Source organism: Streptomyces sp. NPDC048331, assembly GCF_043201215.1.
Taxonomy (GTDB): domain Bacteria; phylum Actinomycetota; class Actinomycetes; order Streptomycetales; family Streptomycetaceae; genus Streptomyces.
On the sequence record NZ_JBICYT010000005.1, the window covers coordinates 319,996 to 376,810 of the forward strand.

Sequence of the window (56,815 nt, forward strand, 5' to 3'; positions counted from 1 at the left end):
TGTTCGGGCGCAATGTGCTGAACCGGCCCGCCCGCGAACTGAAGCTGACCCTGCTGCCGGGCCGGCGGATCGAGCTGACCGAACCGTGGCCGGACGCCCCCCAGTCGGACTGGGTGACCGTGAAGGTGACGGCGGGCGCGGCCGCCCACCCCGATCTGGTCTCGGTGTCCGAGACCGACTTCGTCGCCGTGCCCTGGCCGGCCGTGGGACTGGTGCTGGTCCTCACGGGCGCGGGCGCCACGGTGTGGGTGGTGCGCCGTCGGCGCCGCGCGGCGGACGAACGGCCGGATTCCGTACCGGACCTGGCCCGGACCCACTGACCGACCGGCGCGGATACCGGCGGGCGAGGTCAGCGGGCGGCGGGCCGTCGGCGACCGGCTCTCATTCGGTCCGGCGCTCGCCCCCCGTGGCTTCCGCGACCTCGCACAGCTCCCGCACCTGCTCCCGGCTCAGCCGTCGTACCTCACGGACGAGGCCGGCCACCTCGGCGGCGGCCCGGGGCGGCGGCCGGTGTCCGTCGGGCAGCCCGATGCCGGTCAGTACGGAGAGGTCGGTCGCGCACATGCCGAGCACGGTCGCGTAGTCGGCCTGGAGTTCGGGGGTCAGATCCACCCGGCCGTGGCCCACCTGCCCGTACGTGGCCGCGGACCAGTACCGGCCGGTCAGGGACAGGAACACCCTCGCTCCGGCCGACCAGCCCAGGTTCCGGTTGGCCAGCAGCCGCATGAGCAGCCCGCCGGGACCCGGCGGGTACCGCAGGTACGGGCGCTCCTCCGGGGCCGGCCGGGTGCGCTCCTCCTGCGGCCGTGACGCCGCGAACCGACACAACCACTCCTGCTCCCGCCGGCGCAGACCGATGGAATGCATGGCCAGACGGGCCGCCTCTCCACCGGCGTCCGGGTCCAGGGGCGTCAGCTCCGGCGGCACGGCGACGGAGGCGATGACGAACAGGTCCTCGGCGTGCAGCCGCAGTACGGGGGCGAGCCGGCGCAGCAGCGACGGCCGCGGCGCCGCGCCGTCGAGCACGGCCCGCAGCTCGGTCTCCGGGACGGTGGCCAGGCGGGACAGGTCCTCGACGCTCAGGCCGCGGTGCGCCGCAAGGCGGGTCAACAGCACGTCGAAGTCCGGGAGTTCTGTCACACGGCTCAGCGTAGACGACGGGGGTACGGCAGCAGCCCCCGGCCGGGTGAGGTGGCCGGGGGCTGCTGGAGGCGGGGCGGATCAGTGGTTGCGGGGGAAGCCCAGGTCCACGCCGAGGTGGCCCTCGGACGGGTCCGGCCAACGGGTCGTGACGACCTTGCCGCGGGTGTAGAAGTGGATGCCGTCGTTGCCGTAGATGTGGTGGTCGCCGAAGAGCGAGTCCTTCCAGCCACCGAAGGAGTGGTAGCCCACCGGCACCGGGATCGGCACGTTGACGCCGACCATGCCGGCCTCGATCTCCAGCTGGAAGCGGCGGGCGGCGCCGCCGTCGCGGGTGAAGATCGCGGTGCCGTTGCCGAACGGCGAGGCGTTGATGAGGGCCACGCCCTCCTCGTAGGTCTCGGCACGCAGCACGCACAGGACCGGGCCGAAGATCTCGTCGCGGTAGGCGTCGGAGTCGGTCTTCACACGGTCGAGCAGGGACAGGCCGATCCAGTGGCCGTTCTCGTTGCCCTCGACCGTGTAGCCGGTGCCGTCGAGGACGACCTCAGCGCCCTGGTCGGCGGCGCCCTTCACGTACGAGGCGACCTTGTCGCGGTGGGCGGCGGTGATCAGCGGGCCCATCTCGGAGGTCGGGTCGTTGCCGGGGCCGATCTTGATCTTCTCGGCGCGCTCGCGGATCTTCTCGACCAGCTCGTCGCCGATCGCGCCGACGGCCACCACGGCGGAGATCGCCATGCAGCGCTCACCGGCCGACCCGTAGGCCGCGGACACGGCCGCGTCGGCGGCGGCGTCCAGGTCGGCGTCCGGCAGCACCAGCATGTGGTTCTTGGCGCCGCCCAGGGCCTGGACGCGCTTGCCGTTGGCCGAGGCGGTGGTGTGGATGTGGCGGGCGATCGGCGTCGAGCCGACGAAGGAGACGGCCGCGATACCGGGGTGGGCGAGCAGCGCGTCGACGGCCACCTTGTCGCCGTGGACCACGTTCAGCACGCCCGCCGGGAGGCCGGCCTCGGTGGCCAGCTCGGCGAGCTTGTTGGCGGCCGACGGGTCCTTCTCGCTCGGCTTGAGGATGAAGGTGTTTCCGCAGGCCACGGCCAGCGGGAACATCCACATCGGGACCATCGCCGGGAAGTTGAACGGGGTGATGCCCGCGACGACGCCGAGCGGCTGGCGGATCGAGGAGACGTCCACCCGGTTGGAGACGGAGGTGGACAGCTCGCCCTTGAGCTGCGTGGTGATGCCGCAGGCCAGCTCGACGATCTCCAGGCCGCGGGCGACCTCGCCCAGCGCGTCCGAGTGGACCTTGCCGTGCTCGGCGGTGATCAGGGCGGCGATCTCGTCGCGGTGGGCGTCCAGCAGGGCGCGGTAGGCGAACAGCACCTTGGTACGGGCGGCCAGCGAGGACTGGCCCCAGGTGAGGTAGGCCTCCTGGGCGACCTGTACGGCCGCGTCGACCTCGTCGGCCGAGGCGAGCGCGACCTGGGTGGTGACCTCGCCGGTGGCCGGGTCGGTGACCGGGCCGTAGTTGCCCGACGCGCCCTCGACGGTCTTGCCACCGATCCAGTGGTTGACGGTCTTCATGCCTTGCTCCTTCACAGATGGCGACGTCGCTGAGCGGCTTGCCGGTCGTACTCTTCACGGGCCGTGGCGGCGGCCTTGCGGGTCGCGGTCTCGGCCACAGGAACATCCCACCACGCCTGTGCCGGGGGCGGGCCCGACACAGTGTCGGGCGTTCGGGTCTGTACGTAGACACATGTGGGGCGGGTCGCCGAGCGGGCCTCGGCGAGGGCTTCGCGCAGGTCACGCGTGGTGCGGGCGCGGAGCACGGCCATCCCGAGGGAGGCGGCGTTGGCCGCGAGGTCCACCGGAAGGGGGTCCCCCGTATACCCGGAATCGGGCCCCCGGAAGCGGTAGGCGGTGCCGAAGCCCTCACCGCCCACCGCCCCCGACAGGCCGCCGATGGAGGCGTAGCCGTGGTTGTCGAGGATCACCACCTTGATCGGGATCCCCTCCTGGACGGCCGTGACGATCTCGGTCGGATTCATCAGGTACGTACCGTCGCCGACCAGGGCCCACACCGGACGGCCGGGCGCGGCCAGCGCCACCCCGATGGCCGCGGGGATCTCGTAGCCCATGCAGGAGTACCCGTACTCCACGTGGTACTGGTCCTGCGACCGGACCCGCCACAGCTTGTGCAGGTCGCCGGGGAGGGATCCCGCCGCGTTGACCAGGATGTCGGTGTCGTCGACCAGGGCGTCGAGCAACCCGAGCACCTGGGCCTGGGTGGGCGCGGCGTCCTGCGCCGCCTCCGGGACGGCGTAGGCCCGCCCCACGCGGCTCTCCCAGCGCCCTCGGTCGGCGGCGTACGCGGCCCCGTACGCCGGGTCCGTGCGGTGGCCCGCGACCGCGACCCGGAGCTCGTCGAGCCCCTCGCGGGCGTCGGCGACCAGGGGCAGGGCGGCGAGTTTGTGGGCGTCGTACGGGTCCAGGTTGAGGCCGACGAACCGGACGGCCGGGTTCTGGAAGAGGGTCGCGGAGGCGGTGGTGAAGTCGGTCAGCCGGGTCCCGGCGGCGATGACGAGGTCGGCCTCCCGGGCGAGCGCGGCCGCGGTGGAGGTCCCGGTGTGGCCGATCCCGCCGACGTCGGCGGGATGCCCGTAGGGCAGGACGCCCTTGCCCGCCTGGGTGACGGCCACCGGGATCCCCGTGGCCTCGGCGAAGGCGGCCAGGGCCGCACCGGCCTCGCTGTGCCGGATCCCGCCGCCGGCGACGATCAGCGGGCGCGCGGAGCCCCGTACGGCCTCGGCGGCGCGGGCCAACTCGTGCCGATCGGGCCGCGGCCGGCGCACGCCCCACACCCGCTCGGCGAAGAACTCCTCGGGCCAGTCGTACGCCTGCGCCTGCACGTCCTGCGGCAGCGCGAGGGTGACCGCACCGGTCTGCACGGGGTCGGTGAGCACCCGTACGGCCTGCAGCGCGGCCGGGATCAGGGCCTCGGGGCGGGTGATCCGGTCGAAGTGGCGGGAGACGGGGCGCAGGGTGTCGTTGACGGAGACGTCCCCGGCGTACGGGACCTCCAGCTGCTGGAGCACGGGATCGGCGGGCCGGGTGGCGAAGGTGTCGCCGGGCAGCAGGAGGACGGGGATCCGGTTGATCGTGGCGAGGGCGGCACCGGTGACGAGATTGGTGGCCCCGGGCCCGATGGAGGTGGTGACGGCATGCGCGGAGAGCCGGCCGCTCTGGCGGGCGTATCCGACGGCGGCGTGCACCATGGCCTGCTCGTTGCGGCCCTGGAGGAAGGGCATGACCTCGGGCCCGGTCTCCAGGAGGGCCTGCCCGACGCCCGCCACGTTCCCGTGCCCGAAGATCCCCCAGGTGGCGGCGATCAGCCGGTGCCGGTGCCCGTCGCGCTCGGTGTACTGGCGGGACAGGAAGCGGACGAGCGCCTGCGCGACGGTGAGCCTCACCGGTGGTCCTCCGTTCGGGGGCGCGTGGGGAAGGGCAGCCGGGGGTCGATGTCCTGGCCGTCCCAGCTGCCGCGGATCCAGCCGTGGTCGGGGTGGTCCCGGATCAGCCACTTCCGGGTCCGGCCCGGTCCGGCCATGACGTTCAGGTAGTACATGTCGTGCCCGGGGGCGGCCATGGACGGCCCGTGCCAGCCGTCGGGGATCAGCACCGCGTCCCCGGTCCGCACCTCGGTGAGGATGTCGGTCTTCCCGGCCGGGGAGGGGGTGACGCGCTGGTAGCCGAGTCCGGGGGTGTCCCCGTGCGGGGCGATCTCGAAGTAGTAGATCTCCTCCAGGCGGGACTCCTCGCCGGGGTGGTGCTCGTCGTGCTTGTGGGGCGGGTACGAGGACCAGTTCCCACCGGGGGTGAGCACCTCGACGGCGATGAGGCGGTCGGCCGGGAAGGCGTCGGCGGCGGCGAAGTTGTTGACCTGGCGGGAGCAGTGGCCGGCGCCGCGGAGCTCCACGGGGACGTCGGCGGCGGGCCCGTACCGGGCGGGGAGGCGGCGCTCGCAGCGGGCTCCGGCGAGGGCGAAGCGCCCGCCGGCGGCCGCTTCGATTTCGGCGTGGCCGTCCCGGGGCAGGTACGCGAAGTCGGTGGTCCCGTCGAACACCCCAGCGCGTCCGCGCAGTTGGAAGACCTCCGGTCCACCTCCGGGGCTCTGCCCCGGACCCCGCGCCTCAAACGCCGGCGAGGCTGTTTCGCGGATCCGGCATCCGCCTGACAGCGGCAGCACGATCCACTCGCACTCCCCGGCCGCGTGTGCGTACACCTCCCCCGGGGCCAGGTCGAGGACCATCAGCCTCGTCCATTCCATCCGCCACTCAGACACCACCGGCACGTGCCAGCACCTCCTCCACCTCGTGAGAGAACGGCATCGCCGCCGCGCACGCCAGCCGTGAGGCGACGATCGCCCCGGCCGCGTTCGCGTACCTCATCACCTTCCCCGGTTCCCACCCCGCCAGCAGCCCGTGGCACAGCGCCCCGCCGAACGCGTCTCCCGCGCCCAGCCCGTTGACCACCTCCACCGGCACCGGCGCGACCTCCACCACCGTGCCGTCGCGGTGGACGGCCAGCACGCCCTCCGGTCCGCGTTTGACGACGGCCAGCTCCACGCCCCTCACGAGCAGTTCCCGGGCCGCCGCGTGCGGATCCGACTCGCCGGTGGCGATCTCGCACTCCTCCACGTTGCCCACGGCCACCGTCGCCGAGCGCAGCGCCCGCTCGTAGTACGGCTCGGGCTTCTCCCGCCACAGCATCGGCCGCCAGTCCAGGTCGAAGACCGTCGTCCCGGTCCGCGCGCGGGCCTCCAGGGCCGCCAGCGTCGCCGCCCGCGAGGGTTCCTCGCTCAGGCCCGTGCCCGTCATCCAGAACACGCGGGCCGCCCGTACGGCCGCCAGGTCCAGCTCGTCCGCGGCGATCTCCAGATCCGGGGCCTTCGGCAGCCGGTAGAAGTACAGCGGGAAGTGGTCCGGCGGGAAGATCTCGCAGAAGGTGACGGGGGTCGGCAGCCCGGCGACCTCGGCGACCCAACGGTCGTCGACCCCGAACCTCCGCAGTTCGGAGCGCAGATACCCGCCGAAGGGGTCCGCGCCGGTACGGGTGACGACCGCGACCCGGCGCCCCAGCCTGGCGGCCGCGACGGCCACGTTGGTCGGGGAGCCGCCCAGGAACTTGCCGAACGTCTCCGCCTCGGCCAGTGCTATGCCCGTCGTCAACGGGTAGAGATCCACCCCGATCCGGCCCATCGTGATCAGGTCGAACGAGAACGGATCGCCGGTACCGGTCACAGTCAGTCCTCCCATCGGTCCTCCACCCTAAGGTGGCCGTTATGACGTCCTCCCCGCCCGCGTTGACCCGTATCCGCATCGGTTCGGCTCCGGATTCCTGGGGTGTCTGGTTTCCCGACGACCCCCGGCAGACCCCTTGGGAACGCTTCCTCGACGAGGTGGCCGACGCCGGATACGAGTGGATCGAACTCGGCCCCTACGGCTATCTGCCCACCGATCCCGCCCGCCTCGCCGACGAGACGGCCCGGCGCGGTCTGCGCGTCTCGGCCGGAACCGTCTTCACCCGACTCCATCACGGGCCCGCCGTGTGGGAGGACACCTGGGAGCACGTGTCGCGGATCGCGGCGCTCACCCAGGCCATGGGCGCGGCCCATCTTGTCGTCATCCCCTCCTTCTGGCGGGACGACAAGACCGGGAAGGTGCTGGAGGACCGCACGCTGACCCCCGCCCAGTGGCGTGAACTGACCTCGCAGACCGAGCGCCTCGGCCGGGAGGTCAAGGACCGGTACGGGTTGGGCATCGTGGTCCACCCGCACGCCGACACCCACATCGACACGCCCGAGAACGTGGCCCGCTTCCTGGACGCCACCGATCCCGCGCTCGTCTCCCTCTGCCTGGACACGGGGCACTACGCCTACTGCGGCGGGGACAGCGTGCAGGCCGTGGAGACCTTCGGCGAGCGGATCGGCTACCTCCACCTCAAGCAGGTGGATCCGCGGATCCTCGCCGAAGTCGTCGCCGAGCAACTGCCCTTCGGGCCGGCCGTGGGCCTCGGGGTGATGTGCGAACCGCCCTCGGGGGTGCCCGCGCTGGAACCGGTGCTCGCGGCGGCCCAGCGGCTGGGCGTGGACCTGTTCGCCATCGTCGAGCAGGACATGTACCCGTGTTCGCCGGACCGGCCGCTGCCGATCGCCCGGCGCACCCGCGCCTACCTCCGCTCCTGCGGCGCCCGCTGACCCTTCGGAAGGAAGAGGAGTACGAGATGAGCACGCTCGGCATCGCCGTCATCGGCACCGGGAAGATGGGCGCCGACCACGTCCGCCGGATCGGGCGGACGGTGGGCGGGGCCCGTGTGGTGGCCGTGGCCGACCCGGACGGTGACCGGGTCAAGGAGGTCGCGGGCACCCTGGACGGGGTGACGGCGCACACCGACCCGGCCGCGGCGATAGCCGCACCCGGGGTGCAGGCGGTGCTGATCGCCTCTCCCGGGCCCGCTCACGAGGAGGCGATCCTGCACGCGCTGGAGCGGGAGCTACCGGTGCTGTGCGAGAAGCCGCTGACCCCGGACCCGGCGGGGGCGCTGCGGGTCATGGAGGCCGAACAGCGGCTGGGGCGGCGCTTGGTGCAGGTGGGATTCATGCGGCGGTACGACACCGAGTACGCCGGGCTGAAGGAGCTGCTGGACGCGGGCGGGATCGGGCGACCGCTCTTCCTGCACTGTCGGCACCGCAATGCCTCGTCGCCGTCGTTCTTCACCAGCGACATGCTGATCAGCGACTCGGTGGTGCACGAGGTGGACGCGGCCCGCTGGCTGCTGGGGCAGGAGATCACCGCGGTCACCGTCCTCTCGCCGCGGCCCACGGCGGCCGCTCCCGAGGGGCTGAGCGATCCCCGGCTGGTGCTGCTGGAGACCTCCGGCGGAGCCGTCGTCGACGTGGAGATCTTCGTCAACTGCGGTTTCGGCTACCAGGTGCAGTGCGAGGCGGTCGGCGAGGCGGGCAGTGCCCGGATCGGCGACGGCCACGCGATGGTGGTGCAGGCGGCCGGCCGCTGGGGCGGCGCGATCGACCAGGACTTCACGGTGCGCTTCGCCGACGCCTACGACCGCCAGTTGCGGAGCTGGGTGGCCGCGGCCGGGCGCGGCCGGGTGGCGGGGCCCGACGCGTGGGACGGCTACGCGGCGGCCGCCGTCTCCGAGGCGGGTCTCGCGGCTGCGCGCAGCGGCGCCCGGTCGGTGGTGGAGATGACGGAACGCCCGGCCCTGTACCGCTGACGCCCCACCAACTCCTGACCCGGTACCGATCCTTGTGGCGATCCCTGTGGCGCTCTTGTCACAGGGATCACCCTTCTGTCACGCATGTCCGCATTACGCGGGTCTTCCGTCACAGGAGGTCGACAGCCCCTCCCTCGCCGTCACTCCGCGTCGTTCCCCGGGCACAACCCGAGTGATCGTCAGAGTCCACGCGCCGGCTCCCCCGACGGCCTCCCGGCCGGCCCCGCGGCGTGGACAAGGAGGTGTCCAGCATGAGCGACCGACAGCTGTGGTCGTACAAGGAGATCGCTGCCCACATCCGGGTCCAGCCGGACACCGTGCGCTCCTACCGCAAGCACGGGCTGCTGCCCGCGCCCGACCACGTGGAGGGGGGCAAGCCCTACTGGTACGTCGAGACCGTGCGCGCCTGGGTGGCCCGCCGGCCCGGGAACCGGGGCCGCCGCGAGGACTGATCTCCTCGGCACCGAGTGACGGGTGAGGGGACCCCCGAGTCCCCTCACCCACCCCCGCCCCCTCACCTCGCCCTGGTGCCTACAGGCCCTAGGTGCCGGCAGCCACGGGTATCCGGTCGGGCTCCGGCGTCCGGGGCGCGGACTCGCCCTCGCTCAGGCCGAACCTCTCGTGCAGGCGGCGCAGCGGGGCCGGGGCCCACCAGGTGGCTCGGCCGGTCAGCTTCATCACCGCCGGGACCAGGAGGCTGCGGACGACCATGGCGTCCATCAGGACCGCCAGCGCGATACCGAGCCCCAGCATCTTGGTGTTGGTCACCCGGGAGGTGCCGATGGCCACCATCACCACCGCCAGGATCACGGCCGCCGCGGTGATCAGCCCGCCCGTGCGGGCCAGCCCGGTCCGGACGGCGCTCTCGTGGTCCCCGGTCCGGTCGTACTCCTCCTTGATGCGGGATATGAGGAACACCCCGTAGTCCATGGACAGTCCGAAGGCGATGCAGAACATCAGCACCGGCAGGGTGGTCTCTATGTCACCGGTGGCGGTGAAGGCGAGGAGCCCGGAGAGGTTGCCCTCCTGGAACACCCACACCACCGCCCCGAACATCGCGGTCAGGCTGAGGGCGTTGAGCAGCACCGCCTGCAGCGGTATCAGCAGGCTCCCGGTGAGCAGGAAGACCAGCAGCAGCGTGGCGAGTACCACCAGGGCCGCCGCGGCGGGCAGCGCGCCGGCTATGGCCTGCTGCGCGTCGACGAGGACGGCCGCCTGTCCGGTCACCGAGGTCTTGAAGTCGGCGTCCACGGCGCGGACGTCGTCGACCAGTTCCCGGGCCGTCTCTCCCACGGCCTCGCCCTCGACGGACACCGCGAAGGAGGTGTACCGGCCTTCCGTCGCGGAGCTGATCGGCCCGTCGACCCGGGTCACCCCGGGCAGGGCGGCCAGGCGGTCCCGGTAGGCCATGAGGCTCTCGGAGCCGGGCGCTCCCTCGGCGAGCACGGTGAGGCCGCCGTCGGGGCTGTTCGGGAAGCCGTCGCGGATCTGCTCCTGCACCATGTGGGAGGGGGCGTCCTTCGGGAGCTGCCGGTCGTCGACCGTGCCGAACTTGACGCCGACGAAGGGCAGTCCGAGGAGCAGCAGGCCCACGGTGGTGGCCACGGCGAACACCGGTGCGCGCCGCATCACGAGGGCGGCCGTCCAGCGCCAGCGCCTGCCCGTCTCCGCGGGCTCGGTCGCGGCCGCCCGGGGCCGTCCCCGCCGCCACAGTGCGCGCAGGTCGAGGGCGTTGACCCGGTTGCCGAGGAGTACCAGGGCGGCGGGCAGCAGGATCAGCGCGGCCGCGGCGGCGAGCAGGACCACCGCGACTCCGGCGTAGGCGAAGGAGCGCAGGAAGTACATGGGGAAGAAGAGCATCGCCGAGAGCGAGACGGCGACGGTGAGCGCCGAGAAGAGCACGGTGCGCCCGGCGGTGCGCAGGGTGACCCCGACCGCGGCGACCGGATCGTGCCCGGCGGCGAGCTCCTCGCGGAACCGGCGGACGATGAACAGGGCGTAGTCGACGGCGAGTCCGAGTCCGAGCGCGGTGGTCAGGTTCTGGGCGAAGACGGAGACGTCGGTGACCTCGGTGAGCCCGCGCAGAACGGCATTGGTGCCGAGGATGGCCACGACGCCCACGCCGAGGGGGAGCAGGGCGGCGACCGCGCTGCCGAAGACGAGGACGAGCAGGACGAGGGTGACCGGCAGCGCGATCAGCTCGGCGCGCAGCAGGTCTTCCTGGATGGTCCGGGTGACCTCGCGCTGGACCGCCACGGGGCCGCCGAGGGAGACCCGTACCGGACCGTGTGCACCCTCGTAGCGCGGGGCCATGCGTTCCAGGGTCTCGGTGGCCGTCTTCTCGTCGCCCTGGACGCGGGCGACGACGAGTGCCTGCCGGCCGTCCTCGGAGCGCAGTGCGGGCAACTGGGCGCGCCAGTACGAGCCGACGCCGACGACCCCGCGTTCGGCGGTGAGTGCGGCGGTGAGCCGTTCGGCTTCGGCGGCGACGGCGGGGTCGTCGACCCCGCCGGTACCCGCCGCGGCGTCCACGAGCAGGAGCAGATTGGGCTCGGACTGCGGGAACTCCCGCTCCAGGGCCTTGGTGGCGTAGGTGGACTGGGCGCCCGGGTCCTCCCAGCCGCCACTTCCCATCCGGTCGGCGACGCCGCCGCCGGCGACCACGGCCAGGGCCGTGACCAGCAGGGCGAGCAGCAGCGTGAGCCGCGGCCGGGCCGTGACGAACCGGGTCCACCCCGCGTCCGCCCCGGAGGACGGCGGTTTCTTGACTTCGGACATGACTCGGTGTCCCCTTCACCGTGATTGCCAGGTCACTTAGACTGGCAAACACGAGCAGTCGCTCGCGTTTTTCAAGAATGCGAGCGATCACTCGTGTTTGTCAATCGCCCACGGGAAGCAGGGGATTGGACATGCCAGGGACGCGCACGGGCAAAAACGCCGAAAAGGTGACCAAGAGGCCTGCCGCCGACTCCGTCGAAGCCGCCACCCCGGATGCCACTACGGATGCGGCCGGCGATCCGGCCACCGATGCGGCCGGCTCCGACACCGGCACCGCGGCCACCCCGCGCCGCCGCCAGGCCCGCGGCGAACGCCGGATCTCCCAGCTGCTGGCCGCCGCCGCCGGGGTGTTCTGCCGTACCGGCTACGCCTCGGCCAGCACCAACGCCATCGCCCGCGAGGCAGGCGTGTCGCCGGGCACCCTCTACCAGTACTTCCCCAACAAGGAGGCCATCGCGGTAGAGCTGGGTGGCCAACTGCTCCACCGCGCCAACGAGGCGCACGGACAGGCGTTCCGCCCCGAGAACATCCACCGCCCCCTGCCGGAGCTGCTCGACGCCGTCCTCGACCCGGTCATCGCCTTCAACTGCGAGAACCCGGCCTTCTGGGCCCTCATGCACGGCACCGGCGTCCCCGGCATCGCCCAGGAGCACGAGAAGCTGCACGAGAGCCTGCTCACCCGGATCGAGGCCGTGCTGCGCGACCGTTGCTCCGGGATCACGCCCGACGAGCTCGCCCACACCTCGAACATGATCCTGGGCATCTTCAAGTCGTCCCTCGACCTGATCCTGGCCCACGAGGGCGACGAGCGCGCCGCCTACACCGCCGAGCTCAAGACCGTCCTGCTGCGCTACCTGGAGCCGATGATCACCGCGACTCCCCCGCACTGACCCACCAGGAACGACCGGCTCGACCGGCTCGACCGGCCCGCACCACCTCGGCGCCCCCGGGCCCCGCGCGCGGGTCGGCGGCCGCGACCCCGCCGGCGGGAACAACAGGCGGGACAGCGCGCCCGACCCACCGGCCCCACCGCGGTCAGCGGCCTCAGGGCCGCCGACCGCGCCGTCGAGCCGGTCGGCGCGCGCCCGCTCGGCAGCAGTGGCATGGCGACGGTCGGCCCGAACCCACCCGGCGCGGCCACCCCGCCCGGGACGAGGGCTTCCCGAGTGATCCATGTCAGCCATTTACGTACAGCGCGCCCATACCGGCCGGTTTTCCCACGAGGATCGAAAGATCGGGAGCCGATGCTCGCTTTATACCCCCCAGGGGTATAGTCTCGAAGAGTCGGGAGGACGGTGGAGCCATCGGCCGCCTCTCCTGGTGACCGGCACACGCCCCTGAAGAGGAGAACGACATGACCGCCGAGACGGACACCCAGACCACCACCGTCTACCGGGTGACCGGCATGACCTGCGGACACTGCGAGGGCGCGGTGACCACCGAGATCTCCGCCCTGCCGGGCGTCAGCACCGTCAAGGCCGTCGCCGCGACCGGCGAGGTCACCGTGGTCTCCGCCGCCCCGCTCGCGGACGAGGACGTCCGCGCCGCGGTGGACGAGGCCGGCTACGAGTTCGTCGGACAGGTCTGAGCGGCCCGCCCCACCCGCACGGCACCCGCGGCAGCCCCGCGGGACCCCGCCGGGCCGTGCCGGCCAGCTCATACTGGTCCCGTACGGCCCGGCCATCCCCCTGGAGCCGGAACATGAGCAGCAGCACAGTGCACGACGGACCGATAACGGCGGTCGAGCTCTCGATCGGCGGGATGACCTGCGCCTCCTGCGCCGCCCGCATCGAGAAGAAGCTCAACCGGATGGACGGCGTCGAGGCCTCGGTGAACTACGCCACCGAGAAGGCCCGCGTCTCCTACACCGGTGACGTGCAGGTCGCCGACCTGATCGCGACCGTCGTCAAGACCGGCTACACGGCCGAGGAGCCTCCCCCGCCGCCCGCCCCGGAAGCCACCGAGGACGTACCCGGCGCAGGCGAAGCCGTCGCCGAGGCTCCCGACCCGGTGCTCGCCGCACTGCGGCAGCGTCTGCTGGTCTCCGTCGCGCTCGCCCTGCCCGTGATCCTGCTCGCCATGATCCCGGCCCTCCAGTTCGACAACTGGCAGTGGCTCTCCCTGACCCTCGCGGCCCCCGTCGTCATCTGGGGCGGCCATCCCTTCCACAAGGCCGCCTGGACCAACGCCCGGCACGGCGCGGCCACCATGGACACCTTGGTCTCGGTCGGCACGCTGGCCGCCTTCACCTGGTCGCTGTGGGCGCTGTTCTTCGGCCACGCGGGCATGCCCGGCATGCGCCACGGCTTCGACCTCACCATCTCCCGCACCGACGGCTCCTCCGCCATCTACCTGGAGGTCGCGGCCGGCGTCGTCTCCTTCATCCTGCTGGGCCGGTACCTGGAGGCCCGCTCCAAGCGGAAGGCGGGCGCGGCCCTCAAGGCCCTGCTGGAGCTGGGCGCCAAGGACGTCGTCGTCCTGCGCGCGGGCCAGGAGGTGCGGATCCCGGTGAGCGCGCTCGCGGTCGGCGACCGGTTCGTCGTCCGCCCCGGCGAGAAGATCGCCACGGACGGCACCGTCGTCGAGGGCGGCTCCGCCGTGGACGCCTCCATGCTGACCGGCGAATCCGTCCCGGTCGACGTCACCGTGGGCGACTCCGTCACCGGAGCCACCGTCAACACCTCCGGCCGCCTGGTCGTCGAGGCCACCCGGATCGGCGCCGACACCCAGCTCGCCCGGATGGCGAAGATGGTGGAGGACGCGCAGAACGGCAAGGCCGAGGTGCAGCGCCTCGCCGACCAGATCTCCGGGATCTTCGTACCCGTCGTCCTGGTGCTCGCCCTCGGCACCTGGATCACCTGGCTGCTGATCACCGACGACCCCACCGCCGCCTTCACCGCCGCCGTGGCCGTCCTGATCATCGCCTGCCCGTGCGCCCTGGGCCTGGCCACCCCGACCGCCCTGATGGTCGGCACCGGGCGGGGCGCCCAGCTCGGCATCCTGATCAAGGGCCCCGAAGTCCTGGAATCCACCCGCCGCGTGGACACCGTCGTCCTGGACAAGACCGGCACCGTCACCACCGGCCGGATGACCCTCGCCGGCGTCTTCACCGCCCCGGGCGTCGACGAGCGCGAACTCCTGCGTCTCGCCGGATCCCTGGAGCACGCCTCGGAGCACCCGATCGCCCGGGCCGTCGCCACCGGGGCGGCGGAGCGGGCCGGCTCCCTGCCGGTTCCGGAGTCCTTCGAGAACGTGGCCGGGCTCGGCGTCCAGGGCGTGGTCGACGGACACGCCGTCCTGGTGGGCCGCGAGCGGCTGCTGGCCGACTGGTCGATCGAGCTGCCGGCCGCCCTCGCCGAGGCCAAGGCGGCCGCCGAGGCCGCGGGCAGCACCGCCGTCCTGGTGGCCTGGGACGGCGCGGCACGCGGGGTCCTGACCGTGGCCGACGCGGTCAAGGAGACCAGCGCCGAGGCGGTCTCGCGGCTGCGGGCACTCGGCCTCACCCCGGTCCTGCTGACGGGCGACAACCAGGCCGTCGCCGCGACGGTGGCCCGCGAGGTGGGCATCGACGAGGTGATCGCCGAGGTCCTCCCGCAGGACAAGGTGGACGTCGTACGCCGCCTGCAGGCCGAGGGCCGTACGGTCGCGATGGTCGGCGACGGGGTCAACGACGCGGCCGCGCTGGCCCAGGCGGATCTCGGGCTGGCCATGGGCACCGGCACGGACGCCGCCATCGAGGCCGGCGACCTGACCCTCGTACGGGGCGACCTGCGGGTCGCCGCGGACGCGATCCGGCTCTCGCGCCGGACCCTGACCACGATCAAGGGCAACCTGTTCTGGGCCTTCGGCTACAACGTGGCGGCCCTGCCGCTGGCGGCCGCCGGCCTGCTCAATCCGATGATCGCGGGGGCCGCGATGGCCTTCTCCTCGGTCTTCGTGGTGACCAACAGCCTTCGGTTGCGGTCCTTCCGCTAGTGACCCCCCTCCGCACGCTCCGCACACTTCCTTCACAGGAGACGCAGATCACAGTGACCGCAACGTAACCATCCGGGGTCGTCGCAGGTCTAATGGGGCGATACCAAGAACGTCTTGGGGGACGTTTCACGGGGACCTGGGGGGTTTCCGTGGGTATCGGCCGGCCGGGACACGTACCCGCGGGAGGCTTTGAGCGGCCCTCCCGGACGAACGGGTCCCGGCACAAAGACGCCCCGACTCGGGTCCCGTGGGGGGAATCCGTTTCGGGGAAAAGGGAAGCGCCCCGACCGTCGACCCGTGGGGGGATCGACGGCGGGGCGCTTCTCGCATGCTCAGGTACCGCGGTGCGCTCCGCGCGGCCGCACGCCGCGCGGAGAAAAGCCTCGGGTCAGCGGGCTTCGACGGGGACGAAGTCGCGCAGGACCTCGCCCGTGTAGATCTGGCGCGGGCGACCGATGCGGGAACCCGGCTCCTTGATCATCTCGTGCCACTGGGCGATCCAGCCGGGAAGGCGGCCGAGCGCGAAGAGCACGGTGAACATCTCGGTGGGGAAGCCCATCGCCCGGTAGATCAGACCGGTGTAGAAGTCCACGTTCGGGTAGAGGTTGCGCTCGACGAAGTAGTCGTCGGCCAGCGCGTGCTCTTCCAGCTTGAGCGCGATGTCGAGCAGCTCGTCGCTCTTGCCGAGCGCCGAGAGGACGTCGTGGGCCGCCGCCTTGATGATCTTCGCCCGGGGGTCGAAGCTCTTGTAGACACGGTGTCCGAAGCCCATGAGGCGGACGCCGTCCTCCTTGTTCTTCACCTTGCGGATGAAGGCGTCGACGTCGCCGCCGTCGTTCTTGATGCCTTCCAGCATCTCGAGGACGGACTGGTTGGCGCCACCGTGCAGCGGGCCCCACAGGGCCGAGATGCCGGCGGAGATCGAGGCGAACATGTTCGCCTGCGAGGAGCCGACCAGGCGCACGGTGGAGGTGGAGCAGTTCTGCTCGTGGTCCGCGTGCAGGATCAGCAGCTTGTCGAGCGCGGAGACCACGACCGGGTCCAGGTCGTACTCCTGGGCCGGTACGGAGAAGGTCATGCGCAGGAAGTTCTCGACGTAGCCGAGGTCGTTGCGCGGGTAGACCACCGGGTGGCCGACCGACTTCTTGTACGCGTAGGCCGCGATCGTCGGGAGCTTGGCCAGCAGCCGGATCGTCGAGAGGTTGCGCTGCGTCTCGTCGAACGGGTTGTGGCTGTCCTGGTAGAACGTCGACAGCGCGCTGACCACGGAGGACAGCATCGCCATCGGGTGCGCGTCGCGCGGGAAGCCGTCGTAGAAGCGCTTGACGTCCTCGTGCAGCAGCGTGTGCTGGGTGATGTCGTTGCGGAACGACGCGAGCTGGTCGACGGTCGGCAGCTCGCCGTTGATCAGCAGGTACGCGACCTCGATGAAGGTCGAACGCTCGGCGAGCTGCTCGATCGGGTAGCCGCGGTAGCGCAGGATGCCCTGCTCACCGTCGAGGTAGGTGATCGCGGACTTGTAGGCCGCGGTGTTGCCGTAGCCACTGTCCAAGGTGACGAGCCCGGTCTGGGCCCGCAGCTTCGAGATGTCGAAGCCCTGGTCACCGACGGTGCTTTCGACCACCGGGTAGGTGTATTCACCGTCCGCGTACCGGAGTACTACAGAGTTGTCGCTCACGTCATCCCTCACCGACGTAGTGCCTCTTCTTCGAGGTGCCCTGACTGCCTCTACCTTCCCCCATTTGGCGCAGGAGAGTGCACTCGGGGTCGGCCTTTGGTGCTTTCGACGGCACTCAGTGCCGTGAAGCTACTCATCCTGCCCCCTCCGCACCGGTGCCGGAACCCCAAATGATCGATCATCTAGGTGATGTTTCCCACCGGTATCCGGCCGGACAGCCTCGCGGCGACCGCCGTGTACCTCCTGCCTGCGGAAACGGTACGCACCGCCTGGCCGAGGGCCTTGCGGGACCCGACGAGGACGACCAGTTTCTTCGCCCTGGTCACCGCCGTGTAGAGCAAGTTGCGCTGGAGCATCATCCAGGCTCCGGTGGTGACGGGGATCACCACCGCCGGATATTCACTCCCTTGTGAACGGTGAATGGTGACGGCGTACGCGTGGGCCAGCTCGTCGAGCTCACCGAATTCGTACACGATCTCCTCATCCTCCTCCGTCCGTACCGTCAGGCGCTGTTCGTCCACGTCCAGGCCGGTGACCACACCGACCGTGCCGTTGAAGACACCGTTGGCGCCCTTCTCGTAGTTGTTGCGGATCTGGGTCACCTTGTCGCCCACCCGGAAGACCCGGCCGCCGAACCTCTTCTCCGGGAGGTCGGGCCGGGCCGGGGTCATCGCCTGTTGGAGCAGTCCGTTGAGGTTCCCGGCGCCGGCCGGGCCGCGGTGCATCGGGGCGAGCACCTGGACGTCCCGCCGCGGGTCGAGCCCGAATCTGGCCGGGATCCTTCGGGCCGCCACGTCCACGGCGAGCACCCCGGCCGCCTCGGTGTCCTCCTCCGGGAAGAGGAAGAAGTCCGGCAGCCCGTCGGTGATCGGCGGCAACCCGGTGTTGATCCGGTGGGCGTTGGTGACCACGCCGGACTGCTGGGCCTGCCGGAAGATCCGGGTCAGGCGCACCGCGGGCACCGGGCCGTTCTCGGCCAGCAGGTCCCGCAGCACCTCCCCGGCGCCGACCGAGGGCAGCTGGTCCACATCGCCGACCAGCAGCAGGTGCGCCCCCGGCGCCACCGCCTTGACCAGCTTGTTGGCCAGCAGCAGGTCCAGCATCGAGGCCTCGTCCACCACGACCAGGTCCGCGTCCAGCGGCCGCTCCCGGTCGTACGCCGCGTCCCCACCCGGCTTGAGCTCCAGCAGCCGGTGCACCGTTGAGGCCTCGGCCCCGGTGAGCTCGGCCAGCCGCTTCGCCGCCCGGCCGGTGGGTGCGGCCAGCACCACCTTGGCCTTCTTCGCCCGGGCCAGCTCCACGATGGAGCGCACGGTGAAGGACTTGCCGCAGCCCGGTCCGCCCGTGAGGACGGCGACCCGGCGGGTCAGCGCCAGCTTGACCGCGTCCCGCTGCTCGGGGGCGAGCGTGGCCCCCGTCCGCCCGGCGAGCCAGCCCAGGGCCTTCTCCCAGTCCACGTCCTGGAAGCCCGGCATCCGGTCGTTCTCGGCGTGCAGCAGCCGGCGTACCTGCCCCACCAGGGACAGCTCGGCCCGGTGGAAGGGCACCAGGTACACGGCGGTCAGCGGGTCCGGCCCGCCCTGCGGATCCGGTACGGGCTCCCGTACGACCCCCTCCGGATCGGCGGCGAGCTCGGCCAGGCAGTCGATCACCAGCCCGGTGTCCACCTGGAGCAGCTTGACCCCGTCGGCGATGAGCCGGTCCTCGGGGAGGAAGCAGTGCCCCTGGTCGGTGGACTGGGACAGGGCGTACTGGAGGCCGGCCTTGACCCGCTCGGGACTGTCGTGCGGGATGCCGACGGCCTGGGCGATGCGGTCGGCGGTGAGGAAGCCGATGCCCCACACGTCCGCGGCGAGCCGGTAGGGCTGGTTCTTCACCACGGAGATGGAGGCGTCGGCGTACTTCTTGTAGATGCGCACGGCGATGGAGGTGGAGACGCCGACGCCCTGGAGGAAGACCATGACCTCCTTGATGGCCTTCTGCTCCTCCCAGGCGGCGCCGATCAGCTTCGTCCGCTTGGGGCCGAGCCCTGGTACCTCGATCAGCCGCTTCGGCTCGGCCTCGATCACATCGAGGGTGTCGGTGCCGAAGTGCTCCACGATCCGGTCGGCGATCTTCGGGCCGATGCCCTTGATCAGGCCGGAGCCGAGGTAGCGCCGGATGCCCTGGATGGTCGCGGGGAGCACCGTCCGGTAGTTCTCCACGGTGAACTGCTTGCCGTACTGCGGATGGGAGCCCCACCGGCCCTCCATGCGCAGGGACTCGCCGGGCTGCGCGCCCAGCAGCGAGCCGACCACCGTCAGCAGGTCGCCGCCACCGCGACCGGTGTCCACGCGGGCGACCGTGTACCCGCTCTCCTCGTTGGCGTAGGTGATGCGTTCGAGCACACCGTCGACCACCGCCAGTTGCACCGTGCGCGGGGCCCCCTCTGTTGCTGCCATGAGCTGAAACTACCGGCCGGCGCCGACAGCGCGCCGGTCCTGTGGACAACGCGAAGCGGACCGCACCACGGGGCAACGCAAAGGGGGTCCCGCCTCGCGGCCGGACCCCCTCACGGTTACCCCTCCCGTGTCGGACTTCCCGATCCCCCCAGATCCCTCCCCGGAAGTACCGACGCACCATACGACCCGCGATACGCCCGCACGGTTGCACCCCGAGCCACAGCTTTATGTTTCCGTTACCAAACGCCTACTCAAGGTGCCGGCGAATCGGCACAGAAGTAGCGTTTCAGGCATGAGCCACTCTTCATTCCAGGACGATGTGCTGGGCGAACTCGGCAACGACCGGATGACCGAGATCGCGGGACTGCTCGGCACGGACACCTCCGGGGCCCGGGAGGCCGTCACGGAGACACTCGGCGTCATGGCCGACGACCTCACCCAGAGGGCCGACGCGGACGACGCCGACGGCGCGGAGGTACGCCAGGCCTTCGCCGAGGTGTCCGAGGCCGAACCGCCCCTGGAGGGCGTGGCCGGCTTCGGCGGCCTCGGCGGCCTGCTCAGCGGCGGCATGATGGCCGGCGTGCTGGCCAAGCTGAGCAAGCCCGTGGCCGCCGCCGTCTCGAAGCGGACGGGCATCCCCGCGACCACCGTCAGTCGGGTCGTCGAGATGCTGATCCCGGTCGTCCTGGCGGTCCTCGCCAAGCGGGCGTCCGGCAAGGCGGCGGGCACCGGTGCGGCCGGACCGGGCGGCGGAGCGGGCGGCGGCCTCGGCGGGATCCTCGGCGGTGGCAAGAAGTAGCCGGCAGGAAATAGCCCCTCAGGGGTCCCACCACCGCACCCTCCGCCTAGAGTTGCCCCATGGCTGAGAGCGTGCGGCTGCGCGACCCGGAACCGGGTGACCTGGGGTGGATCGTGCAGCGCCACGGCGCGCTGTACGCCACCGAGTACGGCTGGAACAGCGACTTCGAGGGCCTGGTCGCCCGGATCGTCGCGGATTTCGCCCAGGACCACGACCCCTACCTCGAACGCGTGTGGATCGCGGAGCTGGACGGCCGGCCCGTCGGCTCGGTGATGTGCGTACGGGAGGAAGGCGCGCCCGGCACCGCCCGGCTGCGACTGCTCCTCGTCGACCCGCAGGGCCGCGGCCGCGGCATCGGCACCCTGCTGGTCGACACCGTCGTGGCCTTCGCCCGCTCGGTCGGCTACCGCGAGCTGGTGCTGTGGACCAACGACGTGCTGACCGACGCCCGCGAGCTCTACCTGAAGGCCGGGTTCACCCTGATCGCGGAGCGGCCGCACCGCTCGTACGGAGCGAGCCTGACGGGACAGGACTGGCGGCTGCCGCTGCGGGAGCGCTCCCCGCGCTGACGCCCGAACCGACCCCCGTACGGTTCGACGCCCGCGCGGGGGCCAACGAGGTCAGCGCCACCCCGCCCACCAGCAGTACGGCCGCCAGCCAGCGCAGCCCCGACACGGACTCCCCGAGGACCAGGGCCGCCGAGGACATCCCGAAGACCGGGACCAGCAGCGAGAACGGGGCCACCGCGGAAGCCGGGTAACGGCGCAGCAGGTAGCTCCAGGCGGCGAAGCCGAAGACGGTGGACACCCAGGCGACGTAGCCGATGACGGCCACCCCCGACCGGTCCAGGGCCCGCAGCGCGGCCAGGTCCCGCTCGGGGCCCTCCAGCAGCAGCGAGAGCGCGAGCAGCGGCAGGACCGGGACCGTGCACACCCACACCATGAAGTTCAGGGCGTCGGGCGGGGCGGCCTTGCGGGTCAGGACGTTGGACACGCCCCAGCAGGCGGCGGCCGCCACGACCAGCGTGAAGCCGAGCACCGGCCCGGAGGTCCCGCCGTCCACCGCGGCGACCGCGATCCCGGCCAGGGCGACGGCCATCCCGAGCACCCGCACCCGGCCCGGCCGCTCGCGCAGCAGGACGGCGGCGAGGACGGCGGTGAAGACGGACTGGATCTGCAGCACGAGCGAGGACAGCCCGGCGGGCATCCCGGCGTCCATGCCGGTGAAGAGCAGGCCGAACTTGGCCACGCCGAGGGCGATCCCGACGCCGACGATCCACTTCCAGGCGGCCTTGGGCCGGCCGACGAAGAAGACGGCGGGCAGGGCGGCGACGAGGAAGCGCAGGGCGGACAGCAGCAGGGGCGGGAAGTGGTCGAGGCCGATCTCGATGACCACGAAGTTGAAGCCCCAGACGGCCGCGACGAGCACGGCGAGGGCGGTGTGTACGGGACGCATGCTTCGAGCATCGACCGCCTGACCATGTAGCACCAGCTCGGATGTCTTCAGTGATGGATGAAGCGTTGCTTACGGATATCCGTGGTGCCACGATGGAGGCATGCTCGATCTCGCCCGGCTCCGCGCCCTGCACGCCGTCTCCGTCCACGGCTCGGTGGCCGGTGCGGCGGCCGCCCTCGGCTACACCCCCTCGGCGGTCTCCCAGCAGATCTCCAAACTGGAACGGGAGACCCGCACCACCCTCCTGGAGCGACGGGGGCGCGGCGTCGCGCTCACCGAGGAGGCCCGCCATCTGGCCGACGCCGCCCAGGAGTTGCTGGCGATCGTGGAGCGCACCGAGACCACCTTGGAGGAGCGGCGCGGACAGCCCAGCGGGTTGCTGACGGTGGCCGCGTTCGCCTCGGCGGCACGCGGACTGCTCCCCCAGGTGCTGGCCGATCTGGCCCACCGGCATCCGGCGCTGGACGTCCGGCTCACGGAGGTGGACCCGCACCTGTCCGTGGAACTGGTGGCTCGGGGCGTCACCGATCTGGCGGTCGCCCACGACTGGGACATCGCCCCGCTGCCCGCGCCGGAGGGGATCGAGCAGGCGGTGATCGGGGACGACCTCTGCGACCTGGTGGTGCCCGCCGGGCACCCCTTCACCACGCGCCGGGTCATCCGGCGCTCGGACCTCGGTGGCGAGCGCTGGGTCTGCCAGCCGCCCGGCCGGGTCTGCCACGACTGGCTGGTACGGACCCTGCGCGCCGCCGGGTTCGAGCCCGACATCGCGCACGTCGCGGAGGAGAACCACACCATCGTCGCACTGGTGGCGGCCGGGCTCGGGGTGGCCGTCGTGCCCCGCCTGGGCACCGGCGCGCTGCCGCCGGGGGCCGTGACCGTACCGCTGGAGCCGGGCCCCGTACGCCGGTTGTACGCCCTGTGGCGGACGGGTGCGGCTCGCCGCCCCGCGATCACCGAGGCCGTACGGAGTCTGCGGGAGCACTGGACGGACCGCCAGGAAGCCCAGGGGCCCCTTCCGGGGGACCTTCCGAGTGTCCGTCACCCCCCGGGCGTACCCCGGCAGTAGGGTCCGGCGCGTGCCGTACCACGCCTCGCGCCGGAATCTGCTCGCCGCGGCCGCCATGGCCGCCGTCACGGCCGCCGGGGCGGCTTCCGCCGCGGTGGGCCCCCGCCCCCACGACACTCCCGACGACGCGCGGCCCCCGAGCCGCCGCCCCGGGCGGGCGCGGCTGCGCGCCCTCATGGACCGGATGAGCCTCGACGAGAAGATCGGGCAGCTCTTCGTCTCCCGGGCCTACGGGCATTCGGCGACCGATCCCGATCCGGCGGACGCCGAGCAGAACCTGGCCGCGTTCGGCGTGCGCACCGCCGCCGAGCTGGTCTCGCGCTACCACCTCGGCGGGGTCATCTACTTCGCCTGGGCCCACAACACCCGCGACCCGCGGCAGATCGCCGCGCTCTCGGTCGGCCTCCAGCAGGCCGCCCTGACCACCGCCGCCCGGATCCCCCTGCTGCTCTCCACCGACCAGGAGCACGGCGCCGTCGCCCGGATCGGCAAGCCCGCGACCCTCCTCCCGGGGGCGATGGCGCTCGGCGCGGCCGGCTCCACCGCCCACGCCCGGCGGGCCGCGCACATCGCGGGCTCCGAGCTGGCCGCCATGGGGATCCGGCAGGACTACGCCCCGGTGGCCGACGTGAACGTCAATCCGGCCAATCCGGTGATCGGCGTACGGTCCTTCGGCTCCGACCCGCGGGCCGTGGCCGAGCTGGTCGCCGCCCAGGTCCGCGGCTACCAGGGGGCCGGGGTCGCCGCCACCGCCAAGCACTTCCCGGGCCACGGGGACACGGAGACCGACAGCCATGTCGGACTGCCGGTGATGCGGCACACCCGGGCCGCCTGGGAGGAGCTGGACGAGCCGCCCTTCCGGGCCGCGGTGGAGGCGGGCGTGGACGCCATCATGACGGCGCACATCGTCTTCCCCGCGCTCGATCCCTCGGGGGACCCGGCGACCCTCTCGCGGCCGATCGTCACCGGGCTGCTGCGCGAACGCCTCGGTTTCGAGGGGGTGGTGGTCACCGACGCCCTGGACATGGCCGGGGTCCGCCAGAAGTACGGGAACGACCGCGTGCCGGTCCTGGCCCTGCTGGCGGGCTGCGACCAGTTGCTGAACGCGCCGGACCTGGCGCTCGCGCAGCGCAGCGTGCGGGCGGCGGTCGAGTCAGGCGAGCTGACGGAGGCGCGCATCGAGGAGTCGGTGCTGCGGATCCTGGAACTGAAGGCCCGCCGGGGCCTGTTCGACGAGGCGTACACCACGGGCCGGGAGGTGGACGCCGTCGTGGGAGCGCGGGAGCATCTCGACGCCGCCGACACCATCGCGGGTGCCACGACGACCCTGCTGGCCAACCCGCGCGGCCTGGTGCCGTTCGACGCGACGGCCGGGCCACGCCTGCTGGTCACCGGGGCGGACCCGGTCTCCCCCACGGGTACCACCGGCCCCCCTACGGCCGTACTGGCGCGGGAGCTGACCACCCTGGGCTGCCGGGCCACGGCGGTGCCGCCGGGCCGTGCGGTGGCCGCCGCTGCCGGTCACGCGGCCGTGCTGGTGTGCACGTACAACGTCCCGGAGGGCGAGAGTCCGCAGCGCACGCTGGTGGCGGACCTGATCGCGACCGGCGTCCCGGTCGTCACCCTGGCCGTCCGCAACCCGTACGACCCGGCCCGGCTGCCGACCTGCGCGGCGGAGCTGGCGACGTACTCCTGGACGGACGTGGAGATGCGGGCGGCGGCCCGCGTGCTCACCGGGGGGCTGCGGCCCGTCGGGCGCCTCCCGGTTCCGGTCCCGGGCCGCTACCCGCTGGGCCACGGGACGGCGCACTGATCGCTCAGGCGCCGGCCCGCGGCCCGGAGGCCCGCGGGGCGACCCGCGGGGCGACCGGGTGGCGGCCCACGTGGCCCGCGTGGCCCGTCGGTCCGGTCGGTTCCGGCTTCCCGGTTACGGCCGCAGCTGCGGCTCGCGCTCCAGGTCACGCTGGTCGAGCTGCGCGTCCGGCGCCGCGAGCGGCGCCGCCTTGCCCGCGTCGGCGAGCGCGGCGGCCGGAGCCACCCCCGCCCACTGGAGGATCTTCGCGGTGGCCAGGGCCTTCTCGCCGTCCATCAGCTTGGCGACGTTCGCCCCGTGGTTGGCGCCCGGCGCGATCATCACGTAGCTGTCGCGCACCCCGTAGCCGAGACGGAACGGCTCGGCGCCCCACGGGTCGTTCTGCCCGTACACGAAGAGCATCTGGTGGGCGTTGTCGCGCACCCACCTGTCCACGTCCGCCATCACCCCCGGCTGGAAGGTCATGGGGATGTCGCGGGGCACGAAGTTGCGCGGCGGCTGGTAGCCGTAGCGGCTCAGGCCCTTCAGGTGCGGCAGCTTGATGTCCGGGGAGCCGAGCTGCGTACCCGCCTGGTAGTAGTACGGCGTGTACGTCTCCAGTCCCTGGTCGGCGTAGGCCGAGAAGCCCGAGATCGCGTCGATCGAGTCCCAGATCTGCTGGTCGCTCGCGGTGGCGGCGGCCGGGATCGAGGCGCAGTCGGCGAGCAGGCTGTACTGCCAGAAGGCCCACACGTAGTCGAGCACGACGGCCTCGTAGGCCTTGTCGAGGTCGCCGACGGTGGTGAAGGTCCAGCCGTTCTCGGCGGCGGCGACCGCGTACTTGGCCTCCAGCGGCTCACGGCGCACGAGTGCCTCGCGCTGGACCGCGTTCAGCTTGTCGCGGCACTCCTTGGTGCCGACCTTGGCGAAGAACCGGTCGTAGGCCGAGTCCTCGTCGTTGACCACGTCGTTGGGCGCGACGTACGCGACGACACCGTCCATGTCGCGCGGGTAGAAGCGCTCGTAGTACGTCGCCGTCATACCGCCCTTGCTGCCGCCCGTGGCCAGCCAGTTCTTCTTGTAGATCTTCTTCAGCGCGGTGAAGATGCGGTGCTGGTCGCTGGCGGCCTGCCAGATGTCCAGGTTCGACCAGTTGGCCGGGTCGGGCCGGGACGGCGTGAAGAATCGATACTCCAGGGACACCTGGTTGCCGTCGACGATGGTCGTCGGCTCACTCCGGCGCGGGCTGGTGCTGACGTTGTAGCCGGAGGTGAAGAACACCGACGGCCGCGAGACGTCCTTGTGCAACAGGGTCAGGCGCTGCTTGAAGGTGCCCTTCCACGGCTGCCGATGGTCCACCGGCTGCTCGTAGTTCAATACGAAGAAGCGGTAGCCGGGGTACGGCTTCTCCTCGATCAGGCTCATCCCGGGAATGCCGAGGATCTGGTCCTTGATGTCCGTGGCGGCCGCGGGCTGCGCGGCTGTGGCCGCTTGCGCCGTGGAGCCGGCCGCCCCCATGGTGCCGATGAGCACCACGAGCGACAGCAGCCATCCGAGCGTCTTGCGCATTCACCCTCCCCTTGAGTTCACTTCGGTCGCCGTGAACCTAGCCGGGCCAACGCTCGCCTGAACAGACCTAGTTGGGCCGGTCCGTCAGCACAGGATCCAGCCGGAATCCGCGGATCCGGCCCCCACGCTCCCCCTTACATACACACAGCGGTTGATCGCGCCCACGGTGACGGGCCCGGCGTACCGCGTGAATCGCCCGGCCTCGCGCACCGGGACTCCGCCACGCGGCTGGATGCTCACCGCCATCCGGCGCCGCTCACCGGAGACCCGCGCCACGGTCATCGCGCAGGCCTGGTTGCGGCTCTTGTAGACCCGCACCTCACCCGTCTCGAACGCCACCGTCCGGGTCAGCCGACCCCCGCAGCCCTCGGTCGCGGCCTGCGCCGCCGACGGCGTGAACAGCCCTCCCACGCACAGCCACAGCGCCACCGCGAAAACCCCCAGGGGCGGGACCCGGCGGCCACGCCTCCTCCATCCCTGCAACACCTTGCCCCCCGATCGGTCGTACGCACAGCGAACGCACGCACGTACGACGCCCGAACCCCCCGGATGGTTGCCGCGCGCAAGGGCCCGCCCCACCCCCGGCGGCGACCTTCCCTCGTACGGGTGCATCCGTCACCTCCCCCTGGGCGAGCGGAAGTTCGCACCCGGGAGGGCGATTACGCTAGGTGACCCATACCCCGCTCGCCGTCACCGCAGCCCTGCTGCGGCCGTGAAAGGCCCTCAGATGACCAACGACCTGCTCGACCGCAAGCTCGCCCGCGCCTTCACGCACCTGGACGCCGACCGGAGCGGCGTGATCGACGCCGACGACATCATCGCGCTCGGCTCCCGGCTGCTGACCGCCCTCGCGGAGCCGGCCGGCTCGCCCAAGGCGGAGCTGGTGATGGGCGGGCTGGCCGACTTCTGGCAGGACCTGTTCACCGAGCTGGACATCGACCGGGACGGCAAGGTCACACCGGAGGAGTACAAGCAGGGCATGACCCGCCTGTACGCGCAGGGCGGGCCCGCCTACGACCGCTCGTTCCGGCCGATGATGCGGGCGATCCTGACGATCGTCGACACCGACGGCGACGGACTCATCAGCCCGCAGGAGTTCCACCGCGCGCAGGAAGCCTTCGACACCCGGCTGAGCCCCGCCGACACGGAGGCGCTGTTCCACCGCATCGACGCGAACGGGGACGGCTGCCTGACCGTCGACGAACTGCTCGACGCGGTACGCGAGTACTACACCGGCACCGACGAGGACGCCCCGGGGAACCTGCTGTTCGGCGAGTTCTGATCCCGGGGCGACCTCAGGAGGGTCGGGCGGCTCGGGCAGGTCGGGCGGCTCGGTCGGGCGAGCCGGCTGGCCGGCCGGAGGCTCAGGCCGCGGCGCGCTCGTCCTCACCGACGAAGGTGCGCCACAGCTCGGCGTACCGGCCGCCGCGCGCCAGGAGTTCGGCGTGGGTGCCGTCCTCGATCACCCGGCCGCGGTCCATGACCACGACCCGGTCGGCGCGCGCCGCGGTGGTCAGGCGGTGCGCGACCACCAAGGTGGTGCGCTTGCCGGCGAGCCGGTCGGTGGCCTGGTTGACCTGGGCCTCGGTGGCCAGGTCGAGGGCGGCGGTGGCCTCGTCGAGCAGCAGTACGTCCGGGTCGACGAGCTCGGCCCGGGCCAGGGCGATCAGCTGGCGCTGGCCCGCGGAGAGGTTGCGGCCGCGCTCGGCGACGGTGTGCAGGTAGCCGCCGTCGAGGGTGGCGATCATGTCGTGGGCGCCGACCGCGCGGGCGGCGGCCTCCACCTCGGCGTCGCTCGCCCCGGGGTGACCGTAGGCGATGGCGTCACGGACGGTCCCCGGGAAGAGGTAGGCCTCCTGGGGGACGACGCCCAGCCGGTGGCGGTACGCCGTCAGGTCCAACTCACGTATGTCCGCCCCGTCGGCGGTGACCCGGCCGGAGGTCGGATCGTAGAACCGGGCCACCATCTTGACCAGAGTGGACTTCCCGGCTCCGGTCTCGCCCACGAAGGCGACGGTCTGCCCCGCGGGGATCCGCAGGCTGATTCCGGCCAGGGCCTCGCCCTTCTCGCCCCGCTCCTCGGCCGTTCCGTACTGGAAGCGGACGTTCTCGAAGGCGATCTCCCCGCCGAGCGATTCCACCGCGCGCGGCCGCTCGGGCAGCGGGGTGGTGGTGGGCTCGCGCAGCAGCCCCTGGATACGGCCGAGGGCGACCGTGGCCTGCTGGTAGCCGTCGAAGACCTGGGAGAGCTGCTGGACGGGCGCGAAGAACAGGTCGATGTACAGCAGGTACGCGACCAGCGCGCCGGTGGTGAGCGTGCCGGCCTCCACCCGGCCCGCGCCCACGATGAGCACGGCGGCCGCGGCGCCCGAGGACAGCAGCTGCACGAAGGGGAAGTAGACGGATATCAGCCACTGGCCGCGGACCCGGGCCTCGCGGTACGAGTGGCTGCGCTCGGCGAAGCGCTTGGCGCCCGAGCCCTCGCGGCGGAAGGCCTGGACGATGCGCAGGCCCGAGACGGACTCCTGGAGGTCGGCGTTGACCAGGCTGACCCGGTCGCGGGCGAGCTCGTAGGCGGCGACGGACCTGCGGCGGAACACGATCGTGCCGACCACCAGGATCGGCAGGGTCGCGAAGACGATCAGCGCGAGCTCGACGTCGAGGACGAGCAGCGCGATCAGGATGCCGAAGAAGGTGAACACGGAGACGACGGCGGTGACGAGCCCGGTCTGCAGGAAGGAACTCAGCGAGTCCACGTCGGTGGTCATCCGGGTCATGATCTTGCCGGTCAGTTCGCGCTCGTAGTAGTCGAGGCCGAGGCGCTGGAGCTGGGCGAAGATCTTGACGCGCAGGGCGTACAGCACGCGCTCGCCGGTACGGCCCGTCATACGGGTCTCGGCGAACTGCGCGGCCCACTGCGCGACGACGACGGCCAGTGCGAGCCCGGCGGCCACCCAGACGGCGCCGAGCACGGCCTGCTCCACGCCCTGATCGATGCCGTGTCGGATCAGGATCGGCAGCAGCAGCCCGGCCCCCGCGTCCGCGGCGACGAGGCCGAGGCTGATGGCCAGCGGCGCCCAGAACCCGTGGAGCAGGCGGCGCAGGCCGTAGCTCTCCTCGGCGGCCGCGGCGCGGGTCTCGTCCACCTCGGGCAGGTCGTCGGCGGGGGGCAGCGCGGCCACCTGCGCGAGCAGTTCGGGGGTGGCGGGCATCCCGGCGACGGACCCGGCCATGGAGTGCCCGGCTCCGGGTGCCCCGCCCGCGGCGGGGGCCGCTCCGGGGACGGCGGTGCCGGCGCCCTCGGCGTCCTCCTGGCGGCGCCAGAGCTCGGGGGTGATCCCGCCGGCGACCCGCCGCTTGGCGTTGACGGGCTCCGAGTCGATCTCGGCTTCCAGCTCGATGCCGCGTTCCAGGTCCCGGTCGAGTTCGCGCTCGAACTCGGTCATCACCCGGGCGTCCGGGGTCCGCGGCGAGGCGGCACCGAGGGCGTCCGGGTCGGTGAGCAGCCTGCGGTAGAGCGCGGACCGGCTCTCCAGCTGCTCGTGCGTCCCGATGTCGGCGAGCCGCCCGCGGTCGAGTACGGCGATCCGGTCGGCCAGCGCGAGCGTGGAGCGGCGGTGGGCGATCAGCAGGGTGGTCCGGCCGGCCATGACGGAGCGCAGGGCCTCGTGGATCTCGTGCTCGACGCGGGCGTCGACGGCGGAGGTGGCGTCGTCCAGGAGCAGCAGCCGGGGGTCGGTGAGGATGGCGCGGGCGAGGGCGATGCGCTGGCGCTGACCGCCGGACAGGGTGAGCCCCTGCTCGCCGACCTTGGTGTCGTACCCGGCGGGCAGGGCCTGGATGAACCCTTCGGCCTGGGCGGCGCGGGCGGCGGCCTCGATCTGCTCCTCGGTGGCTTCGGGATGCCCGTAGGCGATGTTGGCGCGGATGGTGTCGGAGAAGAGGAAGGAGTCCTCGGGGACCAGGCCGATCGCGCCGCGCAGGGAGTCGTACGTCAGCTCGCGGACGTCGTGGCCGCCGACGCGGACGGCGCCGCCGTCGGCGTCGTAGAACCGGGGCAGCAGGAGCGCGACGGTGGACTTGCCGCTGCCCGAGGAGCCGACGACGGCGACGGTCTCGCCCTGGGCCACGGAGAGCGAGAACCCGTCGAGGACCGGCCGCTCGGGGTCGTAGCCGAAGCGGACGTCGTCGAACTCGACGGTGGCGGGCGCGTCGGCGGGCAGCTCGTGGGTGCCCTCCTGGATCTCGGGCTCGGTGTCGATGAGCTCGAACACGCGCTCCACGCCGGCCCGGGCCTGCTGTCCGACGGTGAGGACCATGGCGAGCATGCGGACGGGTCCGACGAGCTGGGCGAGGTAGGTGGAGAAGGCGACGAAGGTACCGAGGGTGACCTGGCCGTTGGTGGCCATCCAGCCGCCGAGGGCCAGCATGGCGACCTGGGCGAGCGCGGGGACGGCCTGGAGGGCGGGGGTGTAGCGCGAGTTCAGCCGGATGGTCCGCATCCGGCCGGCGAACAACCGGCGGCCGGCCTCGCGCAGCTTGCCGGTCTCCTGCGCCTCCTGGCCGAAGCCCTTGACGACGCGGACGCCGGTCACGGCCCCGTCGACGACCGTCGCGACGGCGGCGGCCTGGCCCTGGGCCCACCAGGTGGCGGGGAAGAGCTTCTTGCGGCTGCGCTTGGCTATGAACCACAGCGCGGGGGCCATGAGCAGGGCGACGAGGGTCAGCAGCGGCGAGAGCCAGAGCATGATCCCGAGGGATATCCCGAAGAGCAGGAAGTTCCCGATCGTCATGGGCAGCATGAAGAGCAGGCCCTGGATCAGCTGGAGGTCGCTGGTGGCCCGGCCGACGACCTGGCCGGTGTTCAGCTCGTCCTGCCGCCGTCCGTCGAGGCGGGCGATCGTGGCGTACATGTCGGTGCGCAGGTCGTGCTGTACGTCGAGGGCGAGGCGCCCGCCGTAGTACCTGCGTATGTAGGTCATCACGTACACGAGGAGGGCCGCGGCTATGAGCATCCCGGCCCAGGGGGCCATGGGCTTGGTCCGGTCCCCGATGACGTCATCGATGATCACCTTGGTGACCAGCGGCACGACCGCCATGACGGCCATACCGGCCAGCGAGGAGCCGAGCGCGAGCAGCACATTGGTCCTGTACCGCCAGGTGTAGGCCGCCAGCCGCCTGCCCCAGCCCTGTTTCTCCCCAGCCGCTGTCTCTGCCGCCGCCACGTGAGGCCTCCCCGTTCGTCCTGTCCTGCCGGAAGCGCCAACGCTCCGACCGGCGGATTTCATCCCGCCGCAACAATCGCACTGCCGTACGGCAGGGGCGCGCGGAACGGGTCCGACCGGGGTGGGGAGGGGAGCCGGCCCTTGTCAAGACACGACTTCCCGGATCTGTGAGGGACGGGGGTGGCTGCGGATGCTGGAAGTCGGCCGCCCGCCGATCGCGGTGGCGCAGCGAAGGGAACGAGGACCATGTCCACTCACCACGAACACCCGACCGGCACCGGCACCGGCACCGGCACCGGCTTCATGCAGCGGACCGTCCGCAGCGTCGCCCCCTACGTGACCGCGTTCCTCATCGCGCTGCTCGCGACGAAGATCGTCGGCCTGCTGACCGAGAACTCGTGGGCCCGGCTGGGGACGGCGCTGGGTGTGGCCGTGGTCAGCCTCCTCCTCCACACCTACGAGGACGCGGACGAGGCCACGGACGGGCGCCCCGGTGACTGACCGCTGACCGCCGGGTCACCCTCGGCACACGCGACCCCGGTCAGGGGGTGGGGAGCGGCTTCACCACGGGCGGCTTCTCCAGCGGCTTGTTCTCGCAGCCGAGCGCGTCGGTGACGCGGCGGGTCATGAGGTAGGCGAGGGCGGTCTGCCGGTCCTTCGCCGCCTGGTCGATGTCCGTCCGCCCGGTGTTGACCGTGTACGAAGCCTTCGCGTACAGCCAGGCCGACTCCGACGGCTCGGCGAGGTCGCCGGGCATGTCGCACCGGACGAGCAGCTTCGTGAGGAAGGAGTTGCTCTCGCCGAAGGCGCCGTTCACCTCGAACCGGCCTCCGTCGGACAGCGAAGGCTCTGCGTCCTTCGAGGTGCGCGGCACCCACCCGAACTCGAACCTCGCGCGCTCGGATCCTTCCTGAGCAGTCGGCTGGTACGCACACATGGAGGTCGAAAGCGTCTGCTTCGCCGGATCGATCTTCCGCAGATCCCTCTCCAGCCCCTCCACCACACGGCTCGTGCGGTTGTTGATATCGGTCGTGAAGCCATCCGCGCGGAGGATCCCTCGGAGGAGGACGTCCTCCTCCGAGGCAGGGGTCACGGTGCACAGGTGCTCGATCTTCGCCTCGGACCCGCCCGAGGTGCACGAAGCCAGCAGCACCACGGAGAGCACGGCGGTCGCCGATCGCACGGATGCCTTGAGGACGTTACGGGCGCAGGTGCGCACGGGCAGCCTCCCGCCCCGTGGTGTACCCGTCGCCCGCCCCGTCCTTGGCGTGCTCGAACGCGGGGTCGCCGGCCAGGTGCCGCTCATCCCTCCACGCATCGAGCAACTTGTGGGTCCCCTCGACACCCGCCTGGTAGTTGTTGCTGGAGTCCTGCTTGCTCTGCTCCTCGGCCGCGTCCTTGACGCTTTCGACCCAGTCGTACTTGGCCACGTCGATCAACGAGCCTCCGATCGTGCTCACGACCGGGATCTCGCCGATCAGCGCGTTCCCCGCGGCAGCCGAGTACTCAGCGGTGCCTTCCGCCCACTTGACCTTGTCGTCTTCCTTGTCCTTGTAGACGTCGGCCCCGATGCCGTTGAGGGCGCCGTTGGCCACCCCGATGTCGTGTGCGCGGTTGTCCCAGTCGGCGCTCACCGCGTGCGGGGAGTCGGCCTTGAACGGGGCGGCGGTCGCGAGCTGCTCGGCCGAGTAGGCCTGCTCCGCCTCGACCAGCAGGGCGTAGGACGGGCCGTCGTCGGCGATGCCGCGCATCACGCGGATCAGGCTGCCCTGGCCCACCGCGATCTGGGCCTTGTCGCCCGATCCGTGGATCGCGTCGCTGCCACCGACGCCACCCAGGTCGGAGTTCTGGCCGCCGAGGATCTCGTGGGTGTCGCCGACGTAGTCGACCAGCGCCTTCGCCATCGGCTGTTGGAGGTTCTGCAGGTGGTCCGGGAACTCGTCCCCGCCCATCTCGTCGTCGAGGAAACGGATGGCGTTGTGCATCACCCGCGCCTGGCCCTCGGTGTGCGGGCCGGGCGGGCCCAGCTTCTCGCCGTCCACGTGACCGGTGGCCGCGGCCTGGATCGCGGCACCCAGGCCGCCCGCCTTGTCCGGGTTCTCCATCTTCATGTTGCCGTATCCACCGGAGAGCCACTCGTCCTGCCACTCCCGATCGGTGAGCAGGTAGTCGAGGTGGTCGTTCTTGTTGCCAGGTGCGGCGGGGTCGAGGAAGTACTCGGCCGAAGCCGGGTCCTTGGCCATGATGTGCAGCAGACCGTCCAACGGGTCGTAGACCAGGTTCGGGCGGGCCGCGTCATAGGCGTGGTTGTACATGTACGGCTTCGACTTCTCGGCGTCGATGATGCCGTTGCCGATGTCGTTGAGGAACTGCTTGCCGTAGCCGTTGCCGTTCCCCATGAGGGTCACGAGGGCCTGGTACCCGTACGTCGGCCTCGCGCCCTTGGCGACGAGTTCCGGGCCCAGTTCCTTGAGTCCGTCGACGAACGGCTTGTACGCGTAGCTGCCCGGGTCCTTGGTGCCCGAGGCGATCGTTCCCGCGAGGCCGGAATTGATCGACTCGTAGAGCTTCTTCTCGGCCGCCGACGCGCCGCGCTCGTTGGACGCCAGGTTCATCTGGTCCGCGAGTTGCAGGGTGTCCTTCGCCCCCAGCGAGTTCAGGTACGCCTCGCTGAAGTGCTTGTCCCCGGAGTTCTGCTTGAGGAGGTCGTTGTAGTGGTTCAGCTCCTGGTCAGAAGCCTTGCCGTCACGGATCTTCTGGGTGAGGGCCAGCGCCTCCACGGCCTCGACATCGTTGACGGGCTTGGAGTTGAAGCCGAACATCGCCGTGCCGTCCGCGCCCGACGCGTTCAGCAGAGCGACCTTGACGTCCTCGTCGAACTCCGTCACCGCCTTGACCGTGTCCGAGATCTTGCTTGTCCAGGACTGCTCGATCCCGGGGAGGTCGGGGTCGTGACGGATCGCGTTCACGGAGGCCGGATCGGCCTTGGAGTAGTCGTAGCTCGCTATGCCGGCGTCCGAGACCTTCATGCCGGCGGTCTTGGCGTCCGCCACGGCCGACACCACGCGGGCCTTGAGGTCCGTGAACCGGGCGTGGGCGTCACGGAGCAGCGACTCCATGGCCAGGGCCTCCTTCTGCGCGGCTCCGTACTCCTGGCGCGTCATGGCGGACTGGGTGGCGGCGGCCTGCTGGCTGGAGCCCAGCCAGCCGTTGCCCGAGGAGATGCTCTGGACCTCGTCCTTGTAGACGTCCTCCATGGTCTTGAGCTGCGTCGCCATGGCTTTCCAGCCGTCGGCGGCGGTGGTGAGCGCGGAGAGGTCCGTCTGCATGACCTCGGCGTAGTTCGGCATGTCTTCCCTTGGTAGAGCCCTGTGGCCTTCAGTGGAGTCCGGTGACCTTGGACTGCACCGGCTGGAATCCGCTGCCCGTCAGCTGATCGGTTCCCGACAGGAGCGTCGAAGCCCCACGCAGGCCCGTCTTCTCCGAGTTCAGCCGTGCCATCAGGCGCTTCACCTGGTCGTCCCAGTGCGTGTGCGCCTTCGACAGGCCTGCCGCCGTGTCCCAGCCGCTGAAGGCCTTGACCGCGCTCTTGTTGGGCTCGTCGGCCGCGTCCGCCGCCTTCGTGGTGCCGGGCTGCAGGACGTTCTCGATGGTGTTGGCCGCCTTCTTCTTCTCGGGCGGGACGGTGGCCAGCACCCCGTACCCGGCGCCGGCGCCGGGCGCCGGGGAGCCGCCCAGGTCGCCGGGGAGCTGGTTCAACCGCATCTGCGGCGACGGGTCGCCGGCCGTGGCCTGCTTCTGTTGGGCCCACTCCTGCTCGAACGACACCGTTCCCCCTCGTTACCCGCCCGGATCTGACCACGCACACCCTACGAGTCACCCGGGCGGGGCCCTAAAGGTGAGTGGGGGCGAACATCTTGAGCTTGGCCGAAAGCAGCAGTACCGAAGGCCCGGGAGTGCCGAGGGATTCTTTCAGATCGTCCTTCAAGGACTCCGGGGTGGTGGTGGCCGCCGGGACGCCGAAGGACTGTGCCAGGGCCACGAAGTCGGGTCCGGGCAGTTGCGTGCCGGCATCGCAGCCGTACTCGCGCAGGATGCCGTAGCCGCCGTCGTCCACGATCAGCCAGGTGACGTCGAGTTCGTGCTGCTTGGCCGTGGCCAGGTCCGCGACCGAGTACATCGCTCCGCCGTCGCCGGACACCGCCAGCACCGGGGTGTCCGGTTCCGCGACGCACGCGCCGAGGGCGGCGGGGAAGGCGTAGCCGAGGCCGCCCGCGCCCTGGGCCGAGTGCATGGTGTTGGGGTGCTTCGGGTCGAAGGCGGACCAGGCCCAGTAGGACAGGATCGTCATGTCCCAGAAGGACGGGGAGCGGGCCGGCAGCTCGGCCCGGATCGAGGCGAGCAGTTCCTGCTCCAGGGCCACGTCCTGGGTGGCGAGGCGGGCCGCGATGTCCGCCAGCACGGCGCGGACCCGCTCGGGGGCACCGGCGTCCTCGCGCTCGGTCACCGTCTCCAGCAGGGCCTGCAGCGCGAGGCGGGCGTCCGCGTGGATGCCGAGGCCGGCGTGGTTCGACTCCAGCTTGCCGAGGTCCGCCTCGATCTGGACGACCCGGCCCGTCGGGAAGAACGTGTGGTAGTTCGAGGAGAGCTCACCGAGACCCGAGCCGACCACCAGCAGGACGTCCGCGTCCTCCAGGAAGTCCGTCATGTGGCGGTCCTCCAGCCAGGACTGGAGGGAGAGCGGGTGGGTCCACGGGAAGGCGCCCTTGCCGCCGAAAGTGGTGACGACGGGCGCGTTCAGCCGCTCCGCGAGCTGCTTGAGCTTGCCCGCCGCGTCCGAGCGGACCACTCCGCCGCCCGCGATGATCACCGGACGGGTGGCGTTCTCCAGCCAGTGGGCGGCGAGCGCCGTGAGCTCGGGCCGCGGCGCGAGCTCGTGCGGCGTCGCGTCCACGCCCGTGACCTGCGGGATGACGGTCTCGGCCCGCAGCACGTCCTCCGGGATCTCCACGAACACCGGGCCGTGCGGGGCGGTCAGGGCCGATTCCCAGGCCTCGGCGATCACGGAGGGGATCTGGGAGGGCGTGCGGACCGTGTGGACGGACTTCACCACGTCCCGGAACGACGCCGACTGGTCCCGCAGCTCGTGCAGATGCCCGCGCCGCCCGCCGCCCAGGCCCGCCACCGGGACCTGGGAGGAGATCGCGAGGACCGGGGCCGAGGCGGCCGCCGCCTCCGCGAGGGCGGGCAGCGCCATCAACGCGCCCGGGCCGGTGGACAGCAGCAGCGGCACCGCCTCGCCCGTGATCCGGCCGTACGCGTCGGCCGCGAAGCCCGCGTTGTTCTCCGTACGCAGGCCCACGAGGCGCAGGTCGGAGCGGCCGACCGCGTCGAAGAGGGCGAGCGCGTGCTGCCCCGGCAGACCGAAGACGGTGGTCGCGCCGAGGCCGCGGAGCGTTTCCACGACCAGGTCCCCGCCCGTCCGCCCCGGCGGCGGCGCGAGCGCGGCCGCCTTCTGGGCTTCGGTGGGACGGAGTACCAGGTCGTGGTCGTGCGTCACTTCGCTTACTTGCCCTTCGCCTGCGCGATCTGTCGCGACATGATCGTCGTCAGCTCGTACGCGGTGTGCGAGGCCGCGACCGAGGTGATCTCGGCGTGATCGTACGCCGGGGCGACCTCGACGACGTCGGCGGAAACGAGGTTGCAGGAGGACAGACCACGGATGATCTCCAGCAGCTCGCGGGAGGTCATACCGCCCGCCTCCGGGGTGCCGGTGCCGGGCGCGTGCGCCGGGTCGAGCACGTCGATGTCGATGGAGATGTACAGCGGGCGGTCACCGATGCGCTGGCGCAGCTGGTCGGCCACCTCGTCGGCGCCGCGGCGGTAGACGTCGGCCGAGGTGACGATGCCGAAGCCCATCTTGGCGTCGTCGTCCAGGTCCTGCTTGCCGTACAGCGGGCCGCGGGTACCGACGTGCGAGAGCGCCTCGGTGTCGAGGATGCCCTCCTCGACGGCGCGGCGGAACGGGGTGCCGTGGGTGTACTCGGCGCCGAAGTAGGTGTCCCAGGTGTCCAGGTGCGCGTCGAAGTGGAGCAGGGCGACCGGGCCGTGCTTCTTCGCGACCGAGCGCAGCAGCGGGAGGGCGATGGTGTGGTCGCCACCCAGGGTCATCAGGCGGGAGCCGTTGCCGATCAGCTCGTCGGCCGCGCCCTCGATCGTCTCGACGGCCTCGTTGATGTTGAAGGGGTTCGCCGCGATGTCACCGGCGTCGGCGACCTGGGCGAGCGCGAACGGGGAGGCGTCCTGGGCCGGGTTGTACGGGCGCAGCAGGCGCGAGGCCTCGCGGATGGCGTTGCCACCGAAGCGGGCGCCGGGGCGGTAGGACACGCCGGAGTCGAAGGGCACGCCGACGACGGCGACGTCGGCCTTGCCGCCGACCTCGTCGAGGCGGGGCAGACGGGCGAAGGTCGCCGGGCCCGCGTAGCGCGGGATGCGGGAGGAGTCGACGGGGCCGCGCGGCTGCGTGCTCATGGCTGTGCCTCTTTCTCTGGCCTGACGTGTGCGGTACTTCGAGCGTAAGCGGGCCACCGGAGGGTGGGGAGTGTACGTTTCATCCATCTGGCAGAGCTGAAATGTACGGACCATCCACAACCGCGGAGTATCCATGACCGCCGCTCCTCGCGATCCGGAGTACGGCAACGATCCCGTCGACCCCGAGCGGCTCCTCGGCGGGCCTGCCGGGCCGGCCGGACCCGCCGGGGAGCCGCTCACCCCGCCGGTGCTCCTCGCCGCGCTGCTCGGCGACCGGGAGCTCGGCCTGCGCCACCTGGCCGGGCCGGCCGCGGCGGGGGTGCACGGGGTGCACGCCTCCGAGATGCCCGACCCTTCCCCGTACCTGCTCGGCGGCGAGCTGCTGCTGACCGCCGGGGCGGGTCCCGCCGACGACCCCGACGGGTACGTGGCCCGGCTGGCCGCGGCGGGAGCGGCCGCGCTCGGCTTCGGCGTGGCCCCGGTGCACGAGGAGGTCCCGGCCGCGCTGGCCGAGGCCTGTGCCCGGCACGGGCTGCCGCTGCTGGAGGTCCCGCCACGGACCCCCTTCTCGGCGGTCGCCCGCGCCGTGGGGCGGCTGATGGCGGAGGCGCGCACCCGGGAGCTGCGCCGGGTCACCGAGGCCCAGCAGGCCCTGGCGGCGGCCGCGGCCCGCCCCGACCCGGTCCCGGCGGTGCTGGCCAGGCTCGCGGCGAGCCTGGGCGGCTCGGTCGCCCTGTGGCCGGCCGGGCGGGCGGCGGGCCCGGAACTGCCGGCTGCGGCCTGGGAGGCCCTGTCCGCGCTGCTGTCCCGGGTCGGCCGTGAGGGCGGGCCCGCCACCGCCACCGACCGGGCGGGCGGACACCACCTGGCCGCCTACGCCCTGGCCGGGCGGGCGGCGCTGGGCACGGCGACCCCGGCCCGCGCGCCGGGCGACCACACCGTGGCCTCGGTGGCCGCCGTACTGCTGACCCTGCTCACCGCCGAGCGGCCCGCCGGCGCGGAGGCCGCGGCCCTGACCCGGCTGCTGCTCGACGGGGATCCGGCCGAGGCCCTGGCGGCCGGGCCCTGGTACGCCGTGCACGCCCGCGGGTCCGGGGATCCGCGGGCCCTCGCGGCCGCGCTGGGGACCGTACTGCTGGACCCGTACGAGGGCGGCGTACGGCTGCTCACGGATCGGGAGCCCGTCGCGCAGCCCGGCTGGCGGCTCGGGGTGAGCGCCCCGGCCGCGCCGTCCGGGCTGGCGACGGCCGACGCCCAGGCCGAGCGGGCCGTGCGGCGGGCGGAGGCGGCCCGCGCCCCGCTGGCCCACCACACCGACCCCGGCTTCGCGGGCCTGGTCGGCGAGGCCGAGGCCCGCGCCCATGCCGAGGCCCTGCTGGGGCCGCTCTCCCCCGTCCTGCGGGAGACCCTGCGCGGCTGGCTGGCCCACCACGGCAACTGGGACCGTACGGCCGCGGCCCTGGGCGTCCACCGCAACACCGTCCGCCAGCGCGTCGGCCGCGCCGCCGAACTGCTGGACCGGGACCTGGACGACCCGGACGTACGGATGGAGCTGTGGTTCGCGCTGCGGACCACCGAAGGCGACCCGGATCGGCGTGACCCGGATCGACGCGACCCGGATCGACGCGAGCCGACTCAGCCCGGGTAGGCGTCCGGCGGGCGGAAGGCGGCGAGCAGCTCCAGGAAGCGGGCGGAGCCGGTGATCACACCCGGCTCCTTGCTGCCGGGCGGCGAGGGATGGACCTGGATCGTCTCGATCCCGTCCTCGCCGATCCACAGCAGGCGTGAACTCAGGCGGTACTCCGGCGGGGCGTCCTCCCACATATTCCGGACGAGCGGGCCGTAGGCGATGACGCAGGTGTGCAGTTCCGGCCCTTCCACGGCCCACAGCATCAGGTGCCCGTGGAAGGGGACCATCGCGAGGATGCCGAGCGGCGCCGGGCGGTCGATCAGGGCGGCGGCGTGCAGGAGGTGGGTGGAGGTCCATCCGTCGTCGGCCTCGACGTTCACCAGCGGGTTCTCGTCGTCGTTGTACTGGAGCGAGACCGGCGCGGCGTCGAGGTTGGTCATGGCCGCGGCCCAGACCTCGGAGCGGTCCACCTGCCAGGAGTCGAACTGCTCCGGCGGGACGGGCGCGGAGAGGGAGCCGCCCACCTGGATCACCACGACGGCCGCGAGTTCCTCGGTGACGGCGACCGCGAGCGCGTGCCGGTCGGTCACCGAGTCGACGGCCACCAGCCTCGGCATGAGCAGGTTGCGGACCTCGGCGAAGCCGGCGCGTTCCAGTTCGCGGCGGCGCTCGGAGAGCCGCTGCTTCCGGTTCAGGAAGGAGACGGTGGCCGACCGCCAGTTCGCCTGCGGCAGCGCCCGGACCAGCTCGGCTATCTCCGCGAGGTCCAGCGGTGCGCCGCTCTGCCCCTCGGCCGCGAGCGAGAGGTGGCGGTGCTCCCCGAAGCGCATGGGCGGCCCGCTCGTGTTCCCGTCCAGGAAGACGTCGTTGAGGAGGGCCTCGAAGGCGTGCCACTCGTCGGGGGCGAACCACGCGCACCACGGTGGTACCGGCGAGGGCTCCGGCCCCCCGCCCGGTCCCGTGGCCGCGCCCCCGCCCGCATCCGCGCCGGCCTTTTTCGCTCTCCGGAAAAGTGGCATGCCGGGCAGATTAGGGCAGTGCGAATCGGTACGTGAGCCCACGAACAAGGCATTCTTGAGCACGTTCCGGCCACCGCGGCGCGGAAGAACCCCCTCCGCCGAGGCCCGCCACCCGGGCGTCCGGGACCGTCCTGGGTCGCCCGAGGGGTGGCCCGAGGGCCGTCCGGGCCCGCCCGAGGCCGTCCGGGGGGCGCCCGAGGGGCCGTCCCGCGCGGGTCAGGGTGAGCCACCCCACCCTTTCCACGGCGTCTCCACTCTGGACAGCCAGTTTGACTGGCCGGTAACTTAGGCTGAGCAAGCGCTTAGGCATGGCGGCGGACCGCCGCGACCGAAGGGAGCCGGCTGTGCGCCGTACCGTTTTCAACGAGGACCACGAGGCATTCCGCGAGACCATCCGCGCCTTCATCGAGGCCGAGGTCGTCCCGGTCTACGACGAGTGGTTCGCAGCCGGTCAGGCGCCGCGCGACTTCTATTACAAGCTCGGCGAGCTGGGTGTCTTCGGCATCAACGTGCCGGAGGAGTTCGGCGGCGCGGGCCTGGACACCCACAAGTTCGAGGCCGTCCTCTACGAAGAGACCTCCCGCGCGGGCGTCAACTTCGGCGGTTCCGGCGTGCACGTGCTGCTCGCGCTCCCCTACATCAAGATGCTGGCCGACACCGAGCAGAAGAAGCGCTTCCTGCCGAAGTTCGTCTCCGGCGAGGAGATGTGGGCCCTGGCGATGACCGAGCCGGGCACCGGCTCCGACGTCGCGGGCATGAAGACCACCGCCAAGCTCTCCGAGGACGGCACGCACTACGTCCTCAACGGCTCCAAGACCTTCATCACCGGTGGCGTCCACGCCGACCGCGTGATCGTCTGCGCCCGCACCTCCGCCCCGTCGGCCGAGGACCGCCGCTTCGGCATCTCCCTCTTCGCCGTGGACACCAAGTCCGAGGGCTACTCCATCGGCCGCAAGCTGGACAAGCTGGGCCTGAAGACCTCCGACACCGCCGAGCTGGCGTTCGTCGACGTGAAGGTCCCGGTCGAGGACCTGCTCGGCGAGGAGGGCAAGGGCTTCTACTACCTCGGCCACAACCTGGCCTCCGAGCGCTGGGGCATCGCCTTCGGCGCGTACGCCCAGGCCGCCGCGGCCGTCCGGTTCGCCCAGCAGTACGTCACGGAGCGCACCGTCTTCGGCAAGCCGGTCGCGCACTTCCAGAACACCAAGTTCGAGCTGGCCGCCTGCCAGGCCGAGGTGGACGCCGCCCAGGCCGTCGCCGACCGCGCCCTGGAGGCCCTGGACGCCGGCGAGCTGACCCCGGCCGAGGCCGCCTCCGCGAAGCTCTTCACCACCGAGGTCGCGCACCGCGTGATCGACCGCTGCCTCCAGCTGCACGGCGGCTACGGCTACATGAACGAGTACCCGATCGCCCGTCTGTACGCCGACAACCGCGTCAACCGCATCTACGGCGGCACCAGCGAGATCATGAAGTCCATCATCGCCAAGTCCATGGGCCTGTAAGGAATTCGGGCACTTACCCTTCCCCCATGAACGAGGCACTGACGACGCTCCTCGATCTGCTCGACCTCGAGCAGATCGAGGAGAACATCTTCCGCGGTACCAGCCGGCCTTCGCTGGTACCGCGCGTCTTCGGCGGCCAGGTCGCGGCCCAGGCCCTGGTCGCCGCCGGCCGGACCGTCCCCGCGGACCGCATCGCGCACTCGCTGCACTCCTACTTCCTGCGCACCGGCGACACCTCCGCGCCCATCGTCTACTCGGTGGACCGGATCCGCGACGGGCGTTCCTTCACCACGCGCCGGGTCGTCGCCGTCCAGCACGGCCAGCCGATCTTCCACCTCTCCGCGTCGTTCCAGACGTACGAGGACGGCCTCGACCACCAGGTCGCCATGCCGTCCGCCCCGGACCCGGAATCCCTGCCGACCGCGGCCGAGTCGCTGCCCGCGTACCGCGAGATCTTCCGCGACCCCGGCACGGTGGAGCGGCTGATCGAGACGCGGGAGGCGGTGGACCTGCGCTACGCCACGACCCCGCCCTGGGGCAGCGTCGGCGAGCCCGTGGAGCCGCGCTCGCAGGTGTGGTTCCGTACGGCCGGCAAGCTCGACAGCGCGGATCCCCTGCTGCACACCTGCCTCGCCACCTACGTATCCGACATGACCCTGCTGGACTCGGTGCTGCTCGCGCACGGCCGGGGAGGCTGGGCGGTGGGCGACGTGGTCGGCGCCTCGCTGGACCACGCCATGTGGTTCCACCGGCCCTTCCGCGCCGACGAGTGGCTGCTGTACGACCAGGAGTCGCCCTCGGCGGCCGCGGGCCGCGGCCTCGGCCAGGCCCGCATCTGGACGCAGGACGGCCGGCTGGCCGTGACGGTCATCCAGGAGGGTGTCGTACGCGTCCCGCGTGCGTGACCGGCGTGCGTGACCCGCGCCGCCCGGCTCAGTCCCACCAGAACCCCCAGTGGTCGCTTCCGGTGACGGCTTCGTCGGCGTAGGCGCGGATGCTGCCGGAGCCCTGCCAGATGTTGTCGGGCGAGAAGGCGAAGTGCTCCGCGGCGACGGGGAGCGCGTGGGCGACCGTACGCGGTGGGGCCGCCACGGACACGTGGAGCTCGTCGAAGCCTAGGGCGACGACGCGGGCGCCGAAACGGTCCTCCCAGGAGCGCAGCACCGCGCTGATCAGCGCGGTGTCGTTCTCGTGGTTGGTCGGGCCGCCCCAGCCCATGGCGGTCGGTACGTCGGCCCCGCGGCCCGCGGGGATCAGCGCGAGCCGCGGGCTCGGCAGGAACCCGCTCTCGATCAGCTCGTCCCCGAGCGCACAGGCCACGACCTCCGGATCCGGCCCACCTTCCGGCCCCGGCCCTGACCCCGGCCCCGGCTCCGCGAGCCCGGGCCAGTCCCGGCCGAAGGGAGCGATGAGTCCCGCCCCCTCCTCCCCCTCCCCTTCTTCGGGGTCGGGCACCACCCTGCTCCAGAACTCGCGCAGCACCGGCTCGACGTGGTGGTCACCGGGGTCGGACATCCGGTCCGGCACGAGCTCCCGGTCCTGCCACCACCGTTCGAGCCCGCGCCGCTCCTGGAGCAGCACGGCCTGCAGCCCGGCGGCCGCGAGCGCGGAGCTCCGGTACGCGGCGAGCGCCCCGACCCCGACGACGTCGTCGGACACCCACAACAACGGCTCGGGCTCCCTCCACCACCCCCGCCGACCGGGCCTGTCGATGAGTACACCCGAGGCCAACTCCAGCCCCAGGGACCGCCCTTGAGGATCGTCGACCAGCACGGACAACGCGCTGCGCGCCTTCGAAGACTTCGCCATACGGTGACCGTAACCACCGCCTCTGACAGCTGGCGCTACGGGCCGACAGGAAACGGAAGAGGGGGTGAGGTCCTGTCGACCTACGACCCCTACGGCCGCCCCTCCGTAAGGAACTCGGCCCCTCAAGGCAGAGCGTCATCACGTCGAACGAGTCCGACGAGCACACTGGCGCCGCAATCCGCACGACCGCCGATGCGGCCCGAACACCTGCCGCAGGGGAACCGCGCATAGGAAGAAGCCCCGGCCGGGGATCCCCGGCCGGGGCTTCTCCGTGCCTGACGCGGCTACGCGCCCCGCAGCCCCGCCGCGTCCAGGATGTACGCCACCATCGGGTCGTAGTACCGCGGGTCGCGGACGTGGTCGTCCAGGGGGATCGTCACCTGGAGGGTGCCCTCCGCCTCGCCGATGAACAGGGCCGGGTCGTTGCAGTCCGCGTAGCCCACCGCGTCCAGGCCCCGCTGGGCCGCGCAGCCCGCCCAGCCGTGGTCGGCCACGACCAGGTCCGGCAGCGGGCGGTTCTCCGCCGCGAGGCCGTCCAGGATCGCGGCCATCGGCTCCGGCGAGTGCGTGTGCCACAGCGTCGCGCCCCGCTCCAGCACCGCGACATCGGCGAACTGCCACACCGAGCCCTCGTCCGCCACCAGGCCCCGCGGGATGACGACGATCTCGCAGCCCGCCGCCCGCAGGGCCGCCGCCGTCGCCCGGTGGACGTCCAGCAGGCCGCCCGGGTGGCCGGTGGCGAAGAGCACGCTCTGCCGGTCCGCCGCCGCCTTGCGCAGCCGCGCCGCCAGGCGGTCCAGGCCGGCCACGGTCAGTTCGGGGTCGATGGTGTCCTGGCCGAAGCGGAACGCCGGGTCGTCCACGACGCCGCACCGCTCCGCCATCACCGCGAGCACGTCCTGCTCGTCCGTCCAGCGGTCGCCCAGTTCCAGGCCGAGCCAGTAGTGCCGGTCGCCGTTCGCGAGCTTGCGGTAGTGGCTGAGGTTGTTGTCGCGCGGCGTGGCGACCTGCCCCGCGATCCGCGTGCGGACCAGGTGGTCGATGAGTTCGGCGCGGGTGGGTACGGGCGTCTCTATCGGCTTCGGCATACGGGCCATTCTGCCGCCGCCGGGCCGGAGACGGCGCGTCCATTCCGGTCGGCGGACGCCCCGGGTCACGCCGACAGCGCCCCGAACGCGCCGTGCGCGAGGCGCCGGAGCAGCGATTCCACCGCCTCGCGACCCAGGGCCGCCAGGTGCGGGGTGGAGTTGAGCAGGCCGAAGACGGCGTGCACGGCGACCCGTACCTCCGCCTCGCCGACCTCCGGGTGCAGTTCCCGTACGACCTCCACCCACAGCTCCACGTACTGGCGCTGCAGCTGCCGTACGAGCTTGCGGTCGGCGTCCCGGAGCCGGTCGAGCTCCCGGTCGTGGAGGGTGATCAGCGCCCGGTCGTCGAGCGCGAAGTCGATGTGGCCGTCGATGAGGGAGGACAGCACCCGGGCCGGGTCCCCCGCCGCCTCCGCCACGCGGTGCCGGCCGCCGGTCAGCAGCCGCTCGCTGATGCCGACGAGCAGTTCGGCGAGCATGGCGTCCTTGCCGGCGAAGTGCCGATACAGGCCGGGGCCGCTGATGCCCACCGCGGCCCCTATCTCGTCGACGCCCACGCCGTGGAATCCACGTGCGGCGAAGAGACGAGCGGCCTCACTGAGGATCTGCTCGCGTCGGGTCGGGGCGGCCGCTCTGGTGCTCATGGGAAACCATTCTAGACAGGGCCGTTAGCGGTCGTTAACCTAAGCTGCACAAGCGTTAACGCTCATTAACCGCGTGGAACGAGCAAGGGAGCTCGACCGATGCAGCAGGCACCAGTGCTGACGAGCGCCGCGGACCCGGCGTCCGAGGCCTGGCGGACCAACGAGGCCGCCCACCGCGAGCTGACCGAGGGCCTGCGCGCCCGGCTCGACGCGGCCCGGCTCGGCGGCGGCGAGAAGGCCCGCGCCCGCCACACCGCCCGCGGGAAGCTCCTCCCGCGCGAGCGCGTGGACACACTCCTCGACCCCGGGTCCCCCTTCCTGGAGCTGGCCCCGCTGGCCGCCGAGGGCATGTACGGGGGCGCGGCTCCCGCCGCCGGGGTCATCGCGGGCATCGGCCGGGTCAGCGGCCGCGAGTGCGTGATCGTCGCGAACGACGCCACCGTCAAGGGCGGCACGTACTACCCGATGACCGTCAAGAAGCACCTGCGCGCCCAGGAGGTGGCCCTGGAGAACCGTCTCCCCTGCCTCTACCTGGTCGACTCGGGCGGCGCCTTCCTCCCCATGCAGGACGAGGTCTTCCCCGACCGGGAGCACTTCGGCCGCATCTTCTACAACCAGGCGCGCATGTCGGGGGCCGGCATCCCGCAGATCGCCGCCGTCCTCGGCTCCTGCACCGCGGGCGGGGCCTACGTACCGGCCATGAGCGACGAGGCCGTCATCGTCCGCAACCAGGGCACGATCTTCCTCGGCGGCCCGCCGCTGGTGAAGGCCGCCACCGGTGAGGTGGTCACGGCCGAGGAGCTCGGCGGCGGCGAGGTCCACTCCCGGATCTCCGGCGTGACCGACCACCTCGCGGAGGACGACGCCCACGCGCTGCGGATCGTACGGAACATCGTGGCGACCCTGCCCGAGCGCGGGGCCCTGCCCTGGTCGGTCGAGGCGCCGGAAGAGCCCAAGGTGGACCCGTACGGGCTGTACGGCGCGGTCCCCGTCGACTCGCGCACCCCGTACGACGCCCGCGAGATCATCGCGCGGATCGTGGACGGCTCCCGCTTCCAGGAGTTCAAGTCCGAGTTCGGCCAGACGCTGGTGACCGGCTTCGCCCGGATCCACGGACACCCGGTCGGCATCATCGCGAACAACGGCATCCTCTTCGCCGAGTCCGCGCAGAAGGGCGCGCACTTCATCGAGCTGTGCGACCAGCGCGGCATCCCGCTCCTCTTCCTCCAGAACATCTCCGGCTTCATGGTCGGCAAGGACTACGAGGCCGGTGGCATCGCCAAGCACGGCGCCAAGATGGTGACGGCGGTGGCCTGCACCCGGGTGCCGAAGCTGACGGTGGTCGTCGGCGGCTCGTACGGCGCCGGCAACTACTCGATGTGCGGTCGGGCGTACTCGCCCCGCTTCCTGTGGATGTGGCCCAACGCCAAGATCTCCGTGATGGGCGGGGAGCAGGCGGCCTCGGTGCTCGCCACGGTCAAGCGCGACCAGATCGAGGGCGCGGGCCAGGAGTGGCCCGCCGAGGACGAGGAGGCCTTCAAGGCCCCGGTCCGCGCGCAGTACGAGGAGCAGGGCAACGCCTACTACGCCACCGCGCGGCTGTGGGACGACGGGGTCATCGACCCGATGGAAACCCGGCAGGTGCTGGGACTGGCCCTGACCGCGTGCGCGAACGCCCCGCTGGGCGACTCGGGCTTCGGCATCTTCCGTATGTGACGTGATGTGACGTGAGGACCTCACTGATGTTCAGCACTGTTCTGGTCGCGAACCGCGGCGAGATCGCGGTCCGGGTCATCCGCACCCTGCGCGAGCTCGGCATCCGCTCCGTGGCCGTCTTCAGCGACGCCGACGCGGACGCCCGCCATGTCCGGGAGGCCGACACGGCCGTCCGTATCGGCCCGGCCGCGGCCGCCGAGAGCTACCTGTCGGTGGAGCGGCTGCTGGATGCCGCCCGGCGCACCGGCGCCGAGGCCGTCCACCCCGGCTACGGCTTCCTCGCCGAGAACGCGGCCTTCGCGCAGGCGTGCGCCGACGCCGGCCTGGCTTTCATCGGGCCGCCGGCGAGCGCCATCAACCTGATGGGCGACAAGATCCGCGCCAAGGAGACGGTGAAGGCGGCGGGCGTGCCCGTCGTACCGGGCTCCTCGGGCAGCGGCCTGACCGACGCCGAACTGGTCTCCGCCTCCAAGGAGATCGGCATGCCGGTGCTGCTGAAGCCCTCGGCGGGCGGCGGGGGCAAGGGCATGCGGCTGGTGCGCGACGAGGCGGTGCTGGCCGAGGAGATCGCGGCGGCCCGCCGTGAGGCCCGGTCCTCCTTCGGCGACGACACCCTGCTGGTCGAGCGGTGGATCGATCGGCCGCGGCACATCGAGATCCAGGTGCTGGCGGACGCCCACGGGAACGTGGTGCACCTGGGCGAGCGCGAGTGCTCGCTGCAGCGCCGGCACCAGAAGGTGATCGAGGAGGCGCCGTCGGTCCTGCTCGACGAGAAGACCCGGGCGGCGATGGGCGCGGCGGCGGTCGACGCGGCCCGCTCGTGCGGGTACGTGGGAGCGGGCACGGTGGAGTTCATCGTCCCCGGCGGCGACCCCTCCTCCTACTACTTCATGGAGATGAACACCCGCCTCCAGGTCGAGCACCCGGTGACGGAGCTGATCACCGGGCTGGACCTGGTGGAGCAGCAGCTGCGCGTGGCGGCGGGCGCCCGTCTCGGCGTCGACCAGTCCGACGTGACGCTGACCGGGCACGCCATCGAGGCCCGCGTCTGCGCTGAGGACCCGGCGCGCGGGTTCCTGCCGTCCGGCGGCACGGTGCTGGCCCTGTCCGAGCCCTCGGGCGGTGCGGTACGCACGGACTCCGGCCTGACGGCGGGTGTCCCGGTGGGCTCCACCTACGACCCGATGCTGTCGAAGGTCATCGTGCACGGCCCGGACCGCCCCACCGCTCTGCGCATGCTGCGGGCGGCCCTGGCCGACACCGTGATCCTGGGTGTCCAGACGAACGCCGGTTTCCTGCGGAGGCTGCTGGCCCACCCGGATGTGGTCTCGGGTGACCTCGACACCGGGCTGGTGGAGCGCGACCTGCCGTCCCTCCTGCCGGAGGGGGTCCCGGACGAGGTGTACGTCACGGCAGCCCTGCTGGCGCAGCCCCTCGCGAAGCCTCGGCGGGAGGGGTGGGTCGACCCCTTCGACGCCGCCGACGGCTGGCGCCTCGGCGGCACTCCCGCCTGGACGGTGCACCACTTCCGCCTGCCCGGCCAGGACCCGGTAGCCATCGAAACGCGGCTCAGTGGGGCAGGTTCAGCCTCGCCGGCGATCGAGGCGCGGGGTCCGGGGCAGAGTCCCGGCGCACCGGCGCGGGCCCGCGTCCTCAGCCGCACCACCGACACCGTCACCGTGGAACTCGACGGCGTCACGCACCGCTTCAGCCACGCCGCTTCCCCGGAGGGGGTCTGGCTGGGCCGGGACGCCGACAGCTGGCACGTCCAGCGCCACGACCCCGTATCCGCCCTAGGCGCGGCGAGCTCGGGGGCGAACACCCTCGCCGCCCCGATGCCCGGCACCGTCACCGTGGTCAAGGTGGCCGTCGGCGACAAGGTCGCGGCCGGGCAGAGCCTGCTCGTCGTCGAGGCCATGAAGATGGAGCACGTCATCTCCGCCCCGCACGCCGGCACCGTCACCGAGCTGGACGTGACCCCCGGCAGCACGGTCGCCATGGACCAGATCCTGGCCGTCGTCACCCCGGACGAGGAGCAGGGGGACGTCGCGTGAACAGGCTGCCCATGAACGTCCCGGCCCCCGGCCTCCCGGCCCGGGTCCGGATCCACGAGGTCGGCGCCCGCGACGGGCTGCAGAACGAGAAGGGCGCGGTCCCCACGGCCGTCAAGGCGGAGTTCATCCACCGCCTCGCCGCCGCCGGGCTGACGACCATCGAGGCCACCAGCTTCGTGCACCCCAAGTGGGTGCCCCAACTGGCCGACGCGGAGGAGCTGTTCCCGCAGCTCGCCGATGTCGCGGCGGACCTGCCGGTCCTCGTCCCCAACGAGCGCGGCCTCGACCGCGCGCTCGCCCTCGGGGCCACGCGCATCGCGGTCTTCGGCTCGGCCACCGAGACCTTCGCGTCCCGCAACCTCAACCGCACCGTCGCCGAGTCCCTCGCCATGTTCGAGCCCGTCGTGGCCCGGGCCAAGGAGGGAGAGGCGCACGTGCGCGGCTATCTCTCGATGTGCTTCGGCGACCCGTGGGAGGGCCCGGTCCCGGTCCACCAGGTGGTTTCCGTGGCCAAGGCCCTGCTCGACCTGGGCTGTGACGAGCTGAGCCTCGGCGACACGATCGGTGTCGCCACCCCCGGCCATGTACAGGCCCTGCTCGCCGCGCTGAACGAGGCCGGTGTCGCCACCGACCGGATCGGCGTGCACTTCCACGACACCTACGGCCAGGCCCTGTCCAACACCCTCGCCGCGCTCCAGCACGGCGTGACCACCGTCGACGCCTCCGCGGGCGGCCTCGGCGGATGCCCGTACGCGAAGAGCGCCACCGGCAACCTCGCGACCGAGGACCTGGTGTGGATGCTCGACGGCCTCGGCATCGAAACCGGGGTCGACCTCGCCGCCCTCACCGCCACGAGCGTGTGGATGGCCGAACAGCTGGGACGTCCCAGCCCCTCCCGTACCGTCCGCGCCCTCTCCCACAAGGAGTAGTCACACCATGTCCCTCGACCACCGGCTCACCCCTGAGCACGAGGAACTCCGCCGCACCGTGGAGGCGTTCGCGCACGACGTCGTCGCCCCGAAGATCGGCGACCTGTACGAGCGGCACGAGTTCCCGTACGAGATCGTCGCCGAGATGGGCCGCATGGGCCTGTTCGGCCTGCCCTTCCCGGAGGAGTACGGCGGCATGGGCGGGGACTACCTCGCCCTCGGCATCGCCCTGGAGGAGCTGGCCCGCGTCGACTCCTCGGTCGCCATCACCCTGGAGGCCGGGGTCTCCCTCGGTGCCATGCCGATCTACCTCTTCGGTTCCGAGGAGCAGAAGAGCGAGTGGCTGCCGAAAATGTGCTCCGGCGAGATCCTCGGCGCCTTCGGCCTGACGGAGCCGGGCGCCGGCTCCGACGCGGGCGGTACCCGCACCACCGCCGTCAAGGACGGCGACGAGTGGGTGATCAACGGCTCGAAGTGCTTCATCACCAACTCGGGTACGGACATCACCGGTCTGGTCACCGTCACGGCCGTGACGGGCCGCAAGGCGGACGGCCGCCCCGAGATCTCCTCGATCATCGTCCCGTCCGGCACCCCGGGCTTCACGGTGGCCGCCCCGTACTCCAAGGTGGGCTGGAACTCCTCGGACACCCGCGAGCTGTCCTTCGACAACGTCCGGGTGCCCCTGGCCAACCTGGTGGGCCAGGAGGGCCGCGGCTACGCGCAGTTCCTGCGGATCCTCGACGAGGGCCGGATCGCCATCTCCGCGCTCGCGACCGGTCTCGCGCAGGGCTGTGTGGACGAGTCGGTGAAGTACGCCAAGGAACGGCACGCCTTCGGCAAGGCGATCGGCGACAACCAGGCGATCCAGTTCAAGCTGGCCGACATGGAGATGCGCGCGCACATGGCCCGCATCGGCTGGCGTGACGCGGCCTCCCGCCTCGTGGCCGGGGAACCGTTCAAGAAGGAGGCGGCGATCGCGAAGCTGTACTCCTCGACGGTCGCCGTCGACAACGCCCGTGAGGCCACCCAGATCCACGGCGGCTACGGCTTCATGAACGAGTACCCGGTGGCCCGCATGTGGCGGGACTCCAAGATCCTGGAGATCGGCGAGGGCACGAGCGAGGTCCAGCGCATGCTGATCGCCCGCGAGCTGGGCTTCGCCGGCTGAGGCACCTGATGACGATGTCCGGCGTGGGCCCCGTGCCCGCGCCGGACATCCGCGTGTCCGGGGGCTTCCGGGCCCCGATCAGAGAAAGATCAGGAGCGCGAACGTGGGAACCAGGGTCACCAGGGCGCACACCGGCCAGTAGACCCGGGCAGCCGCCGTGTTCCATCGCCGCGCGAAGTCGTTGGCGAGCCACCACAGCAGCCCGAACGCGGTCACGACGGGTACCACGATCACCAACCAGAGCATCATGCCGTCGTTCTCCGTGGGTTCCCGGACGGTCCAGCCGAGTTCGGCGAGCGGTCCGTTGACGGCGAGGTACCGGAGCAGCCAGACGGGAACGACGCCGGGTATCCCCATCGCCAGGTTCGCCGCCGCGACCGTCCACCATTTGTTGCGCATGCGCTCAGTATTCACGCCGATGTTCGGGGCCGGCGGACGGCCGGGCAGGGTTGCGGTCCCGATCGAGGATCGCCTCAACTCGGGTACACACCGGGGACGATGTGGATGCCGGCCGGTCGTCCCGGATCCCGGGGAGTGATCCACCTCACGAACGGATCTTCCCCCAGGGCTGGATTTACTCTTAGGTTAGGCTAACCTTCACACCGAACGGCCCAGCCGCCGCCCCTGCACGCACGAAAGCGGACATCGACATGCCCAAGTCCCGAACCTCCTCCTTCACCCGTCGCGGTTTCGTCGCGGCCGGTGGCGCCCTCGGCCTCGTCGCCGTCCTCGCCGCGTGCGGTGGCACCGACTCGGCGAAGGGTGACGGCGGCAAGGACAACGGCGCCGCGACCTCCGGCTCCTGGACCTTCAAGGACGACCTCGGCAAGGACGTCACCACCAAGTCCAAGCCGAAGAACATCGTCGCCTTCACCGGCACCGCCGCCGCGCTCTACGACTACGGCGTCCCGGTCAAGGGCGTGTTCGGTCCGACCAAGACCGCCGACGGCAAGGCCGACGTCCAGGCCGGTTCGATGGACATCTCCAAGGTCGAGATCATCGGCAACGTCTACGACGAGTTCAACATCGAGAAGTACGCGGCCCTCCAGCCCGACCTGATGGTCACCAACAGCTGGGACGGCACCTACTGGTACGTGCCGGAGGCCTCGAAGGACAAGATCCTCTCGATCGCCCCGCACGCCGCCATCAAGGTGGGCGGTGACGTCACCCTCGACAAGGCGCTGGAGCGCACCGCGGACCTCGCCAAGTCCCTGGGCGCGGACATGAACTCCAAGAAGACCGTGGACGCCAAGGCCCGCTTCGAGGCGGCCGCCGCCAAGGTCCGCGAGGCCACCAAGGCCAACCCGGGCATCAAGGTCCTCGCGGGCTCCGGCTCCGCCGACCTGTTCTACGCCTCCTCCCCGGAGACCTCGGCCGACCTGAAGTACTTCAAGTCCCTGGGCGTCGAGTTCATCACCCCGGACAAGCTCGACGAGGGCGGCTTCTTCGAGAGCCTGAGCTGGGAGAACGCCGGCAAGTACAAGGCCGACCTGGTCCTGCTCGACAACCGCACCGGCACGCTGCAGCCGGAGGAGCTGAAGGCCAAGGCCACCTGGGCCGAGATGCCCGCCGTGAAGGCCGGCCAGGTCACCCCCCGCGTGACCGAGCCGATCTTCTCGTACGACAAGTGCGCGCAGCTCCTGGAAGACCTCGCGAAGTCCATCCAGAACGCCAAGAAGGTCAGCTGACCCTCGGCGCCCGGTGACCCCGGGCGCCGGGCAGGCCGTACCGACTCCCAGGGGGGACCTCTCCGCATGACCGCCACCGCATCCGACGCTCCGGCCGTCGCACACTTCCGGTTCTTCGAGCTCGAAGTGCTGCGCACGCGCCGCCTGGGCCACTCGTTCCTGCGGGTCACGTTCGGCGGGGAGTCCCTCGCGGACTTCCGTTCGGGCGGCTTCGACCAGAGCCTGTCGCTGTTCCTGCCCGGGGCCGACCAGGAGCACACGGTGCTTCCGTCCACGGACGAGGACACCTGGTTCGCCGCCTGGCGCGCGATGTCGGACGACGAGCGTCCGGTGATGCGCTCCTACACGGTGCGCGAGCAGCGCCGTACGCCCGAGGGGGCGGCCGAGGTCGACATCGACTTCGTCCTCCACGGGGATTCCGGTCCCGCGTCCCGCTGGGCCGGGCGGGCGGTGACCGGCCGTCGGATCATGGCGATCGGGCCGGCCGTCGCGGAGAACAAGTCCGTACGCTTCCAGCCGCCGGCCGACACCGACGCGATCTGGATGTACGCGGACGAGACCGCCCTGCCGGCCGCGGCCGCGATCCTGGACCGGCTGCCGGCCGGGACCCGGGTCCGGGCCTGGTTCGAGATCCCGCACGAGGACGACCGGCTCGACCTTGCGACGCCGGCCGACGCGGACATCACCTGGATCGTGCGCGGGAACGGCGGCCGGGAGCGGACGGAGCAGGTGCTGAGCGTGCTGCGCTCGGCCGAACCGGGTGCGGCCGAAGCCCCGTACGCCTGGGTGGCGGGTGAGGCGGGCACGATCCGCGCGGTGCGCCGGTATTTTGTGCAGGAACGATCCGTCGACCGTCGCGCCGTGCGCTTCACCGGCTACTGGCGGCTCGGCGCGAGCGAGGAACAGCTCCTCGCCGAGGCCTACGCGGGCAAGGCTCCCAGCGAGGACCCCACGTCTGACCTCTAGTCAATTCCCATAACACACAACGCACTTCGGACAGGCCCTGGCTTTTCAGCCAGGGCCTGTCTGCGTTTGGCGAAATACTAAGGTTAGGCTAACCTAAACATCGCACGCCACACACACCCCTCTCCATCCCCTGCCCGGAGGAAAGTTGATGCGCTCGCATCTGCTGAACGAGACGACCGCGGACCTCTACCGGCGCTCCGTCACCGAAGGCGTCGAGCGCGTCGCAGCCAAACTCGCGACGACCGAGCGGCCCCACACCGGTATATCCGTCGACGAACTCGCCCCGGTCATCAACGGGATCGACCTGGACAAGCCGCTCGCCGACGCGGCCGCCGTCCTGGACGAACTGGAGGACGTCTACCTGCGCGACGCGGTGTACTTCCACCACCCGCGCTACCTGGGCCACCTCAACTGCCCGGTCGTCATCCCCGCCGTGCTCGGCGAAGCGATCCTCTCCGCGGTCAACTCCTCGCTCGACACCTGGGACCAGTCCATCGGCGGCACGCTCATCGAGCGCCGCCTCATCGACTGGACCACCGAGCGCATCGGCCTCGGCCCGGCCGCGGACGGCATCTTCACCTCCGGCGGCAGCCAGTCCAACTTCCACGCGCTGCTCCTCGCCCGTGACGAGGCCTGCCGCCTCGTCATGAAGAAGGCGCTCGACGAGGGACGCGAGCTCACCAAGGCCGAACTCCTCCCGAAGCTGCGCATCTTCACCTCCGAAGCCAGCCACTTCAGCGTGCAGAAGTCGGCCGCGATGCTCGGACTCGGCTACGAGGCCGTCATCTCCGTCCCGGTCGACCGCAACCGCCGGATGGACACCGCGGTGCTCGCCCTGGAGCTGGAGGAGTGCGCCTCCGAAGGCCTCTTCCCCATGGCCGTCGTCGCGACCGCCGGCACCACCGACTTCGGGTCCATCGACCCGCTCCCCGAGATCGCCCGCCTGGCCGACGAGCACTCCGCGTGGATGCACGTGGACGCCGCCTACGGCTGCGGACTGCTGGCCTCCCCCACCCGCCGTCACCTCCTCGACGGCATCGAGCGCGCCGACTCGGTCACCGTCGACTACCACAAGTCGTTCTTCCAGCCGGTCAGCTCCAGCGCCATGCTGGTGCGCGACCGCGACACCCTCAAGCACGCCACGTACCACGCGGACTACCTCAACCCGCGCCGCATGGCCGAGGAGCGCATCCCCAACCAGGTCGACAAGTCCATCCAGACCACGCGCCGGTTCGACGCGCTCAAGCTCTGGGTGACCCTGCGCGTCATGGGCGCCGACGGGATCGGCTCGCTCTTCGACGAGGTCATCGACCTGGCCGCGGCCGGCTGGGACGTCATCGACGCCGACCCGCGCTTCGAGGTCGTCGTCAAGCCGCAGATCTCCACCCTCGTCTTCCGCTACGTCCCCGAGGGCGGCGACATCCGCGCCGACCTCGTCGACGAGGCGAACCTGCACGCCCGCAAGGCCCTGTTCGCCTCCGGTGAGGCCGTCGTGGCCGGCACCAAGGTGGACGGCAAGCAGTACCTGAAGTTCACCCTCCTCAACCCGCAGACCACGACGGCCGACATCGCTGCCGTCCTCGACCTTCTCGCCGCACATGCCGAGCAGTTCCTGGGAGAATCCCTTGCCCTCCACCGCTGAGACCCACGACTTCATCGGCATCGGCGTCGGTCCGTTCAACCTCGGACTCGCCTGCCTGACCGCCCCGCTCGACGAGATCGACGGTCTCTTCATCGAGTCGAAGCCGCACTTCGAGTGGCACGCCGGCATGTTCCTGGACGGCGCCCACCTGCAGACGCCCTTCATGTCGGACCTGGTCACGCTCGCCGACCCGACCTCGCCCTTCTCCTTCCTGAACTACCTGAAGGACAAGGACCGGCTGTACTCCTTCTACATCCGGGAGAACTTCTACCCGCTGCGGGCCGAGTACAACGACTACTGCCGCTGGGCCGCCGACCGCCTCGACAACGTCCGCTGGTCCACCTCGGTCACCGAGGTCACCTACGACGAGCAGGCCGGCCTGTACGAGGTCCACACCGACAAGGGCGAGACCCACCGGGCCCCCCGTCTGGTCCTGGGCACCGGCACCCCGCCGCACATCCCCACGTCCTGCGAGAACCTCGGCGGCGACTTCCTGCACAACTCCGCCTACATGCAGAACAAGGCGGAACTGCAGAAGAAGAAGTCGATCACCCTCATCGGCTCCGGCCAGAGCGCGGCCGAGATCTACTACGACCTCCTCGCCGAGATCGACGTCCACGGCTACCAGCTCAACTGGGTGACGCGCTCGCCGCGCTTCTTCCCGCTGGAGTACACGAAGCTGACCCTGGAGATGACCTCCCCCGAGTACGTGGACTACTTCCACGCGCTCCCCGAGGACACCCGGTACCGGCTGGAGACCCAGCAGAAGAACCTCTTCAAGGGCATCGACGGCGACCTGATCAACGCCATCTTCGACCTGCTCTACCAGAAGAAGATCAGCATGCCGGGCGCGGTCCCGACCAGCCTGCTGACCAACACCTCCCTGAACAGCACCGCGTACGACACCTCCACGGGCACGTACACGCTGGGGCTCCGCCAGGAGGAGCAGGAGCGGGACTTCTCCCTCACCTCCGAGGGCCTGGTCCTGGCCACCGGCTACAAGTACACCTTCCCGGAGTTCCTGAACCCGGTGCGCGACCGGCTGAACTTCGACGGGCACGGCCGTCTCGACGCCGCCCGCAACTACAGCATCGACACCACGGGCCGCGGGGTCTACCTGCAGAACGGCACCACCCACAACCACTCCCTCACCTCGCCCGACCTGGGCATGGCGGCGTACCGGAACGCGTACATCGTCGGTGAGCTCCTCGGCCGCGA

The 56,815-nt window shown here is 71.7% G+C and carries 45 protein-coding genes and 1 pseudogene (2 of these 46 running past the window's edge); 24 read left to right on the forward strand and 22 right to left on the reverse strand.

The annotated features are described in order from the left end of the window. Positions 1–320 carry the end of a WxL protein peptidoglycan domain-containing protein gene (locus ACGFYY_RS11430; protein ID WP_393708413.1) on the forward strand. Its footprint begins 739 nt before the window's first position, so 320 of the gene's 1,059 nt are visible here — the last part of the coding sequence; its start codon lies off the left edge, out of view; its stop codon occupies positions 318–320. 61 nt (positions 321–381) lie between these two features. On the opposite strand, the gene ACGFYY_RS11435 is transcribed toward ACGFYY_RS11430, so the two are convergent. The 5 genes from ACGFYY_RS11435 to iolC all read right to left on the reverse strand — a co-directional run bounded on the left by ACGFYY_RS11435 (position 382) and on the right by iolC (position 6,452). Further along, a complete protein-coding gene (locus tag ACGFYY_RS11435) occupies positions 382–1,140 on the reverse strand; it encodes a hypothetical protein (RefSeq protein WP_393708415.1) in 759 nt (252 codons plus the stop codon). An 81-nt stretch (positions 1,141–1,221) separates the two neighbouring features. Beyond that, positions 1,222–2,721, reverse strand: a complete 1,500-nt coding sequence (locus ACGFYY_RS11440; RefSeq protein WP_365272061.1) for a CoA-acylating methylmalonate-semialdehyde dehydrogenase — start codon at positions 2,719–2,721, stop codon at positions 1,222–1,224. 11 nt (positions 2,722–2,732) lie between these two features. Further along, positions 2,733–4,607: a 3D-(3,5/4)-trihydroxycyclohexane-1,2-dione acylhydrolase (decyclizing) gene (gene iolD / locus ACGFYY_RS11445; RefSeq protein WP_393708418.1), complete on the reverse strand. Its 1,875-nt coding sequence runs from the start codon at positions 4,605–4,607 to the stop codon at positions 2,733–2,735. After that, positions 4,604–5,464 (reverse strand): 5-deoxy-glucuronate isomerase, encoded by an 861-nt coding sequence (gene iolB / locus ACGFYY_RS11450; RefSeq protein WP_393708544.1) that lies wholly within the window; start codon positions 5,462–5,464, stop codon positions 4,604–4,606. The genes iolD and iolB overlap by 4 nt, the downstream gene beginning before the upstream one ends. 7 nt (positions 5,465–5,471) lie before the next feature. Beyond that, on the reverse strand, positions 5,472–6,452 hold the full coding sequence (gene iolC, locus ACGFYY_RS11455) for a 5-dehydro-2-deoxygluconokinase (protein WP_393708420.1): 981 nt from the start codon (positions 6,450–6,452) through the stop codon (positions 5,472–5,474). 26 nt (positions 6,453–6,478) lie between these two features. On the opposite strand from iolC, the gene ACGFYY_RS11460 reads away from it, so the two are divergent. The 3 genes from ACGFYY_RS11460 (at position 6,479) to ACGFYY_RS11470 (ending at position 8,882) form a co-directional block, all read left to right on the forward strand. Further along, positions 6,479–7,393 (forward strand): sugar phosphate isomerase/epimerase family protein, encoded by a 915-nt coding sequence (locus ACGFYY_RS11460; protein ID WP_393708422.1) that lies wholly within the window; start codon positions 6,479–6,481, stop codon positions 7,391–7,393. Positions 7,394–7,419: 26 nt separating this feature from the next. Next, entirely contained in the window at positions 7,420–8,430 is a 1,011-nt protein-coding gene (locus ACGFYY_RS11465; protein WP_365272073.1) for a Gfo/Idh/MocA family oxidoreductase, read from the forward strand. Between the two features lie 251 nt (positions 8,431–8,681). Continuing rightward, entirely contained in the window at positions 8,682–8,882 is a 201-nt protein-coding gene (locus ACGFYY_RS11470) for a MerR family transcriptional regulator (RefSeq protein ID WP_365272076.1), read from the forward strand. A gap of 88 nt (positions 8,883–8,970) precedes the next feature. Here ACGFYY_RS11470 and ACGFYY_RS11475 read toward each other — a convergent pair whose 3' ends face one another. After that, positions 8,971–11,208, reverse strand: coding sequence for an MMPL family transporter (locus ACGFYY_RS11475; RefSeq protein WP_393708425.1), 2,238 nt, complete (start codon positions 11,206–11,208; stop codon positions 8,971–8,973). Positions 11,209–11,339: 131 nt separating this feature from the next. Between ACGFYY_RS11475 and ACGFYY_RS11480 the strand changes: the two genes are divergently transcribed. From ACGFYY_RS11480 to ACGFYY_RS11490, 3 genes are all read left to right on the forward strand, one after another. Continuing rightward, positions 11,340–12,098, forward strand: a complete 759-nt coding sequence (locus tag ACGFYY_RS11480; protein ID WP_393708427.1) for a TetR/AcrR family transcriptional regulator — start codon at positions 11,340–11,342, stop codon at positions 12,096–12,098. A 464-nt stretch (positions 12,099–12,562) separates the two neighbouring features. Beyond that, positions 12,563–12,796: a heavy-metal-associated domain-containing protein gene (locus tag ACGFYY_RS11485; RefSeq protein WP_030716022.1), complete on the forward strand. Its 234-nt coding sequence runs from the start codon at positions 12,563–12,565 to the stop codon at positions 12,794–12,796. Between the two features lie 113 nt (positions 12,797–12,909). Continuing rightward, on the forward strand, positions 12,910–15,183 hold the full coding sequence (locus ACGFYY_RS11490) for a heavy metal translocating P-type ATPase (protein ID WP_393708430.1): 2,274 nt from the start codon (positions 12,910–12,912) through the stop codon (positions 15,181–15,183). A gap of 388 nt (positions 15,184–15,571) precedes the next feature. Here the strand turns inward: ACGFYY_RS11490 and ACGFYY_RS11495 are convergent, their stop codons facing one another. Both ACGFYY_RS11495 and ACGFYY_RS11500 read right to left on the reverse strand, forming a co-directional pair. Then, positions 15,572–16,861: a citrate synthase gene (locus ACGFYY_RS11495; protein ID WP_030716028.1), complete on the reverse strand. Its 1,290-nt coding sequence runs from the start codon at positions 16,859–16,861 to the stop codon at positions 15,572–15,574. Between the two features lie 182 nt (positions 16,862–17,043). After that, complete coding sequence (locus ACGFYY_RS11500; protein WP_393708433.1) at positions 17,044–19,302, reverse strand: ATP-dependent RecD-like DNA helicase; 2,259 nt, start codon at positions 19,300–19,302, stop codon at positions 17,044–17,046. Between the two features lie 292 nt (positions 19,303–19,594). Here ACGFYY_RS11500 and ACGFYY_RS11505 point away from each other — a divergent pair, with 292 nt between their 5' ends. After that, entirely contained in the window at positions 19,595–20,101 is a 507-nt protein-coding gene (locus ACGFYY_RS11505; protein ID WP_393708435.1) for a DUF937 domain-containing protein, read from the forward strand. Positions 20,102–20,157: 56 nt separating this feature from the next. Next, positions 20,158–20,670 (forward strand): annotated as a pseudogene (locus tag ACGFYY_RS11510) (GNAT family N-acetyltransferase); the annotation flags it as partial. Here the strand turns inward: ACGFYY_RS11510 and ACGFYY_RS11515 are convergent. Next, positions 20,576–21,556, reverse strand: a complete 981-nt coding sequence (locus tag ACGFYY_RS11515) for an EamA family transporter (RefSeq protein ID WP_393708437.1) — start codon at positions 21,554–21,556, stop codon at positions 20,576–20,578. The pseudogene ACGFYY_RS11510 and the gene ACGFYY_RS11515 sit on opposite strands and share 95 nt — an antisense overlap. Positions 21,557–21,656: 100 nt before the next feature. On the opposite strand from ACGFYY_RS11515, the gene ACGFYY_RS11520 reads away from it, so the two are divergent. Together ACGFYY_RS11520 and ACGFYY_RS11525 are read left to right on the forward strand one after the other, a co-directional pair. Beyond that, complete coding sequence (locus ACGFYY_RS11520; protein WP_393708439.1) at positions 21,657–22,625, forward strand: LysR family transcriptional regulator; 969 nt, start codon at positions 21,657–21,659, stop codon at positions 22,623–22,625. 55 nt (positions 22,626–22,680) lie between these two features. Then, entirely contained in the window at positions 22,681–24,438 is a 1,758-nt protein-coding gene (locus ACGFYY_RS11525) for a glycoside hydrolase family 3 protein (RefSeq protein ID WP_393708546.1), read from the forward strand. 114 nt (positions 24,439–24,552) lie between these two features. Here the strand turns inward: ACGFYY_RS11525 and ACGFYY_RS11530 are convergent, their stop codons facing one another. Further along, positions 24,553–25,986: a S28 family serine protease gene (locus ACGFYY_RS11530; protein ID WP_393708442.1), complete on the reverse strand. Its 1,434-nt coding sequence runs from the start codon at positions 25,984–25,986 to the stop codon at positions 24,553–24,555. A gap of 84 nt (positions 25,987–26,070) precedes the next feature. Beyond that, entirely contained in the window at positions 26,071–26,415 is a 345-nt protein-coding gene (locus ACGFYY_RS11535) for a hypothetical protein (RefSeq protein ID WP_393708444.1), read from the reverse strand. 298 nt (positions 26,416–26,713) lie between these two features. On the opposite strand from ACGFYY_RS11535, the gene ACGFYY_RS11540 reads away from it, so the two are divergent. Then, positions 26,714–27,268, forward strand: a complete 555-nt coding sequence (locus ACGFYY_RS11540) for an EF-hand domain-containing protein (protein ID WP_365279338.1) — start codon at positions 26,714–26,716, stop codon at positions 27,266–27,268. An 82-nt stretch (positions 27,269–27,350) separates the two neighbouring features. Here ACGFYY_RS11540 and ACGFYY_RS11545 read toward each other — a convergent pair whose 3' ends face one another. Next, complete coding sequence (locus ACGFYY_RS11545; protein ID WP_365279336.1) at positions 27,351–31,211, reverse strand: ABC transporter ATP-binding protein; 3,861 nt, start codon at positions 31,209–31,211, stop codon at positions 27,351–27,353. Between the two features lie 246 nt (positions 31,212–31,457). Here ACGFYY_RS11545 and ACGFYY_RS11550 point away from each other — a divergent pair, with 246 nt between their 5' ends. After that, a complete protein-coding gene (locus tag ACGFYY_RS11550; protein ID WP_393708447.1) occupies positions 31,458–31,712 on the forward strand; it encodes a hypothetical protein in 255 nt (84 codons plus the stop codon). Between the two features lie 40 nt (positions 31,713–31,752). Here the strand turns inward: ACGFYY_RS11550 and ACGFYY_RS11555 are convergent, their stop codons facing one another. The 5 genes from ACGFYY_RS11555 to speB form a co-directional block, all read right to left on the reverse strand. Next, entirely contained in the window at positions 31,753–32,430 is a 678-nt protein-coding gene (locus ACGFYY_RS11555; protein WP_393708449.1) for a hypothetical protein, read from the reverse strand. Then, positions 32,411–34,561 carry a hypothetical protein gene (locus ACGFYY_RS11560; protein WP_393708451.1) on the reverse strand — a complete coding sequence of 717 codons (2,151 nt, stop codon included), beginning with the start codon at positions 34,559–34,561 and terminating at the stop codon, positions 32,411–32,413. The genes ACGFYY_RS11555 and ACGFYY_RS11560 overlap by 20 nt, the downstream gene beginning before the upstream one ends. A gap of 28 nt (positions 34,562–34,589) precedes the next feature. Continuing rightward, entirely contained in the window at positions 34,590–35,039 is a 450-nt protein-coding gene (locus tag ACGFYY_RS11565) for a hypothetical protein (protein WP_393708453.1), read from the reverse strand. 64 nt (positions 35,040–35,103) lie between these two features. Continuing rightward, a complete protein-coding gene (locus tag ACGFYY_RS11570; protein ID WP_393708455.1) occupies positions 35,104–36,771 on the reverse strand; it encodes a thiamine pyrophosphate-binding protein in 1,668 nt (555 codons plus the stop codon). A 5-nt stretch (positions 36,772–36,776) separates the two neighbouring features. Next, the gene (gene speB, locus ACGFYY_RS11575; protein WP_109782357.1) at positions 36,777–37,742 is read right to left on the reverse strand and encodes an agmatinase; all 966 of its coding nucleotides are present in this window, start codon (positions 37,740–37,742) and stop codon (positions 36,777–36,779) included. A 133-nt stretch (positions 37,743–37,875) separates the two neighbouring features. Between speB and ACGFYY_RS11580 the strand changes: the two genes are divergently transcribed. Beyond that, positions 37,876–39,390, forward strand: a complete 1,515-nt coding sequence (locus ACGFYY_RS11580; protein WP_393708458.1) for a helix-turn-helix domain-containing protein — start codon at positions 37,876–37,878, stop codon at positions 39,388–39,390. On the opposite strand, the gene ACGFYY_RS11585 is transcribed toward ACGFYY_RS11580, so the two are convergent. Further along, entirely contained in the window at positions 39,378–40,391 is a 1,014-nt protein-coding gene (locus ACGFYY_RS11585; RefSeq protein ID WP_393708460.1) for a hypothetical protein, read from the reverse strand. The genes ACGFYY_RS11580 and ACGFYY_RS11585 overlap by 13 nt on opposite strands. Before the next feature lie 344 nt (positions 40,392–40,735). Between ACGFYY_RS11585 and ACGFYY_RS11590 the strand changes: the two genes are divergently transcribed. Both ACGFYY_RS11590 and tesB read left to right on the forward strand, forming a co-directional pair. Continuing rightward, positions 40,736–41,893, forward strand: coding sequence for an acyl-CoA dehydrogenase family protein (locus tag ACGFYY_RS11590; protein ID WP_365266946.1), 1,158 nt, complete (start codon positions 40,736–40,738; stop codon positions 41,891–41,893). Between the two features lie 26 nt (positions 41,894–41,919). After that, positions 41,920–42,798: an acyl-CoA thioesterase II gene (gene tesB, locus ACGFYY_RS11595; protein WP_030757002.1), complete on the forward strand. Its 879-nt coding sequence runs from the start codon at positions 41,920–41,922 to the stop codon at positions 42,796–42,798. Positions 42,799–42,826: 28 nt separating this feature from the next. Here the strand turns inward: tesB and ACGFYY_RS11600 are convergent, their stop codons facing one another. The 3 genes from ACGFYY_RS11600 to ACGFYY_RS11610 all read right to left on the reverse strand — a co-directional run bounded on the left by ACGFYY_RS11600 (position 42,827) and on the right by ACGFYY_RS11610 (position 45,434). Then, complete coding sequence (locus ACGFYY_RS11600; RefSeq protein ID WP_393708463.1) at positions 42,827–43,702, reverse strand: DUF4253 domain-containing protein; 876 nt, start codon at positions 43,700–43,702, stop codon at positions 42,827–42,829. Between the two features lie 284 nt (positions 43,703–43,986). Beyond that, entirely contained in the window at positions 43,987–44,799 is an 813-nt protein-coding gene (locus ACGFYY_RS11605; protein WP_393708465.1) for a phosphatase, read from the reverse strand. Between the two features lie 56 nt (positions 44,800–44,855). After that, on the reverse strand, positions 44,856–45,434 hold the full coding sequence (locus ACGFYY_RS11610) for a TetR/AcrR family transcriptional regulator (RefSeq protein WP_327735550.1): 579 nt from the start codon (positions 45,432–45,434) through the stop codon (positions 44,856–44,858). 99 nt (positions 45,435–45,533) lie between these two features. On the opposite strand from ACGFYY_RS11610, the gene ACGFYY_RS11615 reads away from it, so the two are divergent. From ACGFYY_RS11615 to ACGFYY_RS11630, 4 genes are read left to right on the forward strand one after another with little or no spacing between them, the layout of a single operon-like run. Continuing rightward, on the forward strand, positions 45,534–47,150 hold the full coding sequence (locus ACGFYY_RS11615) for a carboxyl transferase domain-containing protein (protein WP_030716095.1): 1,617 nt from the start codon (positions 45,534–45,536) through the stop codon (positions 47,148–47,150). A 26-nt stretch (positions 47,151–47,176) separates the two neighbouring features. Beyond that, entirely contained in the window at positions 47,177–49,204 is a 2,028-nt protein-coding gene (locus ACGFYY_RS11620; protein ID WP_393708469.1) for an acetyl-CoA carboxylase biotin carboxylase subunit, read from the forward strand. Positions 49,205–49,215: 11 nt separating this feature from the next. After that, positions 49,216–50,133 carry a hydroxymethylglutaryl-CoA lyase gene (locus tag ACGFYY_RS11625; protein ID WP_365267000.1) on the forward strand — a complete coding sequence of 306 codons (918 nt, stop codon included), beginning with the start codon at positions 49,216–49,218 and terminating at the stop codon, positions 50,131–50,133. A 7-nt stretch (positions 50,134–50,140) separates the two neighbouring features. Further along, on the forward strand, positions 50,141–51,301 hold the full coding sequence (locus ACGFYY_RS11630; RefSeq protein ID WP_393708471.1) for an acyl-CoA dehydrogenase family protein: 1,161 nt from the start codon (positions 50,141–50,143) through the stop codon (positions 51,299–51,301). A gap of 78 nt (positions 51,302–51,379) precedes the next feature. Here ACGFYY_RS11630 and ACGFYY_RS11635 read toward each other — a convergent pair whose 3' ends face one another. Beyond that, positions 51,380–51,700: a hypothetical protein gene (locus ACGFYY_RS11635; protein ID WP_393708473.1), complete on the reverse strand. Its 321-nt coding sequence runs from the start codon at positions 51,698–51,700 to the stop codon at positions 51,380–51,382. 251 nt (positions 51,701–51,951) lie between these two features. On the opposite strand from ACGFYY_RS11635, the gene ACGFYY_RS11640 reads away from it, so the two are divergent. The 4 genes from ACGFYY_RS11640 to ACGFYY_RS11655 form a co-directional block, all read left to right on the forward strand. After that, a complete protein-coding gene (locus tag ACGFYY_RS11640; RefSeq protein ID WP_365266960.1) occupies positions 51,952–52,989 on the forward strand; it encodes an ABC transporter substrate-binding protein in 1,038 nt (345 codons plus the stop codon). Between the two features lie 66 nt (positions 52,990–53,055). Next, on the forward strand, positions 53,056–53,955 hold the full coding sequence (locus ACGFYY_RS11645; RefSeq protein WP_393708476.1) for a siderophore-interacting protein: 900 nt from the start codon (positions 53,056–53,058) through the stop codon (positions 53,953–53,955). Positions 53,956–54,103: 148 nt separating this feature from the next. Then, positions 54,104–55,597 (forward strand): pyridoxal phosphate-dependent decarboxylase family protein, encoded by a 1,494-nt coding sequence (locus ACGFYY_RS11650; protein ID WP_389811440.1) that lies wholly within the window; start codon positions 54,104–54,106, stop codon positions 55,595–55,597. Then, positions 55,554–56,815: the 5' portion of a lysine N(6)-hydroxylase/L-ornithine N(5)-oxygenase family protein gene (locus ACGFYY_RS11655; RefSeq protein WP_393708479.1), read on the forward strand. The gene runs 64 nt beyond the window's last position; only the first 1,262 of its 1,326 coding nucleotides appear in the window; the start codon lies at positions 55,554–55,556; its stop codon lies off the right edge, out of view. The genes ACGFYY_RS11650 and ACGFYY_RS11655 overlap by 44 nt, the downstream gene beginning before the upstream one ends.

What these genes read in the sequence shown, in the direction of transcription:
- ACGFYY_RS11440 (WP_365272061.1), bottom strand. Translation starts at nt 2,721, where the DNA reads ATGAAGACCGTCAACCACTGGATCGGTGGCAAGACCGTCGAGGGCGCG.
- iolB (WP_393708544.1), bottom strand. Translation starts at nt 5,464, where the DNA reads ATGGAATGGACGAGGCTGATGGTCCTCGACCTGGCCCCGGGGGAGGTG.
- iolC (WP_393708420.1), bottom strand. Translation starts at nt 6,452, where the DNA reads ATGGGAGGACTGACTGTGACCGGTACCGGCGATCCGTTCTCGTTCGAC.
- ACGFYY_RS11460 (WP_393708422.1), top strand. Translation starts at nt 6,479, where the DNA reads ATGACGTCCTCCCCGCCCGCGTTGACCCGTATCCGCATCGGTTCGGCT.
- ACGFYY_RS11465 (WP_365272073.1), top strand. Translation starts at nt 7,420, where the DNA reads ATGAGCACGCTCGGCATCGCCGTCATCGGCACCGGGAAGATGGGCGCC.
- ACGFYY_RS11470 (WP_365272076.1), top strand. Translation starts at nt 8,682, where the DNA reads ATGAGCGACCGACAGCTGTGGTCGTACAAGGAGATCGCTGCCCACATC.
- ACGFYY_RS11475 (WP_393708425.1), bottom strand. Translation starts at nt 11,208, where the DNA reads ATGTCCGAAGTCAAGAAACCGCCGTCCTCCGGGGCGGACGCGGGGTGG.
- ACGFYY_RS11480 (WP_393708427.1), top strand. Translation starts at nt 11,340, where the DNA reads ATGCCAGGGACGCGCACGGGCAAAAACGCCGAAAAGGTGACCAAGAGG.
- ACGFYY_RS11485 (WP_030716022.1), top strand. Translation starts at nt 12,563, where the DNA reads ATGACCGCCGAGACGGACACCCAGACCACCACCGTCTACCGGGTGACC.
- ACGFYY_RS11490 (WP_393708430.1), top strand. Translation starts at nt 12,910, where the DNA reads ATGAGCAGCAGCACAGTGCACGACGGACCGATAACGGCGGTCGAGCTC.
- ACGFYY_RS11500 (WP_393708433.1), bottom strand. Translation starts at nt 19,302, where the DNA reads ATGGCAGCAACAGAGGGGGCCCCGCGCACGGTGCAACTGGCGGTGGTC.
- ACGFYY_RS11505 (WP_393708435.1), top strand. Translation starts at nt 19,595, where the DNA reads ATGAGCCACTCTTCATTCCAGGACGATGTGCTGGGCGAACTCGGCAAC.
- ACGFYY_RS11515 (WP_393708437.1), bottom strand. Translation starts at nt 21,556, where the DNA reads ATGCGTCCCGTACACACCGCCCTCGCCGTGCTCGTCGCGGCCGTCTGG.
- ACGFYY_RS11520 (WP_393708439.1), top strand. Translation starts at nt 21,657, where the DNA reads ATGCTCGATCTCGCCCGGCTCCGCGCCCTGCACGCCGTCTCCGTCCAC.
- ACGFYY_RS11525 (WP_393708546.1), top strand. Translation starts at nt 22,681, where the DNA reads ATGGCCGCCGTCACGGCCGCCGGGGCGGCTTCCGCCGCGGTGGGCCCC.
- ACGFYY_RS11530 (WP_393708442.1), bottom strand. Translation starts at nt 25,986, where the DNA reads ATGCGCAAGACGCTCGGATGGCTGCTGTCGCTCGTGGTGCTCATCGGC.
- ACGFYY_RS11540 (WP_365279338.1), top strand. Translation starts at nt 26,714, where the DNA reads ATGACCAACGACCTGCTCGACCGCAAGCTCGCCCGCGCCTTCACGCAC.
- ACGFYY_RS11550 (WP_393708447.1), top strand. Translation starts at nt 31,458, where the DNA reads ATGTCCACTCACCACGAACACCCGACCGGCACCGGCACCGGCACCGGC.
- ACGFYY_RS11560 (WP_393708451.1), bottom strand. Translation starts at nt 34,561, where the DNA reads ATGCCGAACTACGCCGAGGTCATGCAGACGGACCTCTCCGCGCTCACC.
- speB (WP_109782357.1), bottom strand. Translation starts at nt 37,742, where the DNA reads ATGAGCACGCAGCCGCGCGGCCCCGTCGACTCCTCCCGCATCCCGCGC.
- ACGFYY_RS11580 (WP_393708458.1), top strand. Translation starts at nt 37,876, where the DNA reads ATGACCGCCGCTCCTCGCGATCCGGAGTACGGCAACGATCCCGTCGAC.
- ACGFYY_RS11585 (WP_393708460.1), bottom strand. Translation starts at nt 40,391, where the DNA reads ATGCCACTTTTCCGGAGAGCGAAAAAGGCCGGCGCGGATGCGGGCGGG.
- tesB (WP_030757002.1), top strand. Translation starts at nt 41,920, where the DNA reads ATGAACGAGGCACTGACGACGCTCCTCGATCTGCTCGACCTCGAGCAG.
- ACGFYY_RS11600 (WP_393708463.1), bottom strand. Translation starts at nt 43,702, where the DNA reads ATGGCGAAGTCTTCGAAGGCGCGCAGCGCGTTGTCCGTGCTGGTCGAC.
- ACGFYY_RS11605 (WP_393708465.1), bottom strand. Translation starts at nt 44,799, where the DNA reads ATGGCCCGTATGCCGAAGCCGATAGAGACGCCCGTACCCACCCGCGCC.
- ACGFYY_RS11610 (WP_327735550.1), bottom strand. Translation starts at nt 45,434, where the DNA reads ATGAGCACCAGAGCGGCCGCCCCGACCCGACGCGAGCAGATCCTCAGT.
- ACGFYY_RS11615 (WP_030716095.1), top strand. Translation starts at nt 45,534, where the DNA reads ATGCAGCAGGCACCAGTGCTGACGAGCGCCGCGGACCCGGCGTCCGAG.
- ACGFYY_RS11620 (WP_393708469.1), top strand. Translation starts at nt 47,177, where the DNA reads ATGTTCAGCACTGTTCTGGTCGCGAACCGCGGCGAGATCGCGGTCCGG.
- ACGFYY_RS11625 (WP_365267000.1), top strand. Translation starts at nt 49,216, where the DNA reads ATGAACGTCCCGGCCCCCGGCCTCCCGGCCCGGGTCCGGATCCACGAG.
- ACGFYY_RS11630 (WP_393708471.1), top strand. Translation starts at nt 50,141, where the DNA reads ATGTCCCTCGACCACCGGCTCACCCCTGAGCACGAGGAACTCCGCCGC.
- ACGFYY_RS11635 (WP_393708473.1), bottom strand. Translation starts at nt 51,700, where the DNA reads ATGCGCAACAAATGGTGGACGGTCGCGGCGGCGAACCTGGCGATGGGG.
- ACGFYY_RS11640 (WP_365266960.1), top strand. Translation starts at nt 51,952, where the DNA reads ATGCCCAAGTCCCGAACCTCCTCCTTCACCCGTCGCGGTTTCGTCGCG.
- ACGFYY_RS11645 (WP_393708476.1), top strand. Translation starts at nt 53,056, where the DNA reads ATGACCGCCACCGCATCCGACGCTCCGGCCGTCGCACACTTCCGGTTC.
- ACGFYY_RS11650 (WP_389811440.1), top strand. Translation starts at nt 54,104, where the DNA reads ATGCGCTCGCATCTGCTGAACGAGACGACCGCGGACCTCTACCGGCGC.